The organism is Aequorivita iocasae, assembly GCF_016757735.1.
GTDB lineage: Bacteria > Bacteroidota > Bacteroidia > Flavobacteriales > Flavobacteriaceae > Aequorivita > Aequorivita iocasae.
Genome location: NZ_CP068439.1, coordinates 634,091 through 691,761 on the forward strand (window position 1 = coordinate 634,091; position 57,671 = coordinate 691,761).

Below are 57,671 nucleotides of genomic sequence, written 5' to 3' on the forward strand. Positions count from 1 at the left end.
TTCTGAAATCACTATAGAATTACAATCCCTCTTCGGAAACAATGCAGCAGTAACCTACCATAGCTCTTACAGTGAAGCCATTTCACAAACCAATACGTTACCCAATCCCTTCACCAATACCCAAGCAAATTCCCAAACAGTCTATGCTCGAATCAGTGGTGCCCGTGGTTGCCTAGGCACTGCCAGAATCCAACTGAGGGTAGTCAACACCCCAGAGTTTGATGGAGATGAAACTTACATCTATTGTCTAAATACCTACCCCAGTACCATAACAATAGACCCAGGTTTCATAGGAACAATTTCAGATGCAACCTTTAATTGGTCAAACGGTGAAACCACCCCCTCCATTGAAGTTAATGAACCGGGCACCTATACGCTAACTGTCATCCGTAGCAAAACCATCAACAACGAGGAGTATTCTTGCAGCAATACCCGCACATTTACTGTGCTTCCTTCCGAAACTGCTCAGCTTACTTATGAACTTACGGGCAATATTGGCAACCCCATCCTCACAGTAATTGCAGAAGGCACGGGCAGTTATAGCTACTCGCTGGATAATGGCCCTTATCAGCAAAGTCCCGTCTTTGAAAACCTGAGCCCTGGTGAGCATCTTCTTACGGTTAAGGATATAAATGGTTGCGGCTCCACAACCATCACGGTATATGTACTTGGTTTCCCCAATTTTTTCACTCCAAATAATGATGGTTACCACGATACTTGGCAAATAGCGGGTCAAAACCCCGACAGCCCCCAATTACAAAGAATAGAAATATACGACCGTTTCAGCAAGCTACTCTATGTACTCAATAAAAACAGCAACGGTTGGAACGGAACCTACAATGGTACCCCAATGCCCTCGTCAGACTATTGGTTTAAGGCTATTTTCAAAAATGGAAGAACCTATCGCGGCCATTTCACCTTAAAACGGTAGCACATTTTCACAATTTCTTAGGTCAGCCTGTAACAAACTGATTCAAATTGCGTTATATAAACTCATCAATCTAAAAAACCTATGTTACAACGCTTTTTCATCTTCTGCTCCGGCGCAGATACCGCCATCCTTGACGAATGTTCGCCAGGGGAACGCACAAAATACGCCGGCATTGGCGCCACCGTTTTTTTTACAGCCGTTATGGCCACCATCGCCGCCGCTTATGCCCTCTACACCGTCTTTGACAATTACTACTCCGCCATTTTCTTCGGAACCATTTGGGGGTTGCTCATCTTCAACCTCGATAGATTCATCGTTTCAACCATCAAAAAAAGAAACAGTTTCTTTGATGAATTGATTCAAGCCTCCCCAAGGATCGCGTTGGCAATAATCATCGCCATAGTTATATCAAAACCTTTGGAAATGAAGATTTTCGAAAAGGAAATCAATCAGGTTTTGCTCACAGAGAAAAATGAAATGACCCTCGCCAACAAAGACCAATTGGCATTGCAATACACACCTTCCGTAAAAGCCCTAGAAACTGAAATTGAAGGACTAAAAAGCGAAATAACTACCAAAGAAGCCGAAGTAAATGCCCTTTATGATACCTACATTTCAGAAGCTGAAGGCACTGCCGGCACACAAAAATTGGGCAAAGGCCCAGTTTACAAAGAAAAACGCGAAAAACACGACGCCGAACTCGCCGCATTGGCTGAACTAAAGAAAACCAACGCAGAAAAGATAACCGCAGCTGAAGCAAAGATAGCAAACCTCGCTACCGAATACCAAACCAAGGTCGCCAACACACAACCAATCATCGATGGCTTTGATGGATTGATGGCGCGTATAAATGCGTTAAACAAACTGCCGTGGTTGCCTTCCCTATTTATCTTTTTACTCTTTCTTGCTATAGAAACATCGCCTATTTTAGCCAAACTCCTTTCCCCAAAAGGCGCTTATGACTTAAAGTTGGAAGAACAGGAAAGCGCATTAAAGTCTTGGGTTGTCCAACAGAAAACACAACGCGATGTGCTCGTAACCACAGACCGCGACATAAACAACAAAGTGTACGCAGACATAGCCGAAGAAAAAGAACTTTACGATTACAAGCGAAAAAAGGCCCGAGAGCTTATGCAAATGCAGGCAGATGCCTTTTATAAAAAACAGAAAAGCGTTCTATAACTTCAAATATATATCAAAGTCCAAAAAACTCCTCCCCTGTTAGTGGGAAGAGATTTTTTAAATTGAGAATGCAGTTGAAAAAGACGGAGAGGGAAATGGTTCAAATGCTGAATTTTCAGTAATATTGTTATAGAATTACCCTCACAACACTATGCATAAAACCACCCCCGACCAAGCATCACAAATAGCTCAAAACCATTATAACATTTCAGCCAAGGCTTCAAAACTTGACGGCTATGTTGATGAAAATTTTCTACTGAAAACTGCTTCTGGTGAAAAATTTCTTCTGAAGATTGCCTCCGAAGAAAATAGCGGACAACTGGATTTTCAAGTTCAAATCCTAAAACACCTTTCAGAAAAAAAACTTGATGTTTCCCTTTCCGAAGTTGTTCCAAGTAAGGAAGGAAATTCGCTTACTTCCCATCAAAAAAATAAAACCGCAAGAGTATTGACCTGGCTTCCAGGCCGGCTTTGGGCAACGATAAACCCAAAAACCGAAAATTTAAGAAATAATTTGGGCGAAGCCGCCGGAAGTTTGACAATGGCGCTTCAAGATTTTGAACATCCCGCCGCGCACCGAAATTTGGATTGGGATTTGGCAAATTCAGCGTGGACTTTAAAATATATAAATCGGTTTTCTGGGAAAGAAGAAGAGATTATAAAATACTTTCACAACCGTTTTGAAGAAATTAAAACCAATTATAAAACACTTCCAAAAAGCATTGTACACAGCGATGTGAATGATTATAATGTTTTGGTTTCAGATGATCTCCTTGATCCAAAAGTTACGGGATTGATTGACTTTGGCGATGCAGTTTTCACACAAACCGTCAACGACCTCGCCATTGTTTTGGCTTATGCCGTCATGGATCTCCCCGATCCGCTCCCTGCAGCGTTGGAAGTTATAAAGGTCTACAACAAACACTACAAATTTTCAGAAAACGAACTGTATTGTCTGTACACTTTGGTTGGAATGCGCCTCGTTACGACCGTTACGAACGCTTTGCTTAAAAAGGAGGAATTTCCCAACGAAAATTATTATGTAATCAGCGAAAAACCTGCGTGGGATTTGCTGAAGAAATGGTTTAATGTGAATGAGGATTTCGCCACTTATGCTTTCCGAAATGCCTGCGGAATGGAAACTCATCCACAAGCAAAAAAATTTGAAACTTGGGCCTCCAAAAATACCTTTCAGCTTTCAGAATTGTTCCCAACAATTGCCAAAAACGAAATTCATTTGCTAGATTTAAGCCCTGCAAGTACTTGGATTGGCAACAAAAATGATTTCAACAATCTCGATTTGTTCCAGTTTAAAATTGAACAACTTCAAAAGGAGAATCCATCACAAATAATTGCTGGCGGCTATTGCGAACCACGCCCACTTTACACGGCTTCCTCCTATGACAAAGAAGGAAATAACGGCCCCGAAAGCAGAACGATCCATTTGGGAATTGATTTTTGGCTGCCAGCAGAAACGCCCGTCCACGCATTGTTTGACGGAACAGTAGTAACCGCCGTAAACGATGAAGGCTACAAAGAATACGGCGGATTGATCATTTTAAAACACACTTTTGGTGCTTTGGAATTTTTCACGCTTTATGGACATCTTTCCCTAAAGAGTATCTCAACTATTTCCGAAGGAACTCATTTAAAAAAAGGAGATTGTATTGGCTATTTGGGAGATGAAAACGAAAACGGTGTTTGGGCGCCACATCTTCATTTTCAAATTATGCTCTCAATGCTCGATTATAAAATTGATTTTCCGGGCGTAACCTATTTTAACCAATTGTCCGTTTGGAGCGGCATTTGTCCAGACCCGAATCAGCTTTTCAAAATAGATAACCTTAAAACAAAATACGTTCAATCTTCTGAAAAAATGATCAATTTCAGAAAAGAACACCTTGGGAAAGGGTTGAGCCTTTCCTATGAAAAACCGCTGCACATAGTCCGCGGCGAAGGCCTTTATTTGATTGACGCTAACGGTAAAAAATATTTGGATACCGTAAACAACGTAAACCATGTGGGCCATCAACACCCAAAAGTTGTTGCCGCTGGACAGAAACAAATGGCGGTTTTAAATACTAACACACGCTATTTACACGAAGAAATAATTAGATATGCAGAAGATTTATTGAAAAAATTACCGCCTCATTTATTAGTAATCCACTTTGTGAATTCTGGCAGCGAGGCCAACGAGCTTGCGTTGCGAATGGCAAAAACCGTTACAGGAAATAAAGATATTTTGGCTATAGAAGTTGGCTACCATGGCAATACAAACGCGGTGATGGATGTAAGTTCCTATAAATTTGAAGGCAAAGGCGGTTTCCCAAAGCCTGAAACAACACACATTCTTCCGCTTCCGGATTCCTTCCGAGGAAAATATACTTCTGAAAATTGCGGAATTGATTATGCAAATCACGCAAAGGAAATCATTCAAAATTTAAAAGCTGTAGGAAAAGAAATTGCAGGTTTTATTGGGGAAAGTATGGTGAGTTGTGGCGGACAGATTGTTCCCCCGAAAAACTATTTCAAAGAAGTTTATAAACACGTTCACGAAGCTGGCGGAATCTGCATTGCCGATGAAGTGCAAACAGGTTTCGGACGCATGGGCAAAACTTTTTGGGCATTTGAACTTTATGATGTTCAGCCAGATATTGTAACAATGGGCAAGCCAGCCGGCAACGGGCATCCACTTGCCATTGTTGCATGCACAAAAGAAGTGGCGGAAAAATTCAACACGGGAATGGAATACTTCAACACCTTTGGCGGCAATCCTGTTTCCTGCGCCATTGGCCGAACTGTTTTGGAGGTTGTTGAAGAAGAAGGTTTGCAAGAGAATGCGCTAAGAGTTGGAGGTTTTTTAATGGTTGAATTAAAAGCTCTTCAAAAACAATTTCCAATCATCGGCGACGTGCGCGGCGAAGGTTTGTTTTTGGGTTTTGAATTAAATGATTCAGAAAAAAATCCGTTGCCCGAACACGCTTCCTATTTGGCAAACAGAATGAAACAGCTCGGTATTTTGATGAGCATTGACGGTCCGGACCACAACGTTTTAAAAATAAAACCACCTATGGTTTTCAGCCAAGAAAATGCAGAAGAACTTATCTACAGATTAAATACTGTTTTTGGAGAAGATTTTATGAAGAGTTTTTAGAAGACAACTATCTGCATACTTCTACAACAATCATTCGTTTTTTTTAATCAAATACGCATAGGGTTCCATGCCTTTGGTATGTTCAAATATAACTTTCAGAACCCCAATAATTGGCAGAGCAATAATGGCGCCCACCATACCCCAAAGCATTGAGAAAAGAATTATTCCGAACACGGTAATAAAGGGATTCAAATTGGTTTCATCCCCAATAATCCAGGGGGTCAACACGTAATTTTCAAGAAGTTGTGCCGCCGAAATCACACCAATCACAATCAAAGCCGGTGTAGTACCTGCATAAAGATATGAGAGAATCACCGCAATGCCCCCACCAATTATATTACCAACATAAGGAATAATTGAAAAAAGAGCGGCAAACAGTGCCAAAAACAATGCATACGGAACTGAACCGAGACTAAAGCCCAAGTAATATATTACGAAGAGAAAAATCATAATTTTACTTTTTCCCAAGAGATATTTACTTATTATTCTTGATGATTCAGTTAAAATTGAAGTCATGCCAGACGTGTTTGAAGCCAGTTTTTTGAAAAAATTCATAAACATCTTTTTCTGCATCAATAGCAGCACCACATAAACGAAAATGATAAGTGATTGAGATAGTAAATTCATAACGCTCGATAAAAAAGTAGTAGCAAAGCTTTCCGCTTTTTGCACCAAGCGTTTATTATTTTCTATATAGTTTTGATAATCCCAGTTCAGCCGTTGATTTGCCCATTCTGAAAGACTGTTAAGCTTTTCACTTGCCTTTTCTTTAATGGTGGGCCAATCGTTGCCAATATTGCTTATTTGTGAACCAATAAGCCACGAAAGCAGAAAAAATACAATAATCATAAGTACTAACGATAAGGTTATAGCCAACCAATTGGGAAGCCCCCACTTTTTGAATGTTGTTGTGGGTTTGTCAAGCAATACAGCTATAATAGCAGCAACCAATAGTGGCAATATTAGGCTCGTCCCTACATAGCAGAGCGTTAAAATTCCCCCTACAATTAGTAGAGTTTTTATTAAATAACTTCCCGAAATGTCAATTTTGGAATTTGTCAAAAGTGATTTTTTAAATTAGTTGTTTACTGTCTTACATTGTAATGTAAGAAAATTTAAAGGATTTTTTTATACCCGTGAGAAAGAAATGATGAGTTGAAATCTTTATTTGTAAATTTAAACGGACTTTTAAATGAACCTCAAATAACCATTATGAGAAAACTATTTACTTTTATCTGCTTAATTGCAACCCTTAACGCTATTTCCCAAACCGAAGCTGAAGACAAGAAAGCAATTCTAACAGTTTTGAAAATGCAGGAAGACGCATGGAACCAAAATAATCTTGAGGATTTTATGCAAGGGTACTGGAAAAGCGATTCCTTGAAGTTCTATGGCAGCAATGGACTTACACAGGGCTGGCAAAAAACCTTGGACAATTATAAAAAAGGATATCCATCAAAAGAGTACACCGGAAATCTTTCTTTTACAATTGACGCCATTACCAAAATTGAGAAAGATTCTTATTACCTAATGGGCCAGTTCCATTTGGTTCGTGATGCGGGAAATGCAAATGGAGTCTTCCTTATCATATTCAGAAAAATTGAAGGTGAATGGAAAATTATTGCAGATTTGAGCTGTTAATTTCCCTTTATCCGTTTCCAAAGATCGGAAAGTAATTTTCCTGCATCACGGGTGTTTTTTGCTTCTTCCGTGACAGTTACTTCATTGCCTTCCTTTTCAATGAGAAAGCTAAAGGCAAATTTTTCGGATTGGGGATCAACGCTCATCATTCCAAAACGCAGATCGTTCAAATAGAGTCCATCCGGCCTTTCAGTAATGGTGTACCAACCTTTTGTGATTTTTATAAGCCGTTGTACTTTTTCTTCTTCAGCTAATTTTTCAAGCGCCCCATGATTTTTTGGATGAGTAAAAAACTGAATCGGTTTTGTGTCAAAAAAAGAATAATCACCTATTAAAAAAGCATCTTCGGTTTCCACATTTGCAGTCCATAAAATAGTGTTCATTGGGCTAGGCTTGGTTTCCAAAGCGGTGTAGGCTATGTTTTGATTCTTGAGCGCAGCTTCAAATTTAGTATATGTTATTCCCTTCAATAGTAAGGTAAGCAACATATACCCACTGCTCACAATCAACCCCAGATTATTGAATCTTCGCCTTTTGATGCTTCCTCTTTTTTGAAGCATGGCCATAATCAAAAACACCAAAAACGGTAACGTATAGAGTGGATCAATCACGAAAATATTCTTATACGCCAACCGAAGATCGAAGGGCCAAAAAAGTTGCGTGCCCCAAGTTGTGTGCGCGTCTAACAATGGATGTGTTACAAAGCACAGAAACCAAAACCAAAACCATTGCTTGAGAGTGGCGCGTTTGTCCCAAAGCGAAAGCAGCCAGCCAAAAAGCAATCCGAAAACAACCGCAAAAACAATGGAGTGCGTAAACCCGCGATGGATTTCCAAAGCAGAAACGGTATCGGTAAAATAGTTTGCAATAACATCCAAATCTGGAATAGTTCCAGCGATTGCCCCCAAAACCATTGCTTTGTTCCCAATCTTTTTACCTAAAACCGCTTCGCCCACGGCAGCACCCAAAACAATCTGTGTTACTGAATCCATTAAAAGCTAATTTACAACAGCTAGGCAGCGAAAATACATTCTTATTGGGTATAAAAAAAGGATGCTTTTTTAAAACATCCTTTTCTAAATATTTTAATTCTGAATTTTCTATTTCGAAAGTTCAGCCACTAAAGTATAGGCAGAATCTCCATGGACGCCTGTAAAATATTTGTTCCATTTCTTACCTCTTTGCTTTCCTGTATCCCCAGGCCACGCTTGAGAAATAAGAGCCCCGTTTTTGTCAAACATCTTTTCCAAATCGCACATAGAATCTACAAAAAATGCTTCCACAAATTCAGTTTTGTCACTTCCCCACGCGTGTACATTAGGGTAATAGCCTTTTATGTATTCGTTTTTAGAAATAACCTTCGCCATATTTTCGGCGCGCATTTCATTAAACTCATTTTGGGAACCATCATCTGGAAAAGTAAAGTAGGTGCGGCGAATGTACAGCACCAAGTCTTTATCATTGTCCTGCGGAATTAATTTGGCGCCGTCCAAAGGAGCATATATTTCATCAGAATGTTTTGCTGAAAAATAATCATCACGATTTTTGAAAAACTTTTCTCTGGCTTTTTCATCAGGCCAAGCCTGTTTTGCGAGCTCTTCATTTCGCTTTGCTGCTTTTTCCATTGCTTCCCAGGATGGATAAGTCTGTACATACAGTACTTCTGAATTGTCTGGCGAAAAAAGATGCGTATAATATGATGCTGAAGAAATATACTCATTCTTGGCAACAACTTTCTGTAAATACTCTTTTTCAACTGCTTTCCAAGCATCCATGCTAAAATCTTCTTTATCCATATTCCAGTGCATGGTGGTAGCGGAAAGATACTTTGGCCGGTTCGTCTCATTTTGCGCGAAAATGCTAAAATTCAAAAGCAGCATAATTGATGCTATTGCAATAAACTTAAGGTTGGTGGTTGTTTTCATAATCCCATAAAATTAAAATTAGTATAAATATTAAAATTGATTACTATTTAATATTTGGGGCAATCTGAGGAGTATAAAAAGCTGAAATAAGAGGTTTATAAGGGAATAAACTGTACTAAAAGTACTAAAAAAATAATTACAAACAATTGTTTTTCTGGTAATTATAGAAATCAATCCACAATTTGCATTTTCTTCAGCAGAAAGGAGGCGTTCATATTTTCACAGATTCCGGGCTTAAAAGTGTAATCGAAAAGGAGTTCGTCGTTTTCAATTCGGGCATCGAAGAAATAATTTTTTACTTCGGGCAGTTCTTCCGCAGCTACACAAAGACTCAAATCGTGTGTGGCGATGATTCCAGTGGAATTGCTGGCCACAAGCTTTTCAACAAATTTTCGGGAACCAATAGCTTTATCGGTACTGTTCGTTCCTTTCAAAATTTCGTCAAGAATAATAAAATAGCGGTCTGTTTTTATTTCGTCCACAATAAATTTTAAACGTTTCAATTCACTGAAAAAGTAAGATTCATCATCCGTCAAACTATCTGTAGTACGCATACTGGTAATGAGCTTTATGGGATTATATTCCGTCTTTTCGGCACAGACCGGCAGGCCCATATTTCCCATTACAATTTGAAGTGAAACGGTTCTTAGAAATGTACTTTTTCCTGCCATATTCGCTCCAGTAACAATGAAAAATTCTTCCGAATTGATCTGAAAGTCGTTGCGTACCATTGTCGCTTCCCTTAATAAGGGGTGCCCGGCACCTTTCACTTTTAAAACGGGAACATCTTTACTGATCTTGGGAAAAACATAACTCGGATGGTTAAAACCAAAATTGCCAAAACTGTTATAGGCATCAAAAAAAGTAATCACATCAAACCACACGGGAACACTCTGTTTATGAGCCTCCACCCATTGCTCTATGTTGTAGCTTTGTCGTAAATCGCGCAACATAAAACCATTTGCAATGATGCCGATGAGCATATTGCTGCGTTGGTCCAGCGCATCCAAATGTTTGGCAAATTTCTTTAAAACCGAAGAAGCTTTTGAAGTAGTATCTACAATTAAATTTCTCTTTTCGGAAAGCAATGCTGAAGAAAATTCTTGGGTTTCAATTTCTAAAATGAGCTTGTGAAACTGCTCAAAAGTGCTTTGAATTTTTGAAGTATGCGATGAAAGATCGTTAACCTTTTTTAAATACCTGCCAGAAATGGCCAAGCCCAAAAAGAACCAGCCCGCCAAAGCGTAGCCGGATATCACATCAAGATAGTTCAGAACAATCAATATTACGGAAATGAGCGAAAAAACAAGTGACACAGGTTTTACCCACTTCGGGACAAAAGCTTTGTAGTTTTTAAGCCAATCGGTTACTTCGGTCGCGGAAACTTCGGTTTTTACCAAAGATGCAATTCCTGAAAAATGCTGTCGCCATTTTGGCATTTCAGACAACTCGTTTATTGCTTGTTGCTTTTTGGGGATAGCATCAATTTCGTTTTCCGTAAAAAGTTTTGCCAAAAAATCTGACCCGCTTTCCAAGGCAGTTCTATTCAAATATTGAAAAAAGGAGCCTCTTCCAAAAAGATCTATATCCTGGCTGTAAAAATGAAGAGGATCTTTGTATTTTTCGCCAGAAGGCAAATGATGGAAGACTCGATTCATTACTTCAAGCTCGGTCTCATTTTGGGCAATCAAAGCTTTTATTAGTTCACGCTCGTACTGTAGATTGCTGTGCTTTGAAACCAAATAAACAAATGCTATAACCGCTGAGACAATAATGGCTATAACTACTTTTACATTTCCGAAGAAAAAATAAACTCCTGCACAAGCAAGCAAAAAAGCCACAAGCCTGATCGTGCTGGAAAGTGCCAATTTACGCTTTACTTTTTGTAGATCCCCTGCGTGGATATCAATCTGTAATTTGTAAAAATCGGAAGAATTCTTCATTTAGTTATTGCGTTGTTTTAAAGCGACAGAAGTTCGGCCTGAAGTTTTTTGGTCAGACTATTTACCACCAAATGATAGGAGTGATCAATTAATTCTAAAATCAATCCATTAGGAATATTTCTTTCCAGTTCCACGGTGTTCCAATGAACCTTGCTCATATGCCAGCCTGGGCGAATGAGCCCGTCATACTCCTCCCGTAGTTCGATAGCGCGCTTGGGGTCGCACTTTAGATTCACGGTTGCAGGGTGATTTTCAAGTCCCGCGAGTGCGAACATCTTGCCCATTACCTTAAAAACGAGCACATCCTCACCAAAGGGAAATGATTCAGTAACTCCTTTTTTGGCAATGCAATATTCACGAAACTGTTCTATATTCATTGCTTTAATTTGGGTTTTTCCGCAGCGGCATAAAGCGCAGCATAGTCTAGTTTCCAATTGATTGTTTCTACTAATTTTTCCATTAACTGGATAGTTTCCAAAGCTTGTTTTGAGGCTTCGTTGAAAAGTCCACTTTCGGGAATTTTATCTATTATGTGTTTTTTAGCTTCTTGGTTAATTTCGGTCAAATCTGTTGCGGTAAAAGGATTTGCCCAACCTTCACGCTTGTCGTAATATTTGAAATCTGTTTCAATAGTTAGCAGTTCGGGCTGGGGAAAATTGGTTAAAATAATAGTTCGGTTTTTTGTATCGGCGTGCATCTTCACTTTTGTGAGATCAAACCCAATGTGTGCCTTTGCTTCAATCAAAACCAAGGCTTTCTTTTTTCCCAATAGTAAATTCAGCCATTTATCTTTCACATTTTCGTAATGGAAAATTTCAGAAAAATCACCTTCTACGGTAATAAACTTACACACACTGCGGACTTTTTCCATCAAAATTACCGACTGTGTGTTTACCCGCTCACGCTTTCGGCCACTGCTGAAACGTGCAAAAAGAAAGTAAGCTAAAATGGCTCCAACGGCCAAGCCAATAAAAAGATATTCCATGGTATTATTTTCCAATGCTTCCCAAATGTGTATTTTTAAAACTGTCGGGGTATTTTAAACCGTAACCAAAAATTCTGTCAAAAGATGCGTGTGAGAACAAAATTACACCTATTAAAATTAACAATGAATTGTTCAGATAAAATCCTGATAAACCAATGGCAATGCCAATCGCTTTATGGTGAAAAAGGTTATAAGTAAAAGCGCCAACTTTAGTATTTATCAAATATCCCAACATTCCAATATCTGGTGTAAGCAGCAATGCCGGAAACCACCACCACGCATAATCCAATTGTGAAAAGAGAAAAATCCCGAAGAGAAATTGCGTCAATTCCTCAATTTTTAAAATCGTTTTCATACTAGAAAATTTTATATAAAACTGGCTTACTGGGCGAAGCGTCGTTATGGAACGAGGCTATCTGCAAATTCAACAAGTAGCTGCCATCTTCAATTGAAGAAGGTACATAAATTAGTTCCGTAATTGTACAATCCTCCCGTGGGGCATCTGGAAAATTCCAAAACGCCTTGTGCGCCAAAAGTTTGCCTTCGTCCTTTTCCTTATCTACCGAAGGTAAATCAATCAACAAATGCTTTACACCTATTTTTCGCAAAAAGAGAGCAGCCTTTTCGTGAAGAAATGGCCAATTGGTATCGGACCAATGTTTTGATTTTTTATCTGAAGTATTCGGAAGCGTTCTGATTACAATGGCTTCGGGCGTTATTCCGTCTAAGGCTTTTGCAATGCTTTCTTCAGAAATGGTTTCGTCTTCCCCAACTTTTTCGGGTTGTACCGAAATCACTTCGGCTAAAAAAAAGAAGGTTTTTAATGAATCATTTATGGAATGAAATTCTTTTGAAATATGACCGAAACACTCGGTATGTGTGCCGTGAGCATGAGGGTTGAAAAACACATTATTGAAATTCACCGAAGCACCTTTAGAAACCTTTCCTGTCCAATCACCCATTTTTACAGGCTCAATAGTAGGTTCGTTTTGATACCACGCCAATGGGTTTTTTTCGGAAGCCTGTAAGGGTATTGAAATATCCAAAGGCTTGGAAAGATCAACGAGTATTGTTTTATGTTTAATTTCAAGTGTTGCTTTCATCAATCTAAATTTACTAAGAATAAGTCTGCCGCAATGCCATCACTCAAAAACTTTCCTTTTTTTGAAATTTTTAAAGTATTGCCTTCAAGGATTAAAAGCTCATTTTTTAAAGCGGTTTCGGCTTGTTTTGAAAGATAAGCTGAGTATTCCTTTCCAAATTCATTTTCAATTCTTTCAAGGGAAACTCCCTTTTTGGTGCGCAAACCTGTCATAATATACTCGTTATATTTATCTTCTTTTGAAAGTAATTCCTGTTCAGACGGAAGTTCGCCAGCCTCAATACTTTTTATGTATTTCGTGTTGTTAGCTACATTCCAACTGCGAAATTTTCCATTGTAACTGTGCGCCGAAGGGCCAATGCCCAAATAAGGTTTGCCTTCCCAATAGGCAGTGTTGTTTCGGGAATGGAAACCGGGCTTTCCAAAATTTGAAAATTCATAGTTCTCTAATCCAGCTTTTTCGGTTTCCGAAAGTAAAATTTCGTAATGCTCTTTTGCCGCTTCTTCATCCACCGGCGGTACGATGCCCTTTTCAATGAACATCTTTAAGGCGGTTTTTGGCTCAACGGTCAAAGCATAACACGAAAGATGGGGAACATCGAGGTTTAAGGCAATTTCAAGATTTTTTTTCCAGCGCTCATTGGTCAATCCGGGGATGCCATAAATTAAATCGATGGTGATGTTTTCAAAATGTTGTCTCGCCTCTTTTAAACCTTGCAATGCTTCGGAAGCATTATGGGCGCGGTTCATTAGTTTTAAATCTTCCTCAAAAAAAGATTGGATGCCTATTGAGAGTCTATTTATCCCAATGGCTTTATAGTCGCTAAAAATAGTTCTCGCCTGCGCTCGAACTGACACAATATCATCTGGGTTTGCTTCCAGGGTTATTTCAGGTTTTTCCGAAACTTTATAATTTCTGTAAACTTCATCAATCAACACTCTTAAATCCTCAATCGTTAATAATGAAGGCGTGCCGCCGCCAAAATAAATCGTTTCTACTTTGCCACTCAACTCATTTTTTCGAAGCATCAGTTCTTTACACAATGCATTTACCAATTCACTTTTTTTCTTTAAGGAAATGGAAAAGTGAAAGTCGCAATAATGACACGCCTGTTTGCAAAAAGGAATGTGAATGTATATGCCAGCCATATTATTTATCTATTCGCCCTTCGTTCTGTTTGACAAAAGCGGCCCAGCCTGTATAGCTTTTCCCAACTTCAACTTTCCCCGAGTTGTAAAAGTGGCAAACAGCAGCAGCCAACCCATCGGTACTATCTAAATTCTTCGGTAATTCTTTTAAGCTCAAAAGACTTTGGAGCATTTTTGCAACCTGTTCCTTACTCGCGTTTCCGTTGCCGGTAATGGCCATTTTTATCTTTTTAGGTGAATATTCGGTAATGGGAATTTGTCGCGAAAGTCCCGCCGCCATTGCCACACCCTGTGCCCTTCCAAGTTTGAGCATGGATTGTACGTTTTTTCCAAAGAAGGGTGCTTCAATGGCAATCTCGTCTGGATTATGTGTGTCTATAAGTTCAACAGTGCGTTCAAATATCAATTTCAGTTTAAGGTAATGATCGTCATACTTTTTTAATTGCAGCTCGTTCAGTTGTATAAACTGCATCTGCTTTCCCACTACTTTTATGAGTCCGAAACCCATAATTGTGGTTCCGGGGTCGATTCCTAAAATTATCTTTTCAAATTTATCTTTCATGGACAGAAGATTCCCGCTTTCGTGTGGAAATTAGTATTTTAGCATAATGATTGCCGTACCCCACAAAGCTAAACAATATCTGCTTGCCGCCGCCAAAGTTTTGGCGATTGCTATAACGTTTGGGTATATTTTTTTCAAATTGGAAAGCAATACAACATTAAGTTTTAAGGAGTTTACGGCGACTATTTTTTCCAAAGGGAATATTGCAATATATTCATTATTATTTTTTGGTTTTTTGGCAACCGCCAATTGGTTTTTTGAAATCTTAAAATGGCAAACTTTGGTTTCAACCTTTGAAAAAATAAATTTCAAAACAGCGCTTAAACAAAGTCTTGCATCGCTTACGATTTCTTTGGCAACACCCAACCGCATTGGCGAATATGGTGCAAAAGCACTTTTTTTTGAAAGTAAGAATCGAAAAAAAATACTTTTGCTCCATTTCTTCTCAAGTGCGGCACAAATGCTTGTTACAAGCTTTTTTGGACTTTTTGGGCTCCTATATTTGTTGCGAAATTTTAATATAGACTTTTCGGTGTCCACACTTTGTTACTTTGGAATTGGCGTTATCTTACTTTTTGCAATCGCCTATTATTTTAAGGAAAAAGAACTTTTGCTAAAAGGTTTTTCAATAGCCAAAGTGATTCAGTTTTTCAAAAAAATTCCTTTTCAGATAAAGTTTAAAACTGTACTATTTTCAGTATTTCGATATATTATTTTCAGCAGTATGTTCTACGGTTTGCTGCTCTTTTTTAGTGCAAATATTACATTTTCAGAAGCTATCCCGCTCATTTTTGCAATGTACTTTTTAGTTTCCATCCTGCCCACCCTTTTCATTTTTGATGTAGTAATCCGCGGTGGTGTGGCGGTGTGGCTGTTTTCATTTGCCGGAGTGGCAGAGTTGGTTGTGCTGTCAACCGTGCTCGCAATGTGGTTATTAAATTTTGTGCTGCCATCGCTTTTGGGAAGTTTTTTCGTACTTACCTATCAACCCATCACACGATGATTTGGGCAATTCTGATACTTTTTGCAGCCTATTTGATTGCTATGGCGATTGTTGTTTACGGCTTCAAAAAAGTTAGTTTATTTAAAGCCGAAGAAATTGCTGCAAAGAGCCATTTCAGTATTGTAATTCCTTTTAGAAATGAAGCAGAAAACCTGCCAGTGCTTTTAAAAACTGTTGAAAATCTGAATTATCCAAGCAAAATGTTTGAGGTCATTTTTGTGAATGACGCTTCCGAAGATAATTCCGAAGCAATTATTTCTGAAGCTATAGAAAAAAGCAAGTTTTCAACAAAAATTCTTCAAAACAAACGCTTTTCAAATTCACCCAAAAAAGATGCTATTTCTGAAGCGATAAAAAACTCAAACTTTGAATGGATTGTAACAACCGATGCAGATTGCGAGCTTCCAAAAAACTGGCTAAAAACCCTTGACGCGTTTATTCAAAAAAACAATCCTATGATGGTTTGCGGCCCGGTAATCTACAAATCAAACGGAAATTTTATTGAAAGCTTTCAACAACGCGACGGTTTTAGTTTGCAGGCTGTAACTATTGGTAGCTTTGGAATGAGGCGCCCTTTGCTATGTAATGGTGCAAACTTAGCTTACAAAAAAGATGTCTTTTTTGAGATAAACGGTTTTTCGGGAAACGACCACATTGCTAGCGGTGATGATATTTTTCTGTTGGAAAAGATGAAAAAACGCTTTCCAAGGCAAGTTCAGTTTTTAAAATCAAAAGAAGTCATCGTTTCCACAAAACCACAACAAACCTGGAAAAATGTTTTAAATCAACGGATTCGTTGGGCTTCAAAAACTTCAAAACAGAAAAGTACAACATCCTTACTTTTGGGAGGGTTGGTATTTTTGGTAAACATTTCAGTTTTGGCAATTCCACTTTTAATGGTCTTTCATTCTGAAAATGCGCTGCTTTATGCCTCTTTGCTTTTTATCAAAATAATTACGGATTATATAATTGTGAGGCAAGCTGCAATCTTTTTTGGCAGAAAAATTATGTTTTGGAAATTTCTGTGGCTACCTTTTGTGTATGCCTCGATTGTTGTGTATGTAGTTTTCGGAAGCTTTGGCGGAAACTATTCCTGGAAGGGGCGAACCTTTGAAAAACAATGATAAATTGATTTAATTTTTTACCTTAGCCATACTTTAAAATCCGCCCTTATGAAATCGCTTTTCCCCATTTTAGCTTTGTTTCTCATTCTTTCGGTAGGAACGCTACAAGCGCAGCAGCAATATACCGTGGATGGCCAGACTTATACTTTGAATACCGAAGTTGAGGGTACACTCACTTTGCTTTGGAATACAATAGATGGTGAATATCGCTATTTTTCAAAAAAGGGCAGCGATATTGTGGAGCTTAAAAACACCAAACAAAACGGTGACTATCAAGAAGAGTACAAAAAAACGTTGGAGCAACAAACTGCCGATGCAGTGGTTTCTACTGAGAAAGTAAACCTCACACTACCCAGTCTTCGCTCCTTTTTTGTGGAATATAACAAAAAGAAAGACCCAAATTTTAGCAATGTGGAAGAATCCATTGATTTGCAGTTTCGGCTTGGGGCTTTTGTAGGGATAACAAATAGTGTTTATACCTTAAACCCAACAAACGAATTGCAGCCTATTGCTGGTGTAGATTTAGAATTGATTGATAATGTTAAGTTGCGAAGACATTCTATTGTCTTCCGGTTTAAACAAATATTTGAAAGCAGCGAATACAAATATTCTGCTTCGCAGCTGTCATTAAATTATCGTTTTAAATTTGTAAAAACACCAAAGTTTGATGCCTTTATAAATACAAAATTTGCATCATTGACTTTTTCAAGCCGAGAATATACAGTCATCCCCTTGGGAGGATCGGCTATTGTGAATAAAGAATCCGGCAGTGATTTTAACGCTCCAGTAACCTTCGGTCTCGGCGCCGATTATAAGGTTGGCAATGGTTATATCACCTTTAATTATAACGATATCGTGGGTTTAAACGTTGAGAGCAACGATGAATTTCCAGTAGATTTTACGCTTGGTTATAAATTCAACCTCTAATCAATTTGTTTGAATGACGACTGGTAAGGTGAATTGGGTTTTCACAGGAATTCCTCGTTTATAGGCGGGAGCTACAGGCTTTAGCGAATCGATACTTTGTAAAATCCACATTTCCATATCGGGAAATTCCTTTTGAAGTAAGGTGTCCATTTTTATATTGAGGATGGAAAGCTGGCCGGTGCTACTCACTTCAAAATTCACTTTTATCGTATCGTAAACTTCCCGCACGGCAACCATTTCATCATGGCTTATGGATTGGTACAAATGTGTATTGATTGTGTTTATAAAACAATCTTTCTGTTGGGGTTTTTCTAAAATGTTTTCGCAGTTGGAAAAAGAAGGATATCTGTCCACGTCTTTCCAATCAATGGTTTTTATTTCTTCTTTGTAAATTTCTTCGGAAGAAACTTTTTCGGTCTCAAAAAACTGGCAGGAAGTTACCAGCAGTAGTATAAAAACCAAATGGAAGTGCTTTATCATTTCAGAAATAAATTCTACTTTGAAAAGTACAAATTTATTGAAACTTACGGGGTTGAAGCTTACTGTTATTTAAAAAATAAAAAAGCCGAAGAAAAACTTCGGCTTTAAAATTATGTAGTTAAAATTTTATTGAACTTCAAAAACAATGGGTAAAGAATAGAGCACGCCCACTTTTTCACCTTTCTGCTCGCCGGGCTGCATTTGTGGGAGCTTTTCAATGATTCGAAGGGCCTCTGCCTCAAGTTCTGGTTTTGGAGCTTTTGCTTTTACGTCCACAATATTTCCCGATTTATCAATTTTAAATTGAACAACTATGCGTTGTCTGCCCGGGAGGCCCAAATCCTTCCCGAGTTTGGTGTTAAAATTTTCGCCAACAAAGGCACTGATACGTTCCGTGAAACATTTCTTCAAGGTTTCATTATCGCCCGAACAACCAGGGTAGGTTGGTACTCTCTCTATTTCGGAAAAAGCCACGGACATATCTCCCTCTCCTTCGGTTTCATTCAAATATTCCTGGACAGAAGTATAAACTTTGTCTCCGGGCTGTGCTTCTGTAGTAAGCAATTTTAGCGCTTTTTCTTCCTCAGGTGTCATCTCGCCTTTTTTCATAATGGCTTCGGCCAGCTCGTTTATTTTATTCATTACTTCAGAGTCCGACTGTTGTACTGTTTGGGTTGCCTCTGTTTTGGGTTCATTGCTGCACGCAGTGTAAATTAACATGGCGCAAATTGCTGGTAAAAGCAGTAAATACTTTAATTGCGCTGCTTTTCTTGATTTTGATTTTTGTAACATACTGATTCGTTTTTTGATTAATGATTGATTGAAAAATGTATTGATGAATGAAATTTTTTCGGTTTGGAATACTTCAGAAAGTAGGTTTTGATAGTATTGTTTTTTATCATTTTCGGCAGTAAGCTTTTCATCGGCAATAAACTCGTGCAGGGTAGCCATTCGGTTTTGAAATACATAGATGAGTGGGTTGAACCAAAAAATGATGCGGAGGATTTCAAAAAAAAGTAAGTCCAACGTATGTTTTTGCTGAATATGTATTTTTTCGTGGGCAACAATACTGCTTCTCTTTTCTTCGGAAATGTTTTCTCCTAAATATATAGTGTTGAAAAAGGAGAAAGCCGTATCTGTCTTCGGCAGTATCTTCAGTTTTAAACCATCAAAATAAGCTGTATTTCCAGACAGGTATATTTTTGTGATTCTAAAAATTTTCCAAAAGAAAATTACCGCACTTAGTGCAATTCCCAAAAGCCATAAATCCAACAAGCTTGGAAGCCAAAACGAAGTTGCATTTGGAATTGCTTCTGAAATAGTATCTCCAACAACAACCGCAGGTAACTGAACCATATATTCCTTCGGAATGCTTTTCTGAATGAAGTCAACACTTATAAAGGGCAACGCCGTGCCCAAAATTGGCGTAAGCAATAAATAGATCCTGTTTAAATTGAAAAATGTTTCTTTTTTTAAAAAGAACTCGTATACCGCTAAAAACAATACTTGAAAAACGAGTATCTGTATGAGTGAATGTATCATTTTTCGGTCTTTTCAGAATTAATTTCATTCATGATGGCTTCCATTTCCTGAATGCTGATATCATTTTTTTTCATAAAAAAAGAAACCATACTTTTAAAGGAACCTTGAAAGTAGCCGTCCATCAATTTATTAAGGGATTGGTTGCTATATTCCGTTTTCTTCACCTTTGGAAAATAAATATGGCCCCGCCCTTCTTTTCTATAATCCACAAAATCCTTGCTTTCAAGAATTCGGACAATGGTGGAGACCGTATTATAGGCAGGCTTTGGCTCGGGCAATTGTTCTATAATTGAGGCAACATTGGCTTCTTCCAAATCCCAAAGGATTTGCATAATATCTTCTTCTGCTTTTGTTAATTGTTTCATTGCTTGGGTAATTTTATTTTCCAAATATAACTAAAAAAATAGTTTAAACTAAATATTTAGTTTAAACTAGTATAAAAAAACCTCCCAGTTTATATTTACTATGAGGCTTTCTTTTTTTTAGAAGTGGCTTTTACACCCAAACAGTTTTTTCTTCAATACTGCTATTGCGTACGCCTTCGGGTAAATCTCCATCATATTTTCCCAAGTAGAAAAAACCGAGGCATTGCTCTCCTTCTTCCAATTGAATGAATTTGTCCATATACTTTAAAATGCCAGGAGAAGCCCAATAAGCGCCAATATGCATGTCGTGTGCCGTAAGCCACATGTTCTGCACCGCCATTGCTGTTGCGGCAATTTCTTCCCATTCTGGAATGCTTTCCTTTGGGTCGCGCTGCATACAGATAGCTATTACACAACCTGCCTTAACCGGATTGTCCATAAATTTATTGTATGTGAATTCTGAAAAATTCTCGGTAGTTTGTTTGTAGGTTTCGGCAAGGAATTTTCCCAAAGCAACTTGAGATACCCCATGAAAAATTTTGAAGCGCCAAGGTTCCGTACGTTTATGTGTAGGCGCCCAATTTGCACTTTCAAGTATGCTTAAAATTTCTTCTTTGGTAATGGGCTGATTGTTGTATTGTGCAGGAAAAACCGCTCGGCGGTTCTTTATAAGGTCTAAAATCATTTGTTATAATTTGGGACGTGAAGATAATAAAAGCCCTCCTGAAAAAAAACAATTTTAATTGAATGTGGGAACTTTAAAAATAATTTTTTGCTGTAGTAAAACATCTGCCACCAACTTAAGATCTCCGCTCAATGGCATTTCCGAAATCTTATTGGTAAGCAACTTTTCTACCTCCGTTTTCATTTCTGAACTATGGTACTCCAATAACAATTCGTTTTCTCCCAATTTAATAAGGCAGTCCTTTTTTCCAAACTCCATTGAAGCTTGGGGGTTTGGGATAAGCCTAGCTTCATAATTGGGGTACGCTTCCTGCAGGACGTTATAAAGTGCTTCTAGCACCCTATTTTCGGTCACAGAGGTTAAACAGATCCTGTGGCCACAATTTAAAATAACATCATAATTGCATTTTAGGTTGCACACGCCCTTTTTACCCCATATAAGTTGGTTGTGTTGTGCAAAACTCCCCCAACTTCCGGGACCGGTGGGGCCATAGATTCCCACAGAAGGCACATTAAAAGCTCCTGCCACGTGTGTTATGCCTGCATCGTTGCCAATATGGAACAGTGCACCAGCCATAGTTTCGCCAACCTCAACCATCCCTCCAGTGATAAGTTCCACATGAGGCAATGGTTTGCTAAAATGTTTTTCAATATCAGGATCATCGGGGCCCATAATAACTTTGCAATCCAAATGTGGAAAGATTTCCGCCAACATTTCAATCAACACGGCATACTTTTCAGTGGGCCATATCTTTAACAAAAACCCAGCGCCGTGGTGTATGACAAAATACGGTTTATCCAAATCTTTATTATTTTCAAAATAGGGATAGCTTTCCAAATGATTGTCTATATCAATATGAAGTTTTGAAACTGTATCTATATAATGCTGAATGGCGTGCTGCTTTACTTTTTTATGGGTTGGATATTTTAGTGCGTGCGGCAAATCGTACCCTCGGAAAGCTGGATAATTGCCCAGTTCATAAATATTATCATAATTGGATTCACCATCACGCGCGTCGGTTTCACTCAACACTTTAACACCCTTTAAATGTTTGCCGAAAAAATCTACCAGCCTTGGCGCTACCGCAAAATGAAGCTCTTCAGAAACCTTGGCGAGTTTGTATATTGCCGGGATGGCAAAGAAAATATCGCCTAAACCCCCGTAACTTTTATAGACCAAAACTTTCTTGAGTTTCGGAGCTTGGATGTTTTCTGAATTGTTCAGTATTTCAGCAACTGCAGCCCAAAAATTTTCGGGTGCCTGCTGCATTTCGGCTTTAGCCTTTTCAAAATTATCAGGATAAAAATCAAAAGAAAAAGTTCCTATTCTATCGTTTGAAAGAATTTCACAACCTGAAAGAAATGCTTCTGCAGCAAGTCTTCCCGAAGGTTCGGGCCATACGGGCTTGCAAATAAACTGTTTTGTCTTTCCAAGAATCTCAAGCACTTCGGTATTTGAAATGGGGTCATGGAAAGTCATGTTGTTTGGCATTTCACGACGCAAACGGTTTTTTCCGAATACTTTAAAATTTATATGAGGATGGTCTTCGGCATAGGTAACATACTCGTGGCCACCTTTTAAAAAGTTGAGATCGCCAAAAAACGGAATGGTTTCTTCGTTTTTTTCTTCGGAAGGTTTTAGCTGGGAAACATCTACGGTGGGTGGCATGATTAAATGATTTGCGACTGCTTCGCCATAAAAGTCGAAATGTGACTGATAATGTTTTGGGGATTGAAAAATATTTAAAGCGGCGCCGGAAAACAGCTTTCTGAAAAGGTGAAATTTATCTGGGTTGCAACAGTTTCGGATGTTGTAATCTACGGTACACAAAATATTTCGGCGTACACAGAAATTATAATCGTATTCCACTTTGATGTACGGAACTTGCTGAGAAAGAAGATGTTTCGCTAAGTCTAGCTCAAAATGACAGCGGGAGGTACTGTTTAAAACTACTAAATCTGTTTTTGAAATTTTGGATTTAGTTTCTTCAAAATTTTTAAGAAAATCCACTGCAACGTAATATTCTTTTCTTTCCCCCAATGCCATCAATTCCTTAATGGTAAGTTCTGCACCGCGGGGTGTTTCCAAAAATGTGTCGTGAAGAAAGAATATTTTTTTCAAAATGAAAGAAGGGGTTAAATAAAATTGGACATTTCCATAAAAGATTTAGAGAAATGTCCAATCAAACATATAAAACAACAAACAGACTATATTTTCTCGAAAATTAAAATATCGGTTCCACTGCCTCCTCCGCTTATATCGCGAAGTTCTATTCTGTTAGGGGTTATACTTATAATGTCCCAATCATCGTTAAACTCATCAAAAGGAATTCCATTGAAGTTTAAGGTCAATTCATATCCAGAACTGTTAACGGACCAACTTCCATTATTGGTATTGCTTCCATTGGTTGCGGTGACTTGGTCGTTAATTTTAAAGTCAACCGTATAGCCATTATAATCTGAAGTTTCATCGTCACCACTATCAATATAACTGGCAACTTTCCAGTTGGAACCAATTAGGATATCGCGTATTATTTGAGCTTCTCCATAATAGCCATCGTCATAATAACCGTCATCGTAATAACCATCGTCATAATAGCCGTCGTCATAATAGCCGTCGTCATAATAGCCATCATCGTAATAGCCATCATCGTAATAGCCATCATCGTAGTAGCCATCATCGTAGTAGCCATCATCATAATAACCATTATCATAATAGCCATCATCAAAAAAGTCATCTGAATCGTCGGAGGAGCAAGAAGAGATTATAGCACCCGTTATGGAGATAGTGGATACTGCAAGTAGCGCCTGTCCCGATTTTTTTATAAAGTTCCTTCGTCTCATATTATATAATTTTCCTGATTTCTATAAATATAACGAAATATTTATAAGCAGTATATGATTAAAACAATTCTATAAGAAAATACCCTACCCTTTATTTCAAAACAAATAATCGGGTTTTTTTATCGATTTGGAATCCACACTGGACATAGCACATCTTAAGTCACTATTTTAAAAATAGCAGCAAAATACTATAAGTAAAAATGAATAGACACGAACCGGAGAATTAGTTTGAAAGATTTTCGAAATGTCAGGAGTTGATTAAAATAAAAATTCTTGAGCCTTTCGCTATTTTACACTTCTAAAATATTTCTTAATCAGTAGTAAAATAAGTCCCATTTTATTGTTACAATAACTTCAACTGATTTACAATATCTTGAAGCGTTGTTTTTGCATCTCCAAACAATATACTGCAATTATCCATCCCAAATAATTCGTTCTGGACTCCTGCATAGCCTTTATTCATACTTCTTTTTACCACAATTACTTGTTTCGCTTTATGGGTACGAATAATCGGCATGCCATAAATGGGGCTATTGGGATTGCTTTCGGCGGCGGGGTTTACCACGTCGTTGGCGCCCAGTACCAACACCGCATCGTATTGTTTCATGTTTTCATTGCTCTCCTCCATTTCCTTTAAACAGGCATAATCCACATTGGCTTCTGCCAACAATACGTTCATATGGCCTGGCATTCTTCCTGCAACGGGGTGAATAATGTAATCAATACTAACATTTCTTTTTTCCAATAATTGCTGAAGTTGTGCGCAAATATGTTGGGCCTGTGCGACAGCTAGGCCATAACCGGGGACGATGGCCACTTTTTGGACAAAGGATAGTGTTAAGGCTGCTTCCGGTATACTTATTTCCTTTATTTGCTGATCTTCCTCGATTTGGCCTGTTTTGTTATTTTTAAAAGTTCCGGCCAATACCTTTAAAAGCGAACGGTTCATCGCCCTGCACATCAATAGCGTAAGAAGAATTCCTGCCGCACCCACAAAAATACCACCCGCAATCATTGCCTTATTTCCATATACAAAACCGGCAAAAGCAGTGGCAATACCTGTAATACTATTCAATAAAGAAATAACCACGGGCATATCGGCGCCCCCAATAGGCAGTACGAAAAGCACCCCATACACCATGGCGATGATAGCCAAAATATACATAAACGCCATAAAGTCCAAAGGGATAAATCCAAGGAAATATAACGTTGGCAACAGTAAAAGCAACGCCAAAAGTATCCGCGCCGAAAAGATTACGGCCCTACCGCGTTTATCCTTCACTGTTCCTGCCAATTTCCGCTCGGCAATAATACTACCGGTTAGGGCAATAGCGCCTGTTGTCAATCCGGCGATCAGTAATACCTGATTTCCAAAATGTGTAATTTCAGTTTTTATCTGGTTGGCTTCCATCAGTCCTAACAGCATGGCACAACCACCTCCCGTAGCGTTGAAGAGGGAAACCAATTGGGGCATTCCAGTCATTTGTACCTTATCGGAAAGTCGCTTCCCCAACAATGTTCCCACCGTAATTGCCAATACCATTATAATCAAATTTGTATAAGGAACTGTTTCAGTAGTGCCGGCAAAAAAAGTGAGTATCACGGCCAAAACCATACCCAAAGCGGCTATAAGGTTTCCCGTCTTTGCTCGTTTTGGGGAACTCATAAATTTTAACCCCCCCAAAAAGGAGAGCGTGGCAATTAAATACCCTATTTCAATAATTGCATGCATTTTCTACAAAATTTATTTTGAAGTAATATTTTTAAAAAAATAATAATAAAAAGGAAATTAAGACCTACGACCTTTTTTATAGAGCTTTTTCAAAGGCTTGAAACCCTTTGGTCGCAAACCTATTTTTTCGGCTTAAACATTTTTAGCATCCGTCCGGTAACAAAGAAGCCTCCCGAAATATTAAGGGTACCGAGAAAAACCGCAATACCCCCTAACGTAAGGTTGAGGTAATCATCCTGTGGCACCCGGAGCATTAAGAGAATTGCTCCAACCAAAATAACGCCGCTAATGGCGTTTGCACCACTCATAAGCGGAGTATGGAGAATGGCCGGCACATTCGCAATTACTTCAATACCGATAAATACACAAAATAAAACAAAGTAAATTTCCTGAAGATGATGGGTTATAAAATCCATGTTTAGGCAGTTTGTAAGTTTTTGATAAAATGAGGATGCGTCCAGTTGCCCCTTTGCATTAACTTGCAGGCCGAAAGCAATGGATCTTTTGTAGGGTCTTCTGAATTCGCCATATACTTTAAAAACGCATAGTAATTATTGGAAAGCAGTAGTGAGGCTGCTGTTGGAATTTCTGAAGAAAGATTTGAATGCCCCAGAATGGCAACTCCATTATGGTGCACCAATTCCTTATTTTTTGAAAGTTCGCAATTGCCTCCTTGCTCGGCTGCCATATCTATTATAATACTGCCGGGGCGCATGGCTTCCACAGAACGGGTTTCTATTAATAAGGGAGCCTTTTTACCAGGAATATTTGCAGTGCTGATTACAATATTTGAGGAAAGAATGTGGGTGTGGATCAATTCTTTTTGTTGGTGTTGATATTCCTCACTTTGTTCCACGGCATATCCTCCTGCGGTAGCAGATTCGGTGTATCCATCCACTTCAATAAAGGTTGCGCCAAGACTCCGCACTTCTTCCCCAGCGGACTTCCGCACATCAAAAGCTTCCACTACGGCCCCCAACCTTCGGGCGGTAGCTATGGCCTGTAATCCGGCAACTCCCGCACCCAGAACCAAGATTTTTACGGGGGTCAAAGTGCCTGCCGCTGTGGTGAACATTGGGAAAACACCCTTAAACATTTCGGCAGCCTTTAATACGGCTTTATAGCCCGCGAGGGAAGCCATAGATGAAAGCACATCCATAGACTGCGCCAAAGAGGTTCTTGGCAAGAGGTCGAGACTGTAAACGGTAGCTGCCCGGGCTTGGTAAAGAGCAAGTGCCGATTTATGAAAGAGGGGGTTAAAAATACCAATGAAACAAACCCCCTCTCTGCTATCCACTTCGCTAAAAGTATGGTTAATGGATATAATAATATCCGCATTTTTTAAAATAGTTTCCCGGCACTGGCAAATGGCCCCTGCCAGCACATATTCGGCATCCTCAATTTGAAGGGAACTGCCCAGCCCTTGCTCAATAAGAATATCGAGTTTTAACTCAGAGGTAAGCCGCATTATTTCCTTGGGCAACAAACAAACCCGTGGATCGTCTGGCGTTTTAATGACACCTAATGTTTTGGGCTGGAGCCGTTCTATCATATCGTTTTCCTTGATCACTTCTATCTTCTTAAAAGATTGAAATATTCTTCCTTGATCTTGCGGTATTTTTCTACATGCGCCATATAGATTTTTCTGAATTTTTCATGTTCATTTACATAAAACATATCACAATCCATATCATCGCACTCCATTGCCTTGGGAAGACCGTCTTTGTATTTCCTGAAATTCTTTAGGATAATATTGTTTTCTTCCCGCTTAATAGAAAGCTTGGCCACTACCGGTTGTTGCTCCAATTTATTAGAAAGCTCGACTTGTCTTAGATTCAGCAGGTTGTCTATTTCGCTAAAAATATAGCCAAGATGAGTGATCCAGTTGTTCAGTTCAATAAGGTTGTTTTTCAAAACTATTGATTCCTGACTGTCATGATTGTAAATTTGCATATCTATTTAATTTCTCTATTCTCTATCCTCCCTTCTTCTATAGCACCACATCAATATCTATGAGTCTTTCCGTTTGTGTCACTTTCACAATGATAAGTTCCTTTTTGCCATTTGGAAAATTCCAGATTACTGAATCTCCTTCGGCATAGCCCATAACAGCGGAGCCCATAGGAGCCAAAATGGATATTTTATTTGCAGAAATATCTCGGGCCGTAGGAACAACCAATTGGAATTTTGACTGCCATGTTCCCGATGTAACCGAAACCATACTGTTAAATCGAATTACATCAGCAGGCATTTGTTCATTATCGTATATAATTGCGCTAGTTAGCTCACCGCTTAATTTTTTTAAGGATGTTTTTGTATTTTCATCTTTGTAATAGCCGCTTACGTTTAACAGCCGCTTTAAGAAAACATATTCCTTTTTTTCCAATATCAAATTTCCGTATTTCATGATTGTAAATTTTTAAGATAAAGGAACATCCGGGTTAGCGCATAACAGTGATACCAAACATTCGGATGCTCCATTTATCAAAATGTTTATGGGAAAATTCCCCTTAAAATATATGCTTTCTCTATACGTTCAATAGCGATACAGTATGCCGCCGTACGCATATCCATTTCATTCTCTTCAGAATAAGCAATTACCTTCTTGAAAGTGTTTCGAAGTTTTTTCTCAAGTTTTTCCAGTATCTCGTCCATTTGCCACAACTCCCCGTTACGGTTTTGAAGCCACTCAAAATAACTGCCAATCACCCCGCCGGAATTGCACATTATATCTGGAATAATAGTGATGCCGCGCTGTAGCAATATTTTTTCGCCTTCCACATCAGTGGGGCCATTGGCTCCTTCGGCTATTAACTTTGCTTTTATTGATTTTGCATTGTGAAGGGTAATCTGGTTACCCAATGCTGCGGGAATACAGATGTCGCAGTCCAGTGCAAAGAAGTCTTTTCCTTCTAAAGCAAAAGCCTCGGGGAAACCTACAATGCTGCCATTGTTTGCTTTTCCATAGTTGAAAAGATCCTCCACCTTTATCCCCTCTTTGTTTTGAAGACTTCCAAAGGCATCCTGTACGCCTACCAATATAGCTCCTTCTTGCTCAAGAAAATGGGCAGTCCAGTACCCCACGTTTCCAAAGCCTTGCACAATATATTTTTTTCCTTCTAGACTTTCGTTGTTTTTCTCGGCCCAAAATTTAATGGTCAAAAACACCCCATATCCTGTAGCGCGGTCGCGACCTTCCAGTCCACCACTGCCAACGGGTTTGCCCGTAACAACATGTTGATTCTTACTACGCTCACTGGTGTTTTTCGTACTCATATACGTATCTGCAATCCACGCCATGGTCTGGTCGTTCGTATTTACATCCGGTGCTGGAATATCGTGCTCCGGCCCAATATTCTCACCTAATGCATACGTGAACCGTCGGGTAATACGTTCCAATTCGTTTTTGGAATATTTGGAGGGATCTATCTGGATTCCACCTTTTGCACCCCCATAAGGCAAGCCTGCCAATGAGGTTTTCCAAGTCATCCACATGGCCAAGGCGCGTGCGGCGTCTATATCAACCGTAGGGTGGTAACGAAGTCCGCCTTTATAAGGCCCGAGTGCATTGTTATGCTGTACTCTATAGCCCGTAAATACTTCCACCTCGCCATTATCCATGCGTACGGGAAAATTGATTATAATTTCAGTATTGGTAATGCCGAGGATTTTGCGAACGTTGGGGTTCAATTGAATCTGGTCGGCGGCAGTATTGAATTGTTCCAACACATTGTCCAACATTCCTTTTTTTACAGTTTTGGGTTTTTCCACTGTTTGACCGTTTATCATTTTATTTTCTTTTAAATTGTTTCGAGCGTTAGCGCTCTTTCCGTGTTAATGTCTATTGGTTTTGGCTCCTGAAGCGCCATCTCATCAAATTCGCTACAGGAAAACACACTGTTGTGATGATGCGTCAAAATACATGTGGGCAAGTGCACACAATTTTGGCAGAGGTTTAAGGGATTTGCATTCATTGATACTTTTTTATTTCCTATTGCAAAAGGCAAGCTGTGTGCCAATAGCATAAAAATATCAATAACCACAACTCAAATCTTTGATTTATAGTGTTTTAAAAAATGTAAATGAAAAATTTTATTAGAAATCGGTTGGGGAATATTTCCCCCATGGGGAGTAATTACCCTAAATAAAATCGAAATTGAAAGCAAAAACGATGTTCGAGTTTTGAAATACTATTTCCTAATCCCCATCTATTCTTTAATCTTTCCCCGAAGCGTTTTGCGGTCTATCTGAAGAATTTCCGCAGCTTTTGTTTGGTTATTATTGGTGGCGGCAAGTACTTTTTGGATGTATTTTTTTTCCATTTCCTTCAAGGAAAGAAGCCCTTCCTCCGGAAAATTGATTTGATATTTTAATACTTCGGGCAAGTCGTTTACCCCAATGGACCGGTCGCACATAATTACCGCCCGCTGGATCACGTTTTCAAGTTCCCGAATATTTCCAGGCCATTCGTACCGCAATAATAACGTTTTGGCCTCGGTATCTATCGTGATATATCGGTCTTTATATTCATTACCATATTTCAACAGAAATTTATCCGCCAAAAGTGGAATGTCCTCTTTTCGTTCCCGCAGTGGCGGCACGTTTATTTCTACCACCGTCAATCGGTAATAGAGATCTTCCCTAAAAGTTTCCTTGGCAATCATTTCGCGGAGATTGCCATTAGTTGCTGCAATGATGCGAACATCTATTTTTTCACCCTTCCGGGCGCCTACCTTTACCACCTCTTTTTCCTGCAATACGCGCAAAAGCCGAGCCTGTACCGCCAAGGAGGCATTGCCAATTTCATCGAGAAAAACAGTGCCGCCATTTGCCGCCTGAAAAAATCCCTCCCTGGTGTCATTGGCCCCAGTAAATGCTCCTTTTACATAGCCAAAAAGTTCCGATTCCAAAAGGTTTTCGGGTATACCTCCGCAGTTTACCGCGATAAAAGGCGCGCTGGAAAACTTACCATTGTAATGGATGGAGCGAGCCACCAGTTCCTTTCCCGTTCCGCTTTCACCACTTATAAAGATTGTAGCTTTATTGTCCTTTACCCGTTCAATTATTTGGGTCACATTTTTAATGGCTTCGCTGTCACCAATTATTTCGTTGTATTTGCCTTGATGCGATTTTTCGGGGATAGATTTCCGTTTCCTTTTTGTGGAAAGTGATTTTATAACGGCATTTTTTAATTCATCTTTTGTAAAGGGTTTTACCAAATAATCTACTGCTCCCGACTTGATTGCCGATAGGGCGTCCTGCACCGATGGATAACCTGTAACCACAAGTTTGGGTATATTTGGATAATGCTCGGAAACAAACTTGATGAGCTGGAAACCATCAACTTCAGGCATTTTAAGATCGGTTATCAATAAATCTATATCGGTATCGCGAAGGATAGCCACTGCCTCCTTGACCGAAACGGCCTTATAGGTATGGTAATCGAGCGCCTGAAGATGCCGCTGGATAAGCTCAAGGATATTAATATCGTCATCAACTATCAGAATGTTTTCCTTTTGCAGCATGGTTTAGTGTTTTTTTAGGAAAAGTAATAATAAAAACAGCCCCTGTAGGTTGGTTGGCCTTATAATCTATAGTGCCGCCATGGCCTTTTATGATGCCATGGACCACGCTGAGCCCAAGTCCAGAACCATCCCCTACCGGTTTTGTTGTGAAAAATGGTTGGAATATTTTATTCAAATTTTCAGGGGAGATACCGGGACCCTCGTCTGCTATTTTTAAAACAATTTCTTGTCGGTTTTCTTTTAAACTTATGCCAATGGTACCTTCGGCAGGAGAAAAGTATATTGCATTCAACACCAAATTGAATATTACCTGCGTAAGCTGAATGGTATCTGCCCGCAGCAGCACCTCGTTTTGGGGAAGGCTGATTTTGTAATGAATATTGTTCTTTTTGAAAGTGGGATCCAATAAGTTTATGGCATCCCGAATTATAGGCACTATGTTTGCTTCGCTCATATTCTGTGGCATTTCACAAGCAAAAAACATTAGCTTTTTAACCACTTCCCGAGAGAAGATGGCACTGTTGATAATCTTATCCAGATCCTGAGTGATTTGGGAATTTTCTGGCTGTTTGCTCTTTACCAGTTCGGCAAAACCCAGAATATTGGCAAGGGGGGTATTGAGCTCGTGGGCAATTCCCGCAGTTATTTCTCCCAATATTCCCAAACGGTCCGCACGTTCCATTTTTCGCTTCATAAAGGCCTCCTTTTCACGGATTGCCACCCGTTCCAAAAGATCGCCCACATTGATCGCCACGTTCTTTAACAATTTTTTTTCTTCCTGCAGGAAATCCTGTTTTGTGTATTTATTGGCCGGGTAATGTATTTTTATAATTCCCTTGGGTTCGTTAAAGATATGAATGTCACTTTTAATGAAAACAGATTTTATGGGTAGCGGGGAAGAAATTAAATGAAACGGGGACGCACTGATTTCTACACTGGCATATTTGCTAAACTGCAAAGATTTGCGGATGCTCAGGGCAATGGAGAACAGCGTCTTGTCCAGTTCCTTATAATCGTTGTTGACGATTATAGACGACACTTCGTAAAGGCAGGTAAGTTCCTTTATGCGTTCCTTAAGATTTTTTTCCAAGGTCATAACCGCACAAAGGTATTGATTAAAAGAAGAATTATAGATGCGGAAAATATAAATTGATGAGCCCCCAAAACTTGCCAAGTTTTCAAAATAGCTCCCTAAAGCAAAAATGAAGCCTGTACTAAAATAAGCATACAGTTAAAAGAATAAATTCTGATTTTTGACATCCAAAATTGGATTGCAAATTTAAATGCAGCCTAAAAATTAGAAAAGCAGAAACACTCCAAAACAAAAAAAGCCTCTCCACTTCGGCCTAGTTTATCTTGAGTCTATCGAAGGACTCAGGCAGGCTTCAGGAAAAGCTTCTCATTGGTAATCCCAATTTGGAATTTAACCACATCCCGAAAATAAATCCGGGACAACACAACGGGGCAAATTTAGATAAATAATTTAACACTACAATACCCGATGGGAATTTTGATATTATTTTAAAAAACGTAAATGTAATTACTAAAACTACTAATTGCGAGGACCTGCTAAAAAAAACCGTTAGGATATGGGATTCCTAACGATTTTGACTTGTAAAATGGTGCAATTAAGTGAGACTTATGCTTTTCGGTTTTTACATAGTATTTCTTACATTAAAAAATCGATAAGTATTCAAAATTATTATATTTGCTACCGCCCTAACTATTACCCACTATAATGTCTACTCTTTATGATAATACTAAGGAAAACGAATTTTCCGATGTTGTCTTTGATCTAGCTCCTTTCCCTATGTGGATATATGATTTGGATTCCTTGAAGTTTCTTGCGGTAAATAAAGAAGCAATAAAACACTATGGATATTCAAGGAAGGAATTCTTGGCAATGACTATAAAAGACATCCGTCCGGCAGCCGATATTCCAAAATTATTAAAATCGATAGCCGAAGCAAAGAGCAGGACCGAACTGTATAAGGAAAGTCTCTTTAAGCATCGGTTAAAAGATGGAAATATAATCCGGGTTCAGATAAAAAGCAACCTAATAACGTACCGAGGGAGAAAGGCAGAAATAGTAACGGCAGTAGACTTAACCGCCAGTTATCTCAAAAAAAAACAGAGGGAAGAGCAAGGCGAATATTTAGCTACCCTTAGCCAATTAAATGAAATTCTTTTAAAATCTGAAAATTGGAAGGAAGGACTACAGCAATGTCTTCCCATTTTGGGATCCTTCTTGGGTGCAGATCGTATCTCTTTCTTCCAACCCAGATGCCCCAGTTCCTTTATCGAGCCAGAATTAAGCTGGTACAAACGGAATGCTGAAATCAAAAAACAGATAATACCTCTGCAACCCACCGCAGGTGAAATTGACACTTTTATACACCTCTTATCTAAAAAAAAGGTAATCCACGCCAAGGTAAGTGAAATGGACGAGGGCATCTTAAAAAAAACACTATCAAAGGAGAAGGTATACTCTTTGCTTTCAATAGCAGTTAAGGCAAACAAGCGCGTATTGGGCTATATTCGGGTTGACACCTGCAATAAAAATAGGTCGTGGCATAAAAATGATGTTCACTTATTAAAAAATTTGGTTCATAATTTGGAACCTGTAATCAATGAGTCATTTGCCCACCAACAGCTAGTGGATAGCGAAGCAAAGTTTAGATCACTTGTTCAAAATGGAAAAGATTTAATTGCCATAATAGATGCAGAGGGCAATTATAAATACGTTGCGCCTACTTCTTTAAATGTATTAGGAATACCCCCTGAAAAATTTTTGGGAAGAAATGCATTTGAATTTATAAATGGTGAAGATTTGCAACGCTTACAAGCCTCTCTGAAAGATCTGGCTCAAAACCAACACATCTCCATTGAACCCTATCGTTTTTTGGATAACAGTAATACGTGGCGATGGATACAAACTGATTTATTCAATCATTTAGAGGACCCTACCATTGAAGGAATTATAGCAAATAGTCGTGACGTTACTAGTGAAATGGAAAAACGTCTAGGTGATCAATTGTTGGTACGGATGACCAAGATGATCTGTCAACCTGGATCACTTTCCGATTGCTTTGAACAAGCCTTGCAACAATTGATTGGGCCTACAAAAATAAATATAGGTGAGGCCTGGATGTTATCTACAGATAAATCACAACTCTTCCTCCTTGCCAAAAGTTGTCAAAACAGCATATATAAACAATTTTATGAAAAAAAAGACCAGGTTGATACCTTATCGTTAGGGCAAGGCCTTGCTGGCCAAGTATGGAAAGAACAAAAATTTATAATATGGGAGGATATACATCAGTGTTCCATGTTCTCGCATACAAGGCAGGCGAAAAACACAGGGCTGCAATCAGCATTAGGAGTACCTATTATTTACAACGAGGAGTTTTTGGGATGTATAATATGTTTTACCAAATATGAAAAACGTGCATTTTCCGATCAGGAAAAATTTATTTCAAATATTGGTGGCCAGATTGGATCGGTGGTAAAGCAGAAAATGGTAGAGGAAGAATATAGAAATTTTTTCAACATCGCGCCTGACCCACTTTGTATCTTAGGAACTGATCTATCGCTACAAAAATACAACCAAGCTTTTTACAAATTATTGGGATACGAGGAACAAGAATTGCTGAATCAATCCATGGAAAATTTTATTGCTGCCGATGATAAAAAGAAGTTTGATAAAATATTAGAGCTAAAGACTGCCCAAGCCCAAACGGTAACATTTGAAGGGAGACTATTAACCAAGCAAGGAGATTTAAAATGGCTCATATGGAAAGGATCCCATCTGCCTGCAGAAAAAAGTTTTATTCTAGCCGCCAAAGATATTACTGAACAAAAACATGCAGAACAGAAATTAACAAAAGCATATGACCGATTAAAAAATGCGCAAAAGATTGCAAAATTGGGGTATTGGTTCCGAAATTTAGATTCAAACCTGAGCCATTGGAGCGAAGAGGTATATGCCATATATGGAGTTAAGCCCACAAGTTTTGTGCCCACCCTTGAAAATATTGCACAAACCTTTCATCCAGAAGATCGCTATTTACTTATTCAAGACCCGAGGGAATTTTTAGTCCCTGAAAAAATAACTCGTTTCGAAAACCGTATTGTAACTTCTTCCAAAAAAGAAAAATGGGTACATCAAGAACTTAGACTCTTGATGAATGAAAAACAGCAACCTTATAGAATAGAAGGTATTATTCAAGACATCACCGAAAAAAAGGAATACGAATTACAGTTAACCCAAAGCAATGAAAGATTTCGACTTGCAATGAAAGCAAGTAATGAAATGATTTATGAAATTGACCTAATCAAGAATAGAGTTACCCGTAGTAAGGGATATTCAGAAACCTTTTGCTATGAAACAGACGAGACATTTACCAAACATAATTCCTGGTTTTCAAGTATCCACCCAGAAGACACGGCTGGCGTATGGCAATCCCTGTGCGACTCCTTGGAAAATCAAGATACTACCTTCTGGAAAAGAGATTACCGAGTCATCAATGAGGATGGCAAAACAAACTATTTAATTGACCGATGTTTTATTGTACGAAATGCACAAGGTAACCCCATACGCTGTGTGGGATCGGCACTCGATATAACCGCTTCAAAGCAACAGCTTGAAAGAATAAAGAAACAAAATAAAAAATTACGGGATATTGCCTGGGCGCAATCTCATGTAATTCGAGCTCCATTAAGTAGAATCATGGGGTTGATATATTTAACCAAGGAACACGAAGCAGGAGGAAAGACACTACAAGAAATTTTTGAATTGATTTCAGATTCCGCAGAAGAACTTGATAGTGAAATTAAAAAAATTATTACTAAAACGGAAACACTCAAAGAAGATGACCATTCAAATCCTACTTATTGATGATGACCCGGTAGTGAATTTTATACACTCTCGAATCATTCAGGACAAATTTCCAGACCACCCCATATTTACATTTCAGAATGGGCTGACCGCCATAGAATATATTAAACAAAACTCCCATTATTCCTACTTGATTTTTCTCGACATCAATATGCCCATTATGGACGGATGGGAATTTCTAGAAACAATTGCGGAAGACGAAACCAATTATGACCTACAAATACACGTGCTTACCTCATCCCTAGACCAAGAAGATAAATCTAGAGCCTCAAACAATAAGCAAATACTTTCCTATATAAATAAACCTTTAAAATCGAATAATTTAAAAGATTTATTAAAGTACAAATAGCTGGGGAGCTTCAACACATCCCAAAATAAGCTTGAAGCATTCCCATTATTGCACTGCACTCCGTCCCGCTTTTAGTTACCGTATAGAATTTTTATATTCAATACTTTCTTATTTCTAATAATAAAAAAAATCGCCCGAGGAATGTTCCCGGGCGACTTACATTTAAACAACTAACACATATAAAAACTATTCTTTTAAAAGACGTTTTGTTATCTCTCCATTTGCTCCCAGGAGCTTCACATAATATGATGCTGCAGCAAGTAAATGCACATTTATGGGCTTGTTGCTGCCCATTCCACGAAGGTCTGCGGTCTGAACCAATCTGCCCCTTAGATCGTAGATCTCCAATCTTTCCAGATCTAGGCCTTGAGGATTGCTGATGTTTAGGATACCCTTAGCAGGATTTGGATATATCACAACACTTTCAAGGTTTTGATTGTCGCCTCCAGTTCCAAGTACGGTATCTACCGTCAATTCAAAATCACAGGTACCAATATTTCCATACTCGTCCGTTGCCGTTAGCGTAATGGTATAAGTACCATCAGGAAGTGGAGTTCCCGCCACGGGATCTTGGCTAGTAAGAACAACAGGATCGGTACAGTTGTCTGCAACTGTAGCTTCTCCAGTGGCAAAATAGTCTGGCAATATATAGAACAGGTTACCTGCCCCCGGATCTACAGTCTGGTCCATGGGACAGCTTATAACAGGAGCAAGATTATCCACCACAGTTACTACGGCCGTGCAGGTTGCGAGATTACCATTATTGTCTTGACTGAATACCTGAACGGTCACGGGAGTTCCTATATCTGCACAGCTGAACTCGGTTATGTCTACTGCTGTGGTTAAAATACCACATGCATCTTCGTTAGACGCTATCACATCAGTGGGCAAAAGTGTTGCGGCACCATCAATACCCAGTTCTATGGTAAAGTCTTGGCAAACAAGCGCTGGGGCGGTAATATCCTCAACGGTTACCGTGGCGGCACAGCTCTCACTGTTGCCGTTCACATCGGCCACTGTCAGTATTACCAAATTGTCGCCTATGTTTGAGCAGTCAAAGGTGTCAATGTCCAGTTCATAATTTGCGATACCACAGGCATCAGTACTTCCATTATCAATATCACTTCCATTTATGGTTATCGTACCTGTTACGGGATCAAGTTGCACGGTTATGTTCTGGCAGGCAACCACGGGAGCGATCACGTCCTCCACCGTTACGATGGCTGTACAGCTACTACTATTGCCATTTACATCGGTAACGGTAAGTATTACAACGTTATCTCCTACGTTGCTACAGTCAAAGGTATCCACATCAATGCTGGTTGAAGCCAGGCCACAGTTATCAGAACTACCGCCATCAACATCGGCAGGTGTGATAGTTGCGTTGCCGTTGGCATCGAGCTGAATGGTTATATTTTGACAAACCGCCATAGGCGATTCGTTATCAGTAACCGTTATCGCAAAGCTACAAGTACTTACATTTCCGTTCACATCCGTAGCCGTGAATTCTATGGTACTAATTCCAACTGGGAATTGACTCCCACTTGGTAATCCCGCAGTTTGTACAACCGTATCAATTCCGCAATTGTCTAGGGTCAAGGGTTGTGGAAAATAAACTACCGCAAAACAATCACCCAAATGCGTTTCCGAATAAAGGTCAGCTGGACAAACTATAATTGGAGCCACAGTGTCCTCAACGGTCACAACCGCTGTACAGGTGGAAACATTGCCGTTGTTATCAGTAACTGTCAATATCACATTGTTGGCTCCAACATTCGAGCAATCAAAAGTAGAAACATCAATGGTAGTAGAAGCGATCCCGCAGGCATCCGTTGAACCACCGTCCACATCTGCAGGGGTGATGGTCGCGTTGCCGTTGGCGTCAAGTTGAACCGTGATGTTTTGGCAAACCGCCGTTGGGGCTACGTTGTCCTCAACGGTCACAACCGCTGTACAGGTGGAAACATTGCCGTTGTTGTCGGTCACTGTCAATATTAAATTGTTGGCTCCAACATTCGAGCAATCAAAAGTAGAAACATCAATATTAGTGGAAGCAATTCCACAGGCATCCGCTGAACCTCCGTCCACATCTGCAGGGGTGATGCTCGCATTGCCGTTGGCATCAAGTTGAATTGTTATATTCTGGCAAACTGCTGTTGGGGCTACGTTGTCCTCAACCGTCACCACAGCGGTACAGGTGGAAACATTGCCGTTGTTATCAGTCACTGTCAATATCACATTGTTGGCTCCAACATTCGAGCAATCAAAAGTAGAAACATCAATAGTAGTGGAAGCAATTCCGCAGGCATCCGAAGAACCTCCATCAACATCTGCCGGGGTGATGGTCGCGTTGCCGTTGGCATCAAGCTGAACAGTAATGTTCTGGCAAACCGCTGTTGGGGCTACGTTGTCCTCAACGGTCACAACCGCTGTACAGGTGGAAACATTGCCGTTGTTGTCAGTCACTGTCAACATTACATTGTTGACACCCACATTTGAACAATCAAAAGAAGTAACATCAATAGTAGTGGAAGCAATTCCACAGGCATCCGTTGAACCTCCATCAACATCTGCTGGAGTGATGGTTGCATTCCCGTTGGCATCAAGTTGAATTGTTATATTCTGGCAAACTGCTGTTGGGACTACATTGTCCTCAACCGTTACCACTGCGGTACAGGTGGAAACATTGCCGTTGTTATCAGTCACTGTCAATATCACATTGTTGGCTCCAACATTCGAGCAATCAAAAGTAGAAACATCAATGGTAGTGGAAGCGATCCCGCAGACATCCGATGAGCCACCATCCACATCTGCCGGGGTGATGGTCGCATTGCCGTTGGCATCAAGCTGAACAGTAATATTCTGGCAAACCGCCGTCGGGGCCACAGTGTCCTCAATCATAATAGTAGAGATACAGCTCGCGCTATTGCCATTTACATCTGTTACGGTAAGGGTTACTGTATTTGGTCCTATGTTTGCACAAGTGAAATTCTCTGGGCTAACCGAAATATTGGCGATTCCGCAATTATCGGTACTTCCACCATCCACATCGGCAGCATTTAAGATAGCCTGTCCGTTAGCATCCAGTTGCAATATCAATGGAGTGGCTGAAGTCCATACATAATTGATTTTTGTATTATCTACGTGATCCTGTACATAGGCAGAAATGGCAGAGCCAAATCCTCCTGGATCATTATAGCCTGGAGCGCCGGCATCATAGCTATAATCTTCGGCATAAATTGCAAAACTATCGCCCCAACTATCTGTCCACGCTGTATGGGTAATGGTATTAGGATCTGTGGTATTGGAATTAGTAGAGATTGAATAATCTGCTGCATTACCACCGAAAATTAGGGCAGCTGCTTCTTGGGCATTATATACTGGCGGATTAGAGCCCCAGTTTGGACCATCGCTTACTAGGTAGGACCCTATGTACACTGGCATTCCTCCTTGGCAAACTACAATAGGAGCCTCGTTGTCTTGCGCAGTGAAGGTAAAATCTGCAGAAGTGGAAAGTCCACCCGTATCAGTAGCTGTTACGGTAATGACGGTGCTTCCTTGTACACCCATTTCTGGCGTCCCTGATACTACAAAGTTGGTGCCATTATAGCTCACAGACAGATTTGCATTTTGCACTACGGCCTGGTTAGCGGAAGTGGCAGTTACAGTAAGATCTGTAGCAGCATCTTCCACATCAGAAATAAGTACATTCTGGTTGAAAGGACTTCCGGGGCAAGCTACTTGGTTTGAAATAGGATCTATTACTGGAGCTTGATTCAACAGTATTATTTTATCATTGGAAAATGAGAAACATGTTTGGTCTCCTGCAAGGCCACCATATTCTACAATATAACCCATACTTTGAGCATTCCCCAAATCGTTCCAGCGACCATTATTGGCAAAATATACCTGTAGGTAATCTTCAGACCCGCCTGAATTATTGGGCTCAGAAGCATTCCAATTGGCATATTGACCCGGCGAAGGAGTGCTGCCTACAGAAAACTGGGTGCCTGCCTCGGGACCCGTAATCCAGTACCAATTGCCTTCGGCAGCGGACTGGTTAGCGAATACTGTTGTTCCCGCAGCCAGATTTATTTGGGCAAAGTTATCAGAACCCCCTAACCAACCGTCATCGGTAAGTTTGTTTTTAATAAAGTTGTTTTCTTCCACAGAAGTAGAAGTTGCCAAATACCCCTGAAGGCCATATAGCGTTCTGGTGGCTGCAGCAGCCTTAGCCTGTACCCAAGTCAGACTTTGGTTCACATATTCGTAATAGTGGCTGTTGTCTGGATTGGAAACACTGCTACCTATAATAAAGGTGATAGTGCGCTGGGCAGTATTACTACTGGTGGTACGGAACTGAACATTTTGGAAAAGGGTTTCCAGATCACTATCGGTAAGGGTGCCGCTAACGGTAAGCACACCCGTGGATCCGTTGTAGCTGGAAGCAACACCCCCGGGAAGTGTATATCCGGCATCTAATGCTAATTCATCGCCGGCAACAAAATTGTTAGAGATAGAAACCAAAGCTCCATTAGCATTGCCGCTATAGGTAAGAGCGATGGAGGCATCTACGGTAGTAAAGGTACTAATATTGACCATTTGAGTATCACCGGGGGAGGTAACAACATAAGGCTCGGGCGCCAGTATGGTAATATCAGCATTTGCATTGCTTATATTGCCACTGCTGTCGGTAACTGTAAGCACTACGGACTGTGTACCAATATCACTACAGTCAAAAGCGGTTTTGCTCAAAGAAAGCGTAAAGGTACAGTTGTCCCTAGATCCATTATCCACCATGGCCGGGGTAATGGTAATACCTGTAGGGTCAGTTAATTGAAGGCTAAGGTTCTGTGTTAGTACCGTGGGGTTGATTACATCCAACACATTTACATTTATGGGGGTGACAGTAGTATTACCACTAGTGTCGGTAACTGTAAAGTTGATTGTGTTATTGCCAATCTGTGAGCAATCAAAAGTAGACTGGCTCAAGGTCTTGGATGCAATTCCACAGTTATCGGAACTGCTTATTTCCACATCTGAAATTGAAATACCGCCGGTTCCGCCAGAATCAAGGTTAACCGTAAGGTTCGTATTGGCACTTACAGTTGGGCTTTCCGTATCAGGAGTGGTTTCAATGGTAACATTTTGGTTTGCTACGCAACCTTCTTGTGACGTAACGGTAACAGTATAGGAACCGGGAGCCAGATTGGTAATGGTTTCTGTGGTAGCTCCGGTACTCCAAAGATAATCGTATGGTGGTGTAGCAAAGTCAGAAACTACGGCAGTAGCGGTGCCATCATTTGCTCCAGTACAACTTACATCAGTTTTGTTGATTACTGCGGAAAAAGGAAGCGAAAAATTTTGGTATAGTACCGCTTCTTGCGAATAATTGTAAAAACCAAAACGACCCGAAGGATAAGTACCGTCCACATCAAATATTTGGGTACCATTTACCCAAACACTGATGTTACTGGCGCCATATTGCACCTGAAAGGTATAAAGCGTATTATCTGCCCATCCCCCCATACTGGCATTAGTAGCCAACACTTGATTAATAGGGCTGTTTTGGCACCAAAAGGCAGCTGCAAAGTCAGAGGATGATCCTTGAAAACGCGTAAGACGCATTGCAGCGGGAGCAGTACATCCGCCAGATGCCTGAGGTGCCTGCTTCCAATCAAACATGATAAAATTATAGTTATTGTTTGGAGTAGTGGAATTTGGGGATTGATATCCAATCACAAATCCGATAAAATCGTCATCACTAGTGGTTTCTACCCGAAACTCCCCTTGGATAGTAGTATTAAAATACTCAGCATTGCTTACATAAAAAGAAGGATTGCTATTTATGGTTTGGCGCACACTGTTGCCGTCAACAGCAGGTATCCAATTACCATTCGCAGGATCGCCCTCCACGCTCCAGGAGTTTAATCCCAAATTGATAAAACACTGGGCAGTTACGTTTTGGGAGAAAAACATCATAACCAGCAAAATACTGGCTATCAAGAAATTTCCCCGAGATACAACACTACGGTAATTTTTTTGTTTGTAATAGTTCTTCATAAAGGGTATTCATTTGAGTTAATAATTGAATGTATTGTCCATTTCGGAGGTAAGAAACAATATTAATTTAGGGATCAAAAAATCATTTATTTTAGTCATTTATAAGGTCCTAACAGCAGCGTTCGTATTCCATAAAAATTGCGATAGGATGCCTCGCATATTTACAGATAAACTCCATTGCCAACAATTATGATATTTAACTAAAAGGGAAAACTTCCTGGCGTATGAAGAAAAAATAGGTAATAGCACGGCACAAATTCTATGTTAAGATTTGGTTACGACAATTGTTAAAAAGTTTAACATTTGCCGGCGCAAATAACATTTATTCCGTCGAGAAAAACATATTAAACATATCGATAAAACATAGACGATGAGATAGACAAAATATAGATATGTTTTTCGATAAAAACGTAAACATTTAATAATAAGACACTTGGATTTTGATCCAGATGATGGATTACTATTTTGAAGTGATACTTTAAAAAATAGGCTGAGATTAGCAGTAATATGGATTATAATTCACGCATCAATTGGTCAAAGCTCTCGTCATTGTCCTGCAATTGCATTTTTTTCTTTACCCTATACTTTTTGGAAATAACGCTTTGGTGGCTAATGCCTAGTAGGGAGGCAATTTCCTTATTGGTAAGTTGTAATTTTAAAAGGGAGCAAAAAGCGATGTCGTTATCGGTAAGTTCAGGGAACATCTCTCCAAGGTTATAACTGAATTTTGGATGCACCTCTACAAATTTTGTTTTAAAGTGATTCCAGTAATTGCGTTGGCCAATAATATTCTCAATAAGACTACATATTTCGGATGTGCTTTCATCTCTTTTAGCTTCGAGCACGTCGCGTATTTGATTTTGAGTATCTGCGGCTTCCAACGATATGGCCACCAACTCCCGTTCCTTATCTCCTAAACGTTTTTCTTTTTCTGCTAGAAGTTCATTTTCCAACTCTTGTTTTTCCTTTAGAACGATATTTGCTTTTTCTAATTGCCACACGGCTTCCTTTTGTAGTCGCAACTTTTTACGGTGGTTTTGGTAAAAAGCGATACTCAGCCCAAATATTAGCACGGTAAGTATACAGCTCAGTATGGTTATATTTAGCTGCTTTCTGGCAGATTCCTTCAACAAATTATTGGTGCGTGCTAATGTTCTATTTTTTTCCCCCTGTATCTCATTTTGGTACGATTCCTCTAACTCTGCAATTTTTATTCTATCTTCAGCACTGCGAATGGAGTCTTTTAAAAAATCAATTCTGTCATAAACTTTTAGGGATAATTCAAACTGTTTACGTTTTCTATAAGTGTTTTCTGCGGCGATTAAAAAACGTAATTCGTCCTGCCCATTCATCTTAAAACTGTAATCGTTCGTAACCTCCTCCACTTCTTCTACTATACGATAGGCGGCATCAAATTGCCCCTGATCATTGAGGAATTCCAAATAATCGGCGGCAATCTGCAAAAAGCGCGTTGAATGGTGGTCGCGTAAATACTCATAGGAATCTTCAAATGCCTTTGCCGCAAGAGCTGATCTATTGGTATGGAAGTATAGTTTTGCAAGTTTGGCTTGGGCCACGTGCATATATTCTAGGTTATTTACCTCTCTTAACCCATTCTTTGCTTCAATTAAACGGGCCTCCCCCGCTGCTTCCTTTCCTATTTCAATCAAACTTTCAGCGTATGCCAACAGGGTAAGATAATAGGGAGCTCCTTTTTGCTTTTGAAATTCTGGCAATACCTGTTCAAATATTTCTACCGCAAATTCATAATTGCCATTGTTGTAATAAGCATTGGCCAATTTTTGCTGCAATATATACAGTCGTGGGTCCTCCGTCTCACGAAATATGGAAATGGCCTTTTTTAGATAAGAAATGGCCTTTTCTTTTTGGGACATATAATTATAGTTAGATGCCATTTCGCCATACACCAAACCCTTCCCGTTAAGATCATCCAAAGTTTTATAAATCGATAGCGCAGTTTGCAAGGTTTTCATTGATTTTGAATACGCTGCATTCGTTCTATAATTTATTGCGAGGTTGCATAGCAGTTGGGCCTTAATAAGTGGATGATCTTTAACTAAGTCAATACCTTTCTTAAAAAAGTATGTTGCAGAATCATAAATAGCCAATTGATTATAAGTAATCCCCAGGTTGCTATAGGTTTTGGCTACGGCGGTATCGGGACGTAAGCTGGAGTACTTTAAAAGCTTAAATAAATAGGCTTTGGCCGAATCGGGCTTCTTGAATAAATTGGTTTTTATCTCATCTTGCAGCTCCTCAATTTCTATATTCTGGGAGTTTAGGGTTATACAACATAGGAAAAGTACGAGGAGAAGATTTAGTTTCATAATTTAAATTGGCAACCAAATTTAAAAAATTATATTTTTTTTAAGGTGCTTATAACTGGGGTAATTTGACACTTTTAAATTAAAAAAACCCTCCATAATTGGAGGGTGGGGAGTAATTAACCAAATAATCATCAGTAGATAAGGTAATTATGCATTTTCTTCAAATTAACAATTAATTCATCTTAAAGCCAATTAATTGCTATAGATAAAGTATAGATATGAGAGCCTTTAGAAACCAGAAGCATCAATTTAAGCTTTCAGATGGCCCTTCCGTCAATTACGCAGATTGATGACCTCCTCCTCTTTAATGCAACAAAAGCTCCAGTGAATAAGGACAAGACCGAACCGAACAATACATTTTCACTAGAACAGGTGTTGATAGGATGTATAGACCCCAATGATATACCGAGGTACTGTAAGGCGAAAGTATTTCGCTCGATGAGGTGGATGATTATCTACATTACATCATTCGTTTTCAAAACACCGGAACTGCTTCTGCAATGAATGTGAGCGTAAGCAATAAACTGGATTCAAATCTGGACTGGAATACCTTGCAGATTGAAAATATACGCCATACTAACAGAGTCGAAATTACCGAGGCAATCAAGTGGAATTTATCTTCAACGACATCAACCTGCCTGATTCCACAAGTAATGAAGCTGGATCCCACGGCTATATCCAATATAAAATTAAACCCAAAAGCAATATAGAAGTAGGAGATTTTATTCGAAACAATGCCGCTATTTATTTCGACTTTAATCCTCCCGTAATTACCAATATTGTTATTAATACGGTAATTGACCATCTGGAGGTAGAGGAAACCACTGTAAATTCCATTGCGCTTTATCCCGTTCCATCGCGTGATATTTTAAATATAAAGAGCACCACTACCATTGTTAACACAAAAGTGTTTAATAATTTGAGGCAACTGCTTTTTGGGAATGTATTTTTTGAAGGTCACAGATATGGAACAGAAAAATTGCATTTTGAAATTTATCAAAGAGTAATTTTTTTGAATACTTCAATTTACCATAAAAGATATTTAAAAAGGCTGAGAATAAACATCTCACTCGTCAAAAAAAAGTCTCACTTTCGTGAGACTTTTCTTGCGGTCTGGACGAGACTCGAACTCGCGACCCCCTGCGTGACAGGCAGGTATTCTAACCAACTGAACTACCAGACCAAATTTTCAATCCAGATAAATCGGGACCCCAACAACAGTTGGGCAAAGTGAAAAATTGTAACCATACTTTTGGGGAATACTCCCTTGCTGTATTAAGCGGTGGCAAATATACCACTCCATTTCATTTTCGCAAACTATTTTTTTAAAAAATAATGATTTTTATCCAAACTTCTGACGCTCTACTAGATAGGTTGTCAAAATTTTGTTGAAACTTTCGTTTATATCGGTCAGAACATACTTTATTCTGTACTGGGCACAGCGCAATTGCAGTTCGGTAAAGTAATTTTGAACTGCTTCTTCGTATTGTTCCTTAATATTATCTGCATAAAGATTTATATGTTCTCCGGTTTCAACATCTACAAAACGCTTTGGACGGTTGCTAAAATCAAAGTTTACCTCACGCTTTTTATCAAAGGTGTGAAATAAAATCACTTCGTGCTTATTGTATTTTAAATGTTGAAGGGCTTCAAAAAGCTTTTCCGCTTCGGCATCACTTTGAAACATATCTGTAAAGAGAAAAACCAACGAACGCCGTTTCAGTTTTTCAGCAATTAAATGAAGATATTCGTACGTTTTGGTTTGTGATTTTTCTTTTGGAGAAAGTAAGGCCTCGTTCAACTTTTGAAGCAGCATCTGGTGGTGTCGCTCACTTCCCTTTTCGGAAGCATAAAATTCATAATCGTCACTGTATATACTCAACCCCACGGCATCGCGCTGCCGTTTCATCAAGTTCATAATGGCTGCGGAAGCCAGTACTGAAAACCCAATTTTGTTCAAGGAATTTATGTTGAATTGCTTCAGCTTTGGGTAGTGCATAGAGCTGCTATTGTCCACAATTAAATGGCAACGCAAGTTGGTTTCTTCCTCGTAACGCTTGGTGTAAAGCTTATCGGTTTTGGCAAAAAGCTTCCAGTCTATATGCTTGGTGCTTTCACCGTTGTTGTAAATTTTATGCTCGGCAAATTCTGCGGAAAATCCATGGAACGGACTCTTATGAAGCCCAGAAATAAAACCCTCTACTACTTGTTTTGCAAGTAGCTCGAGGTTTTTGAAACCTATAATTTCATTTATTTCATTTTCTATATTCATATATCCTCACCTCCTGCCCCTTTCCTTCAATGGTGAGGGGAGAAAGCTTAATATTATTTTAAAATATCATCAACAATTCCGTAATCTACAGATTCTTCGGCATTCATCCAGTGGTCACGGTTAAAGTCTTTCATAACCTTTTCAAACGTTTGCCCACAGTTTTCAGCTAAAATACGTGCACTTATCTCCTTTGTTTTTAAAATTTCCTGGGCAGTAATTTCAATATCGCTGGCAACGCCCCTTGCACCGCCACTTGGCTGATGGATCATTACACGGGCGTGCGGCTGTATAAAACGTTTTCCCTTTTCTCCTGCTGAAAGCAAAATACTGCCCATAGATGCCGCCAAACCGGTACAAATTGTAGAGACCGGGCTTTTTAACTCCTTAATAGTATCATATATTGAAAATCCCGAAGTAACATAACCGCCGGGGCTGTTTATGTAGAATTTAATTTCATCATGGTTCAGCGCGTCCAGATACATCAGCCTGTCCACAACGTGGCGGGCACTCTTATCATCTACCATTCCCCAGAGAAACACTTTGCGTTCCTCCAGTAACTTGCCGTCTATTTTATCTTGTACTTTATTTGTTTTTTCCATTTACAAATGTTCTTTTTAGTTAAAATAAATTCCCCCATTAAAGGGGGGCTGGGGGATGTTCCCATTTATAAAAGCATACCCCTAATTTACCCGTAAGGGACAAATATAAAAATAACAAAAGGCCCAGCAATAAGCCAAGCCTTTTAGGGTTTAATTTTTCTTTTCTAGATATTTTACAAAAGCGAATCAATCGCTTCAGCATATACGTTTTTAGGAGCAACGCCTACTTGACGGCCCACTACTTCGCCATTTTGGAATACCAAAACAGTTGGAATATTTCTCACTCCATATTTAGCTGCAAACTCTTGGTTTGCATCCACATCTACTTTTCCTACCACGGCTTTACCGTCGTATTCCTTACTTATCTCTTCTATTATAGGTCCTACCATTCGGCAAGGCCCGCACCAGGCTGCCCAAAAGTCAACCAATACCGGCTTGTCACTTTTTAATACGGTTTCTTCAAATGTTGCGTCTGTTATTTCTAATGCCATAATCTTTGTTTTTAATGAATTTCAAAAATAGTTAATTTTTATGCTAAATCCCGTTGCGTTAATATATGTTTAGGAAATGATTGTATTGTTTATTTTTATTGTTGGCTGTGCGCTTTTGGCTATTAGCTCTTCGTTTTGACTCTAGTTACTAGCTTTCAATTTAATTTATAGTGAAACTGTTCTCTTTCCAATTCATCCAGCAACTCCTTTGAAATATTGATCTTATGCTTTCTGCTGGGCATAGTTAAGTGAATCTTTTCATCATTTTCATAAACCACAAAATACAATTGCTTTTCGCCTTTATGGGTTTTTACCAAATCCTTAAGCGAATCTATTTTTCCTTCCTTTAAATCTTGTAAAGGCATGGTAATGGTCAATTTTTTTCCGTGGGTTTCCATGACATCGTGAAGCAATTGGATGCTGTTATATTGAAGTCGCGGTTCACCTTTTTTTCCTGTTTCGCGGTTGGTCCATCCTTCCTTCACAAAAACACGCCCGTAAATGAAGCTATTCGGAACCAGGAAATGGCGCCATTTTAAATATTCTTCCCCAAATATTTTGAAGTCATAACTATCGTCATAATCCTCAACCGTAAAAATAGCCCACCCTTTGCCGGCCTTCGATTCCCGGTGCTGCACATCGCTCACAACCCCTCCGAAACACATTTCCTTGTTCAGAAAATCTTCCAAATGGTTAAAATTCGAAACTTTGCAGTTGGTAAAGGTTTCCATTTCAATTTTGAAATCGTCCAGCGGATGGCCCGATATATAAACCCCAACAACTTCCTTTTCCTGTTTCAGTTTTTTCATGGTGCCCCATTCCTCACAAGGCGGAACTTCGGGTTCGGGGATTTGTACTTCACTGGCATCGCCAAAAAGACTTACCTGTGAAGAATTCTGCGTTTCCTGATATTTTGCCGCATAACGAAGCACTTTTTCAAGAAACATCACCCCGTCACCATCGTCGTGCAGATATTGCGCGCGGTGAGTGTCAAAACTGTCAAAACCGCCCGCCAATGCTAAGTTCTCAAAGGCTTTTTTATTTGCCGAGCGCAAATCTATTCGCTTGGCCAAATCAAAAACCGATTTGTATTTTCCATCTTTTCTGTGCTCAACAATCGTTGCTACGGCACTGCTGCCCACGCCTTTAACGGCCCCCATTCCAAAACGGATGGCGCCTTGGTCATTAACGGTAAATTTGTGAAAGGATTCGTTTACGTCGGGTCCCAAAACGGTCAAGCCCATCCGTTTGCATTCGTCCATAAAAAAGGTAACCTGCTTTATGTCGCTCATATTATTGCTGAGGACTGCCGCCATATATTCCGCGGGATAGTGCGCTTTTAGATAAGCCGTTTGGTAAGCGATCCAAGCATAGCAAGTAGAGTGCGATTTGTTGAAGGCATAACTCGCAAAGGCTTCCCAATCTTTCCAGATTTTTTCAAGCTTTTCGGGGTCGTGTCCTTTTTCGGCAGCTTGGGCAACAAATTGCGGCTTCATTTTATCAAGTACCGCTTTCTGCTTTTTCCCCATCGCCTTTCTTAGAACATCGGCTTCCCCTTTCGTAAAACCAGCCAATTTTTGCGACAAAAGCATCACCTGCTCCTGATAGACCGTAATTCCGTAGGTTTCTTTTAAATATTCCTCCATCGCGGGAAGATCGTATTCAATCTCTTCCTCGCCGTGTTTTCTTCTTACGAAACTTGGAATGTATTCCATCGGCCCCGGACGATAAAGCGCGTTCATAGCAATAAGATCTGCAAATACCGTTGGCTTCAATTCCTTCATATATTTCTGCATTCCGGCAGATTCATACTGAAAAATACCAACCGTATCCCCTCTTTGGAAAAGCTCGTAGGTTTTTTCATCATCGAGCGGAAAGTTATCCGGATCGAGGTCAATGTTATGTTTGTGCTTTACGAGTTTTACCGTGTCCTTTATTAACGTTAGGGTTTTCAACCCCAAGAAGTCCATCTTTAGCAAACCTGCACTTTCCACAACCGAGTTGTCGAACTGGGTGACATACAGATCGGAATCTTTTGCCGTAGCGACAGGAACAAAATCGGTAATATCGCTGGGCGTAATAATTACCCCACAGGCGTGGATTCCTGTATTTCGAACAGACCCTTCCAGAATTTTTGCTTGATTTATGGTTTGCGCTTCAAGGTCACTTCCTTCGGAAAGATTTAAAAGCTCGTTTACTTTTGGAAGCTCATCACTTCGGAAACGGCTTCGCAATTCCGCCTCGCTCAAACCGAAGATTTTGTTCAGCTTGGTCATATTCGGAATCAATTTCGAAATCCGATCGGCTTCATTCAAAGGTAAATCCAAAACCCGCGCCGTATCTCGAATGGAAGATTTGGCGGCCATCGTTCCGTAAGTGATAATCTGTGCCACTTGGTTGCTGCCGTATTTGTTGATTACGTAATCCATTACCTTGCTTCGGCCTTCATCATCAAAATCGATGTCGATATCGGGCATACTCACACGGTCTGGATTCAAAAAACGCTCAAAAAGCAGATCGTACTTAATAGGGCAAATATTTGTGATTCCCAAGCAATACGCCACGGCACTTCCGGCCGCCGAACCACGACCCGGCCCAACGGAAACACCCATTTGTCGGGCTTCGGCAATAAAATCCTGTACAATCAAAAAGTAACCCGGATAGCCCGTATTGGCGATTACTTCCAGCTCAAAATCGAGACGCTGTTTTATTTCCTTTACGCGTTGCGAGGCTTCCTCGGGAATTTCAAAATCGGTCAAGGCTTCATAGGAAACTTCCAATAATTCGGGATAGCGTTTTTTGGCTCCTTCATACGTTAAGTGGCGCAGATAGGCATTTTCACCCCGCTTGCCCCCATCGATGTCTTCAGCATTCAAAAATTCTTGCGGAATACCAAAATTGGGCAGCAACACATCACGGTGCAAAGAGAAAGGCTGGATTTTTGAAACAACCTCTTCAATATTTAATATCGCTTCTGGAAGGTCTTTGAACAAAGCCTTCATTTCATCCTGCGATTTGAAATAATATTCCTGGTTTGGCAGACCGTAGCGATAACCTCGGCCCCGACCAATGGGTGTTGCCTGTTTTTCACCGTCCTTTACGCACAGCAAAATATCGTGCGCATTGGCGTCTTCCTTTTTAATATAATAGGTATTGTTGCAGGCTACGAGTTTTATGTTATTGCGCTTGGCCATCTCTATGAGCACAGGGTTTACGCGCTTTTCGTCCTCTTGTTCGTGGCGCATAATTTCCACATACAGATCTTCACCAAACATTTCCTTCCACCAAAGCAAAGCCTCTTCAGCTTGGTTCTCGCCTATGTTCAAAATCTTTCCGGGCACTTCGCCGTAAAGACTCCCTGTTAAAACAATGATGTCTTCCTTATATTTTTCGACTATATTTTTATCAATTCGCGGGACGTAATAAAACCCTTCAGTATAAGCGATGGAAGCCATTTTTGCCAAATTGTGGTAGCCGTTTTTGTTTTTGGCAAGCATCACAATTTGGTAGCCGTTGTCTTTATGGTTTTTGTTTAAATGGTCTTCGCACACAAAAAACTCGCAACCAACAATTGCTTTTATTGGCTGTGCTGAAATTTCTTCATCATCATTTTTTGGCAAATCTGCTAGCGATTTATTATAATTGGCAACAGCTTGCACAAAGTGAAATGCGCCCATCATATTCCCCGAATCGGTGATGGAGACCGCCGTCATATTGTTTTCCACGGCTGCGTTTACCAAATCCTGTGTGCTAGAAGTAGATTGTAAAATTGAAAACTGCGAATGGTTGTGAAGATGAACAAATGGCGCATCCTCCAATGTAGCTACGTTTTCCTTTATTTCTTCGGAAGAAATTCTGTCGCTATCGGAAGCGGCCTGCAGCTGCCTTCGGATATTTTCCGAGGCCTTTTTAAGGTTTATATGCTCAAGCCCAATTAATTCAATGGTTTTCGGATTCGCTTCGGAAAAATTTTCGAAGTAATCCGGCTGTACGTCCAGTTCCTCAATCGTAAAAATCTGCCGACGAATCAATTCCAAAAAGCAGCGCGTAGTCGCTTCCACATCTGCAGTTGCGTTGTGGGCTTCGGCAAAAGGTTCACTGAAAAGAAATTCGTGAAGTTCGGTCAGGGTCGGCAGTTTAAACTTTCCGCCGCGACCGCCCGGAATTTGGCAAAGTTGAGCGGTAATTTCTGTACAGGTGTCCAAAACCCGAAGTTTCGTGAGTGGGTTTTCTATCCCCAAGCGGAAGAATTCCGCGCCCATTATATTTACGTCGAAGTCTACATTTTGACCGACGATGAATTTCGTTTTTGAAAGCGCTTCTTGAAATTTTTCAGCAACTTCTTCCAACGAAATCCCTTCAGCAGTGGCAAGTTCAGTTGAAATACCATGAATTTTTTCGGCATCAAAAGGAATATTGAACCCTTCGGGCTTTACCAAATAATCTTGGTGCTCCAAGAGTTTTCCGTTTGCATCGTGCAACTGCCATGCAATCTGGATACAGCGCGGCCAGTTGTCGCTATCGCTCACGGGAGCGTTGAAGCGTTTGGGAAGACCTGTTGTTTCTGTATCGAAGATTAAATACATTGGGATTAGTGATTTTTGATTTAAGATTGCTGATTTAAGATTTCCGTTCGACTGCGCACAGGGAACATTTTTGGAAAAAGTAAAAATAGAAAAACCTCCCGCTTTTGGGAAGTTAAATTGTTAGGAGTTGTTCACAAAAAAAACCGTTTCCGGTATTTCCGAAAACGGTTTTCTTTCTTCTTTTTCAAGATTATTTATTAGGATACTACAGCTTCAAAGTTTTTGGCACTTTGGCATGCATTCTGGATGGCGTCGCGCTGGTTGGTTAGAATTTTCTGTGTTGTAGGAGGCAATGTTGTATCTTGAATTACTTCATTGTACTCTTCAATAGCAGCTTTTTCACCTTTTTGGACTTCCTCTAAAATTGTTTCTTCATTATTGGAAGAAAAAGCGGTTTCAATATCCATCCAAGTTCTGTGCATTGCTCCCGTAGCGCTTCCACCTTTTTCAGGAGTTTCGCCATAGTTTTTGATTTCGTTCTTTATTTCGTGACCAAAATCGTATCTTTTTGGAGCTTGTTCGTTAAAGAATTGTTTCAGCTTAGTGTTTTCTACATTTTCAGCTGCTTTTTTATAACCCTTTTCGGCGTCATAATTTTTCTCTAACAGTTCATTTAATTTGTTCGACATTTTTTCAGTAAACTTCATATTCTTTCGTTTTAAATTTTACAGTTGTTTTCTTCATCATCATTCCGCTAAAGACAACTGTTCAACTTCATTCGGATATATCCTAATATACCATGAATAAAGGCTTTCAACGAATTATTAACCTAAGTTTAGTGTAATTTAACAAGCTTTAACCTTTTGTGGGAAAATTGAAGGCTGGAGGTTAACTAATATGTAACATCAAACTCCCCTTCGGTAATTTCTGTCCTATTTGTTATAAAGGAAAAGCTTCCTTTTATAGTTTGTTCAGAAACATTGTGCTCAAGTACGGTTATCAATCCCTCAACCGTATCTTCAGGCCCCGACACCCCTTGGTATTTTGCTGAAAATCCTCCTCTTGGCAAAATATACTCACCCGGCTCTACCCCTGCGGTAACTGATATTACCATGGTGGCATTGGCCGTGCTTCCAGAAATTATAATGGTATTTCCCGTATTACGTGAAGATACGATAACTGGAATATAAGGATTGCCATCCACTTTAGCGCTAAACAAGCCAGCATTTGTGGGATCCACGATATCTCCACCAGTATATGACACATTATAAAGGATGCCCTTAGAAACATAGATAGTGTCAATTCCCGGTAAAAAGGCATTAAAATTAAATGTTCCCGAAAGTGTTTTATTGGTTTCGTTAAGTTCTGAAATAGTCACAACACCTTCTCCATTTGGATTAGTGGTATATATATTTCCGCCCATATCTTCATAAACAGCATAATTAGCGCTGCCCTGCCCAATGCTAAAGTTGCCTTCGCCTAAACGTGAGAGTTGAATAGTCATAGACTCTTCGTCATTGAACCCCTGGATGGTAAGTGATCCATCCTCATTTAATGCCGCGCGCGCATCGGCAGATGCATATAGTCTATCATCCACCTTGGCCTGTAGGGCAAGCTCATTGGTTTGTGTATCTTCGCACGAAATAAGCGAGAGGGTAGCTAAAAGAACAAATAGAAACTTTTTCATAGGTTAAGGAGTATTTAGGGATTTTGACAAATGTAAAATAAAAACTTTAATTGGTTGAATTTCAAAAAGAAAATATACTATCTTTGCCGTCCTTAATTATAACCGGGGTCGGGAACCCCAAAAATTAATTTTTAAATATGCCTGTAAAAATCAGACTACAAAGACACGGAAAGAAAGGTAAACCTTATTTCTGGATCATCGCGGCAGACAGCCGTTCAAAAAGAGATGGTAAATTCCTTGAAAAATTAGGATTTTACAATCCAACTACCAACCCTGCACAGATTGACCTAGACGTTGACAGCGCTGTAAAATGGCTTCAAAACGGGGCTCAACCTACAGACACTGCCCGTGCTATTCTTTCTTACAAGGGAGCTTTAATGAAAAATCACCTAGCTGGTGGGGTACGTAAAGGTGCTTTGACAGAAGAACAAGCTGAAGCAAAATTCAACGAGTGGCTGGAAAGCAAAAAAGGTGCAATCGATCACAAAAAAGCAAGTCTTTCTGAAGCAAAGGAAAAAGAAAAAGCTGAAAAACTTGCTGCCGAAAAAGCCGTAAGCGAAAAACGTGCTGCTGAAGCCGCTGCCGCTGCCGCCCCTGCCGAAGAGAAAGCTACCGAGGAAAATTATGAAGGCGCTGCCGTAACTGAAGAAGGCGAACCAGAAGCTAACGTAACGAAAGAAGTAGAAGCGGAAACTGCCGAAGAGGCAAAAGCAGAGGAAAAGAAAGATTCAGAAGCGTAAACATTCAGCGATGCAAAAGGAGAATTGCTTCTACTTGGGCAAAATCGTTAAAAAATACAGCTTTAAGGGGGAACTGCTCATTAAACTAGATACAGATGAACCCGAACTTTTTACCGAAATGGAATCGGTTTTTGTGGAACAACGCAAAAACCTGATTCCATTTTTTATTGAGGAAAGCTCATTGCACAAAAGTGAACTACTCCGTGTACGCTTTGAAGATGTAAAAACAGAAGAGGAAGCAAATGCGTTGATTGGCGCACACCTATACCTCCCTTTGGAATTTCTGCCAAAGCTTACGGGCAATAAATTTTACTATCATGAAATCATCGGTTTTACCGCCGAAGACGAATCTTTCGGAGAAATCGGTACAATTACCGGTGTAAACGACACTACATCACAAGCTTTGTTTGAAATAGACCGTAACGGAAAACAAATCTTGATCCCCATGATCGACCATTTCATCAAAAAAGTGAATCGGGAAAACAAAACCATTCTTTTGAAGGTCCCTGAAGGTTTGATAGAAATGTACCTTTAATAGAAATTCCAAATTACAAGCACCAAATTCCAAATAAATCCTAAAAAATAAATCCCAAAATCTTCAATCCTTTGAAGCCTTTTAAATTCAAGCAATTTACAATAGAACAAGACCGCTGTGCTATGAAAATTGGCACAGATGGCGTTTTGCTTGGCGCTTGGGCTTCTATTAAAAACAGCCCCTTTTCAATTTTGGATATCGGTGCTGGCACTGGAATTATCGCTTTGCAATTGGCACAACGTTCCCACGCCGAAATGGTTGACGCAATTGAAATTGACGCAAATGCCTACGAACAATGCGTTGACAACTTTGAAAATTCCGCTTGGGGCGATCGATTATTTTGCTATCACGCATCCTTGGAAGAGTTTGTTGCCGAAATTGAAGATACATACGACCTCATAGTTTCCAACCCGCCATTTTATTCAGAAGATTATAAAACTACCGCTGCACCTAGAGACATTGCGCGTTTTAACGACGCGCTTCCTTTTGAGGAACTAATTGAAAGTGCTTCGATTCTACTCTCAGACGAAGGGATATTTTCGGTAATCATTCCGCGAAAAGAAGAAGAAAATTTTATTAAAATTGCTTCGGAAGTAAATCTATTTCCCAACAGAATATGTCGAGTTCGCGGCAATGAATCCTCCGAAGAGAAAAGGAGCATGCTGGAGTTCTCCTTTCAAAATACTCCCGCAAAAATAGAAAACCTAACTATTGAAACTTCACGCCACAATTATACCGAGGAATATAAAAAATTAGTCAAGCAGTTTTATTTAAAATTGTAATCTCCTATTCAATTTATCTTCAGCGCGCTCCACATAAAGATACCACCCCTCAATTCCAAATAAATTTATAGTTAACGCTTTTAAATTTTCAAATTTTCTTAATTAATGGCGGGACAGTTGCAATCGTATGGCTCGGGCCTTCCCCCCAGGAAGTCGTACCCCAGGGTGATCTGGTGGAAGCCGCCGCTCTCGAACCTTACGTTTCCAGCCTGGTACGAATAGGTATAGGCGAACATAAAGTTCTTGTAGTTCACCCCCAGGATGGGCGTGAACCACTGCAGCTTCTGCGCCTTTACCTCTTCGCCGTTTAGGTACTCGGCGCCATCCAAGCTTCTTCTGTACGATAAGCCCCCCCACAGCTGGCCGAAGTCCATCGCCCTATAGGCCTTGAAGTTCACGTCCACGGCCTGCTCGCCGGTACGCTCCGCCCACTGGAAGAGGAACGAGGGCTCGTAGCTCCAGTCCGCGCCGTATCCGCCGATTGCGTATGCAGCGGAAACCAAGTATTTGCGCTGGTTGTTTGGCTCATATTTTTCAGTATAGATCGACCTATTCTGGAATATGATGTTCTTCACCGTAAAATGCCCCGAAAAATCCAGGAAGTTGTACGAAAGGCCCGCGTCCACATTAAAATAGGAGGTGCTCTGTATGATGCCGCCGATCACCGGGTCGAAATCCGAAAGGTCAAAATTGGTCTCGTCCAAGCGCGATTGGGTGAGCCCGGCGCTCAGGCCGAACGACAATTGGTTAAGGTCCGCCTCGCTTCTTGAAAACATAATATGGTGGGCATACGTTAGGTAACCCCCAGTCTGTGAATGATAACCGTTTTGGTCATTATAGAATATAGCCCCTACGCCCGACCGTTGCCCAAGCCTTGCGTTAAAGCTCACCGTCTGCAGGTTTGGGGCTTCATCTTGATCGAACCACTGCTGCCTAGCCGTTAAGCGCAACTGATTGTGCGTTGCGGCACCAGCCATTGACGGATGCAGCAGATACAAATTATCCGAAAGATAGTCGGAATATACCGGAATGCCATCCTGGGAAAATCCATAAAGCGAGGTTAACAAAAGTAGGATAAGGGGGATTCGTTTTATGCTCATAATTACTGTTATCGTTTTAGGGTAAAGTGTCCTTTGAATTCCTTGGCGGCGCCATCCTCGGTGTATTCCACACGGAACCAGTAATCGCTCGAGGGCATCAAGCTGCCGCCATAGGTGCCGTCCCATCCCGGGCCCAGCGGGCTCAGCTGTTTCAGCAGTTTCCCGAAACGGTCAAAGATATAGATCCTGGCGGCGGGATCGCCCGTGGCGATGCCGATTATGTTCCAGGTGTCGTGATAGCCGTCCGCGTTCGGGGTAAAATAGGGCGGGTAATCTATCACGCCGACCTCCAGGGTAACGCTGCCGCAGCCATAGATGTCCTTGATCGTTATGGTGTGCGCCCCGGGGTCCACGTTCTCAAAGATGTTGCTGTCCTGGAAGGGCCCGTCGTCCAGTTGGTACACATAGGTGCCGTCGCCCGTGGCCGTGGCCTCAATGATATGGTTCCCCGCAAAGGCGCCGTTCAACAGGCTCGCCCCGTA

General features: G+C 40.0%; 47 protein-coding genes, 1 tRNA gene and 2 pseudogenes (2 of these 50 running past the window's edge). 14 read left to right on the forward strand and 36 right to left on the reverse strand.

All coding sequences use genetic code 11. From position 1 onward, the window contains the following. The 3 genes from JK629_RS03070 to JK629_RS03080 form a co-directional block, all read left to right on the forward strand. On the forward strand, window positions 1-931 hold the 3' portion of the coding sequence (locus tag JK629_RS03070) for a T9SS type B sorting domain-containing protein (RefSeq protein WP_202337167.1). Its footprint begins 1,400 nt before the window's first position; only the last 931 of its 2,331 coding nucleotides appear in the window; its start codon lies off the left edge, out of view; the stop codon is at window positions 929-931. 81 nt (window positions 932-1,012) lie between these two features. After that, window positions 1,013-2,113 (forward strand): DUF4407 domain-containing protein, encoded by a 1,101-nt coding sequence (locus JK629_RS03075; protein WP_202337168.1) that lies wholly within the window; start codon window positions 1,013-1,015, stop codon window positions 2,111-2,113. Between the two features lie 151 nt (window positions 2,114-2,264). After that, window positions 2,265-5,267, forward strand: coding sequence for an aminotransferase class III-fold pyridoxal phosphate-dependent enzyme (locus tag JK629_RS03080; RefSeq protein ID WP_202337169.1), 3,003 nt, complete (start codon window positions 2,265-2,267; stop codon window positions 5,265-5,267). A gap of 30 nt (window positions 5,268-5,297) precedes the next feature. On the opposite strand, the gene JK629_RS03085 is transcribed toward JK629_RS03080, so the two are convergent. Continuing rightward, window positions 5,298-6,329 carry an AI-2E family transporter gene (locus tag JK629_RS03085; protein ID WP_202337170.1) on the reverse strand — a complete coding sequence of 344 codons (1,032 nt, stop codon included), beginning with the start codon at window positions 6,327-6,329 and terminating at the stop codon, window positions 5,298-5,300. Between the two features lie 150 nt (window positions 6,330-6,479). Here JK629_RS03085 and JK629_RS03090 point away from each other — a divergent pair, with 150 nt between their 5' ends. Next, entirely contained in the window at window positions 6,480-6,908 is a 429-nt protein-coding gene (locus JK629_RS03090) for a YybH family protein (protein ID WP_202337171.1), read from the forward strand. Here JK629_RS03090 and JK629_RS03095 read toward each other — a convergent pair. The 9 genes from JK629_RS03095 to ruvC all read right to left on the reverse strand — a co-directional run bounded on the left by JK629_RS03095 (window position 6,905) and on the right by ruvC (window position 14,574). Continuing rightward, window positions 6,905-7,900: a metal-dependent hydrolase gene (locus JK629_RS03095; protein WP_202337172.1), complete on the reverse strand. Its 996-nt coding sequence runs from the start codon at window positions 7,898-7,900 to the stop codon at window positions 6,905-6,907. The genes JK629_RS03090 and JK629_RS03095 overlap by 4 nt on opposite strands. Before the next feature lie 108 nt (window positions 7,901-8,008). After that, window positions 8,009-8,833 carry a hypothetical protein gene (locus JK629_RS03100; protein ID WP_202337173.1) on the reverse strand — a complete coding sequence of 275 codons (825 nt, stop codon included), beginning with the start codon at window positions 8,831-8,833 and terminating at the stop codon, window positions 8,009-8,011. Window positions 8,834-9,003: 170 nt separating this feature from the next. Further along, on the reverse strand, window positions 9,004-10,776 hold the full coding sequence (locus JK629_RS03105; RefSeq protein WP_202337174.1) for a MutS-related protein: 1,773 nt from the start codon (window positions 10,774-10,776) through the stop codon (window positions 9,004-9,006). Between the two features lie 17 nt (window positions 10,777-10,793). Further along, entirely contained in the window at window positions 10,794-11,153 is a 360-nt protein-coding gene (locus JK629_RS03110; RefSeq protein ID WP_202337175.1) for an MmcQ/YjbR family DNA-binding protein, read from the reverse strand. Continuing rightward, window positions 11,150-11,761, reverse strand: coding sequence for a DUF4230 domain-containing protein (locus tag JK629_RS03115; protein WP_202337176.1), 612 nt, complete (start codon window positions 11,759-11,761; stop codon window positions 11,150-11,152). Before JK629_RS03115 ends, JK629_RS03110 begins: the two co-directional genes overlap by 4 nt. A 4-nt stretch (window positions 11,762-11,765) precedes the next feature. After that, window positions 11,766-12,116, reverse strand: a complete 351-nt coding sequence (locus JK629_RS03120; protein WP_202337177.1) for a DUF4260 domain-containing protein — start codon at window positions 12,114-12,116, stop codon at window positions 11,766-11,768. Between the two features lies 1 nt (window position 12,117). After that, entirely contained in the window at window positions 12,118-12,864 is a 747-nt protein-coding gene (locus JK629_RS03125; protein WP_202337178.1) for a cyclase family protein, read from the reverse strand. Continuing rightward, window positions 12,864-14,012 (reverse strand): radical SAM family heme chaperone HemW, encoded by a 1,149-nt coding sequence (gene hemW / locus JK629_RS03130; protein ID WP_202337179.1) that lies wholly within the window; start codon window positions 14,010-14,012, stop codon window positions 12,864-12,866. Before hemW ends, JK629_RS03125 begins: the two co-directional genes overlap by 1 nt. 1 nt (window position 14,013) lies before the next feature. Next, window positions 14,014-14,574, reverse strand: a complete 561-nt coding sequence (gene ruvC, locus JK629_RS03135) for a crossover junction endodeoxyribonuclease RuvC (protein WP_202337180.1) — start codon at window positions 14,572-14,574, stop codon at window positions 14,014-14,016. A 46-nt stretch (window positions 14,575-14,620) separates the two neighbouring features. On the opposite strand from ruvC, the gene JK629_RS03140 reads away from it, so the two are divergent. From JK629_RS03140 to JK629_RS03150, 3 genes are read left to right on the forward strand one after another with little or no spacing between them, the layout of a single operon-like run. Next, window positions 14,621-15,577: a hypothetical protein gene (locus JK629_RS03140; protein WP_202337181.1), complete on the forward strand. Its 957-nt coding sequence runs from the start codon at window positions 14,621-14,623 to the stop codon at window positions 15,575-15,577. Continuing rightward, on the forward strand, window positions 15,574-16,701 hold the full coding sequence (locus JK629_RS03145; RefSeq protein WP_202337182.1) for a glycosyltransferase family 2 protein: 1,128 nt from the start codon (window positions 15,574-15,576) through the stop codon (window positions 16,699-16,701). The genes JK629_RS03140 and JK629_RS03145 overlap by 4 nt, the downstream gene beginning before the upstream one ends. A 48-nt stretch (window positions 16,702-16,749) precedes the next feature. Next, complete coding sequence (locus JK629_RS03150; RefSeq protein WP_202337183.1) at window positions 16,750-17,628, forward strand: hypothetical protein; 879 nt, start codon at window positions 16,750-16,752, stop codon at window positions 17,626-17,628. Here JK629_RS03150 and JK629_RS03155 read toward each other — a convergent pair whose 3' ends face one another. The 15 genes from JK629_RS03155 to JK629_RS03225 all read right to left on the reverse strand — a co-directional run bounded on the left by JK629_RS03155 (window position 17,629) and on the right by JK629_RS03225 (window position 31,896). Beyond that, window positions 17,629-18,108, reverse strand: a complete 480-nt coding sequence (locus JK629_RS03155; RefSeq protein ID WP_202337184.1) for a hypothetical protein — start codon at window positions 18,106-18,108, stop codon at window positions 17,629-17,631. It abuts the gene before it with no gap. 126 nt (window positions 18,109-18,234) lie between these two features. Next, complete coding sequence (locus JK629_RS03160) at window positions 18,235-19,650, reverse strand: M56 family metallopeptidase (RefSeq protein WP_202337185.1); 1,416 nt, start codon at window positions 19,648-19,650, stop codon at window positions 18,235-18,237. Next, window positions 19,647-20,015 (reverse strand): BlaI/MecI/CopY family transcriptional regulator, encoded by a 369-nt coding sequence (locus JK629_RS03165; RefSeq protein ID WP_202337186.1) that lies wholly within the window; start codon window positions 20,013-20,015, stop codon window positions 19,647-19,649. The genes JK629_RS03160 and JK629_RS03165 overlap by 4 nt, the downstream gene beginning before the upstream one ends. A gap of 130 nt (window positions 20,016-20,145) precedes the next feature. Next, on the reverse strand, window positions 20,146-20,700 hold the full coding sequence (locus JK629_RS03170) for a nitroreductase family protein (RefSeq protein WP_202337187.1): 555 nt from the start codon (window positions 20,698-20,700) through the stop codon (window positions 20,146-20,148). 54 nt (window positions 20,701-20,754) lie between these two features. Continuing rightward, a complete protein-coding gene (locus JK629_RS03175; RefSeq protein WP_202337188.1) occupies window positions 20,755-22,821 on the reverse strand; it encodes a glycosyltransferase family 9 protein in 2,067 nt (688 codons plus the stop codon). 86 nt (window positions 22,822-22,907) lie between these two features. Next, on the reverse strand, window positions 22,908-23,543 hold the full coding sequence (locus tag JK629_RS03180; protein ID WP_202337189.1) for a hypothetical protein: 636 nt from the start codon (window positions 23,541-23,543) through the stop codon (window positions 22,908-22,910). A gap of 343 nt (window positions 23,544-23,886) precedes the next feature. Next, complete coding sequence (locus JK629_RS03185; protein WP_202337190.1) at window positions 23,887-25,275, reverse strand: NAD(P)(+) transhydrogenase (Re/Si-specific) subunit beta; 1,389 nt, start codon at window positions 25,273-25,275, stop codon at window positions 23,887-23,889. A gap of 119 nt (window positions 25,276-25,394) precedes the next feature. After that, window positions 25,395-25,691: an NAD(P) transhydrogenase subunit alpha gene (locus tag JK629_RS03190; protein WP_202337191.1), complete on the reverse strand. Its 297-nt coding sequence runs from the start codon at window positions 25,689-25,691 to the stop codon at window positions 25,395-25,397. A gap of 2 nt (window positions 25,692-25,693) precedes the next feature. Then, on the reverse strand, window positions 25,694-26,827 hold the full coding sequence (locus JK629_RS03195; RefSeq protein WP_202337192.1) for an NAD(P) transhydrogenase subunit alpha: 1,134 nt from the start codon (window positions 26,825-26,827) through the stop codon (window positions 25,694-25,696). 20 nt (window positions 26,828-26,847) lie between these two features. Further along, window positions 26,848-27,228: a hypothetical protein gene (locus JK629_RS03200; protein WP_202337193.1), complete on the reverse strand. Its 381-nt coding sequence runs from the start codon at window positions 27,226-27,228 to the stop codon at window positions 26,848-26,850. Window positions 27,229-27,265: 37 nt separating this feature from the next. After that, window positions 27,266-27,682 carry a GreA/GreB family elongation factor gene (locus tag JK629_RS03205; protein WP_202337194.1) on the reverse strand — a complete coding sequence of 139 codons (417 nt, stop codon included), beginning with the start codon at window positions 27,680-27,682 and terminating at the stop codon, window positions 27,266-27,268. Window positions 27,683-27,768: 86 nt separating this feature from the next. Then, window positions 27,769-29,064: a Glu/Leu/Phe/Val family dehydrogenase gene (locus JK629_RS03210; RefSeq protein ID WP_202337195.1), complete on the reverse strand. Its 1,296-nt coding sequence runs from the start codon at window positions 29,062-29,064 to the stop codon at window positions 27,769-27,771. Window positions 29,065-29,075: 11 nt separating this feature from the next. Then, the gene (locus tag JK629_RS03215) at window positions 29,076-29,249 is read right to left on the reverse strand and encodes a hypothetical protein (protein WP_202337196.1); all 174 of its coding nucleotides are present in this window, start codon (window positions 29,247-29,249) and stop codon (window positions 29,076-29,078) included. A 234-nt stretch (window positions 29,250-29,483) separates the two neighbouring features. After that, window positions 29,484-30,800: a sigma-54-dependent transcriptional regulator gene (locus JK629_RS03220; protein WP_202337197.1), complete on the reverse strand. Its 1,317-nt coding sequence runs from the start codon at window positions 30,798-30,800 to the stop codon at window positions 29,484-29,486. Beyond that, entirely contained in the window at window positions 30,769-31,896 is a 1,128-nt protein-coding gene (locus tag JK629_RS03225) for a sensor histidine kinase (RefSeq protein ID WP_202337198.1), read from the reverse strand. Before JK629_RS03225 ends, JK629_RS03220 begins: the two co-directional genes overlap by 32 nt. A gap of 642 nt (window positions 31,897-32,538) precedes the next feature. On the opposite strand from JK629_RS03225, the gene JK629_RS03230 reads away from it, so the two are divergent. Further along, on the forward strand, window positions 32,539-35,697 hold the full coding sequence (locus JK629_RS03230; protein ID WP_202337199.1) for a PAS domain S-box protein: 3,159 nt from the start codon (window positions 32,539-32,541) through the stop codon (window positions 35,695-35,697). Further along, window positions 35,672-36,046 (forward strand): response regulator, encoded by a 375-nt coding sequence (locus tag JK629_RS03235; protein ID WP_202337200.1) that lies wholly within the window; start codon window positions 35,672-35,674, stop codon window positions 36,044-36,046. The genes JK629_RS03230 and JK629_RS03235 overlap by 26 nt, the downstream gene beginning before the upstream one ends. Window positions 36,047-36,232: 186 nt before the next feature. Here the strand turns inward: JK629_RS03235 and JK629_RS03240 are convergent, their stop codons facing one another. Both JK629_RS03240 and JK629_RS03245 read right to left on the reverse strand, forming a co-directional pair. Continuing rightward, on the reverse strand, window positions 36,233-42,109 hold the full coding sequence (locus tag JK629_RS03240; RefSeq protein WP_202337201.1) for an HYR domain-containing protein: 5,877 nt from the start codon (window positions 42,107-42,109) through the stop codon (window positions 36,233-36,235). A 512-nt stretch (window positions 42,110-42,621) separates the two neighbouring features. Next, entirely contained in the window at window positions 42,622-44,457 is a 1,836-nt protein-coding gene (locus tag JK629_RS03245; protein WP_202337202.1) for a tetratricopeptide repeat protein, read from the reverse strand. 428 nt (window positions 44,458-44,885) lie between these two features. Here JK629_RS03245 and JK629_RS15685 point away from each other — a divergent pair. Both JK629_RS15685 and JK629_RS15690 read left to right on the forward strand, forming a co-directional pair. Then, window positions 44,886-45,032, forward strand: a pseudogene (locus JK629_RS15685) (DUF7619 domain-containing protein); the annotation flags it as partial. 32 nt (window positions 45,033-45,064) lie between these two features. Next, window positions 45,065-45,190: pseudogene (locus tag JK629_RS15690) on the forward strand (DUF7619 domain-containing protein); the annotation flags it as partial. Between the two features lie 376 nt (window positions 45,191-45,566). Here the strand turns inward: JK629_RS15690 and JK629_RS03255 are convergent. From JK629_RS03255 to JK629_RS03285, 7 genes are all read right to left on the reverse strand, one after another. Then, window positions 45,567-45,640 (reverse strand) — tRNA-Asp (locus JK629_RS03255). Between the two features lie 159 nt (window positions 45,641-45,799). Further along, window positions 45,800-46,729 carry a DUF58 domain-containing protein gene (locus tag JK629_RS03260; protein ID WP_202337204.1) on the reverse strand — a complete coding sequence of 310 codons (930 nt, stop codon included), beginning with the start codon at window positions 46,727-46,729 and terminating at the stop codon, window positions 45,800-45,802. A 53-nt stretch (window positions 46,730-46,782) separates the two neighbouring features. Then, window positions 46,783-47,328 (reverse strand): ClpP family protease, encoded by a 546-nt coding sequence (locus JK629_RS03265; protein WP_202337205.1) that lies wholly within the window; start codon window positions 47,326-47,328, stop codon window positions 46,783-46,785. A gap of 173 nt (window positions 47,329-47,501) precedes the next feature. Beyond that, window positions 47,502-47,819: a thioredoxin gene (trxA, locus tag JK629_RS03270; protein ID WP_068761863.1), complete on the reverse strand. Its 318-nt coding sequence runs from the start codon at window positions 47,817-47,819 to the stop codon at window positions 47,502-47,504. 155 nt (window positions 47,820-47,974) lie between these two features. Then, window positions 47,975-52,405, reverse strand: a complete 4,431-nt coding sequence (dnaE, locus tag JK629_RS03275) for a DNA polymerase III subunit alpha (protein ID WP_202337206.1) — start codon at window positions 52,403-52,405, stop codon at window positions 47,975-47,977. A gap of 197 nt (window positions 52,406-52,602) precedes the next feature. Continuing rightward, window positions 52,603-53,052, reverse strand: a complete 450-nt coding sequence (locus tag JK629_RS03280; protein WP_202337207.1) for a ferritin-like domain-containing protein — start codon at window positions 53,050-53,052, stop codon at window positions 52,603-52,605. Window positions 53,053-53,237: 185 nt separating this feature from the next. Then, window positions 53,238-54,032, reverse strand: a complete 795-nt coding sequence (locus JK629_RS03285) for a DUF6252 family protein (RefSeq protein WP_202337208.1) — start codon at window positions 54,030-54,032, stop codon at window positions 53,238-53,240. 137 nt (window positions 54,033-54,169) lie between these two features. On the opposite strand from JK629_RS03285, the gene JK629_RS03290 reads away from it, so the two are divergent. From JK629_RS03290 to JK629_RS03300, 3 genes are all read left to right on the forward strand, one after another. Continuing rightward, entirely contained in the window at window positions 54,170-54,772 is a 603-nt protein-coding gene (locus JK629_RS03290) for a 30S ribosomal protein S16 (protein WP_202337209.1), read from the forward strand. Between the two features lie 10 nt (window positions 54,773-54,782). Further along, on the forward strand, window positions 54,783-55,307 hold the full coding sequence (rimM, locus tag JK629_RS03295) for a ribosome maturation factor RimM (protein ID WP_202337210.1): 525 nt from the start codon (window positions 54,783-54,785) through the stop codon (window positions 55,305-55,307). 122 nt (window positions 55,308-55,429) lie between these two features. Next, a complete protein-coding gene (locus JK629_RS03300) occupies window positions 55,430-56,089 on the forward strand; it encodes a tRNA1(Val) (adenine(37)-N6)-methyltransferase (protein ID WP_202337211.1) in 660 nt (219 codons plus the stop codon). 98 nt (window positions 56,090-56,187) lie between these two features. Here the strand turns inward: JK629_RS03300 and JK629_RS03305 are convergent, their stop codons facing one another. Next, entirely contained in the window at window positions 56,188-57,189 is a 1,002-nt protein-coding gene (locus JK629_RS03305; protein WP_202337212.1) for a PorP/SprF family type IX secretion system membrane protein, read from the reverse strand. An 8-nt stretch (window positions 57,190-57,197) separates the two neighbouring features. After that, window positions 57,198-57,671, reverse strand: partial view of a T9SS type B sorting domain-containing protein gene (locus tag JK629_RS03310; protein ID WP_202337213.1) — the end only. Its footprint extends 5,988 nt past the window's final position; 474 of the gene's 6,462 nt are visible here — the last part of the coding sequence; the start codon falls outside the window, past its right edge; the stop codon is at window positions 57,198-57,200.

Bases quoted from the DNA above. Each gene is read 5' to 3' on its own strand.
- JK629_RS03100 (WP_202337173.1), bottom strand. From the start codon at position 8,833: ATGAAAACAACCACCAACCTTAAGTTTATTGCAATAGCATCAATTATG.
- JK629_RS03300 (WP_202337211.1), top strand. From the start codon at position 55,430: ATGAAAATTGGCACAGATGGCGTTTTGCTTGGCGCTTGGGCTTCTATT.
- hemW (WP_202337179.1), bottom strand. From the start codon at position 14,012: ATGGCTGGCATATACATTCACATTCCTTTTTGCAAACAGGCGTGTCAT.
- JK629_RS03075 (WP_202337168.1), top strand. From the start codon at position 1,013: ATGTTACAACGCTTTTTCATCTTCTGCTCCGGCGCAGATACCGCCATC.
- JK629_RS03165 (WP_202337186.1), bottom strand. From the start codon at position 20,015: ATGAAACAATTAACAAAAGCAGAAGAAGATATTATGCAAATCCTTTGG.
- JK629_RS03230 (WP_202337199.1), top strand. From the start codon at position 32,539: ATGTCTACTCTTTATGATAATACTAAGGAAAACGAATTTTCCGATGTT.
- JK629_RS03190 (WP_202337191.1), bottom strand. From the start codon at position 25,691: ATGGATTTTATAACCCATCATCTTCAGGAAATTTACTTTGTTTTATTT.
- JK629_RS03155 (WP_202337184.1), bottom strand. From the start codon at position 18,108: ATGATAAAGCACTTCCATTTGGTTTTTATACTACTGCTGGTAACTTCC.
- JK629_RS03215 (WP_202337196.1), bottom strand. From the start codon at position 29,249: ATGAATGCAAATCCCTTAAACCTCTGCCAAAATTGTGTGCACTTGCCC.
- JK629_RS03170 (WP_202337187.1), bottom strand. From the start codon at position 20,700: ATGATTTTAGACCTTATAAAGAACCGCCGAGCGGTTTTTCCTGCACAA.
- JK629_RS03140 (WP_202337181.1), top strand. From the start codon at position 14,621: ATGATTGCCGTACCCCACAAAGCTAAACAATATCTGCTTGCCGCCGCC.
- JK629_RS03260 (WP_202337204.1), bottom strand. From the start codon at position 46,729: ATGAATATAGAAAATGAAATAAATGAAATTATAGGTTTCAAAAACCTC.
- JK629_RS03305 (WP_202337212.1), bottom strand. From the start codon at position 57,189: ATGAGCATAAAACGAATCCCCCTTATCCTACTTTTGTTAACCTCGCTT.
- JK629_RS03110 (WP_202337175.1), bottom strand. From the start codon at position 11,153: ATGAATATAGAACAGTTTCGTGAATATTGCATTGCCAAAAAAGGAGTT.
- JK629_RS03115 (WP_202337176.1), bottom strand. From the start codon at position 11,761: ATGGAATATCTTTTTATTGGCTTGGCCGTTGGAGCCATTTTAGCTTAC.
- JK629_RS03220 (WP_202337197.1), bottom strand. From the start codon at position 30,800: ATGCTGCAAAAGGAAAACATTCTGATAGTTGATGACGATATTAATATC.
- JK629_RS03080 (WP_202337169.1), top strand. From the start codon at position 2,265: ATGCATAAAACCACCCCCGACCAAGCATCACAAATAGCTCAAAACCAT.
- JK629_RS03185 (WP_202337190.1), bottom strand. From the start codon at position 25,275: ATGCATGCAATTATTGAAATAGGGTATTTAATTGCCACGCTCTCCTTT.
- trxA (WP_068761863.1), bottom strand. From the start codon at position 47,819: ATGGCATTAGAAATAACAGACGCAACATTTGAAGAAACCGTATTAAAA.
- JK629_RS03235 (WP_202337200.1), top strand. From the start codon at position 35,672: ATGACCATTCAAATCCTACTTATTGATGATGACCCGGTAGTGAATTTT.
- dnaE (WP_202337206.1), bottom strand. From the start codon at position 52,405: ATGTATTTAATCTTCGATACAGAAACAACAGGTCTTCCCAAACGCTTC.
- JK629_RS03290 (WP_202337209.1), top strand. From the start codon at position 54,170: ATGCCTGTAAAAATCAGACTACAAAGACACGGAAAGAAAGGTAAACCT.
- JK629_RS03285 (WP_202337208.1), bottom strand. From the start codon at position 54,032: ATGAAAAAGTTTCTATTTGTTCTTTTAGCTACCCTCTCGCTTATTTCG.
- JK629_RS03180 (WP_202337189.1), bottom strand. From the start codon at position 23,543: ATGAGACGAAGGAACTTTATAAAAAAATCGGGACAGGCGCTACTTGCA.
- JK629_RS03265 (WP_202337205.1), bottom strand. From the start codon at position 47,328: ATGGAAAAAACAAATAAAGTACAAGATAAAATAGACGGCAAGTTACTG.
- JK629_RS03095 (WP_202337172.1), bottom strand. From the start codon at position 7,900: ATGGATTCAGTAACACAGATTGTTTTGGGTGCTGCCGTGGGCGAAGCG.
- JK629_RS03195 (WP_202337192.1), bottom strand. From the start codon at position 26,827: ATGATAGAACGGCTCCAGCCCAAAACATTAGGTGTCATTAAAACGCCA.
- JK629_RS03125 (WP_202337178.1), bottom strand. From the start codon at position 12,864: ATGAAAGCAACACTTGAAATTAAACATAAAACAATACTCGTTGATCTT.
- JK629_RS03245 (WP_202337202.1), bottom strand. From the start codon at position 44,457: ATGAAACTAAATCTTCTCCTCGTACTTTTCCTATGTTGTATAACCCTA.
- JK629_RS03205 (WP_202337194.1), bottom strand. From the start codon at position 27,682: ATGAAATACGGAAATTTGATATTGGAAAAAAAGGAATATGTTTTCTTA.
- ruvC (WP_202337180.1), bottom strand. From the start codon at position 14,574: ATGAAAGATAAATTTGAAAAGATAATTTTAGGAATCGACCCCGGAACC.
- JK629_RS03090 (WP_202337171.1), top strand. From the start codon at position 6,480: ATGAGAAAACTATTTACTTTTATCTGCTTAATTGCAACCCTTAACGCT.
- JK629_RS03120 (WP_202337177.1), bottom strand. From the start codon at position 12,116: ATGAAAACGATTTTAAAAATTGAGGAATTGACGCAATTTCTCTTCGGG.
- JK629_RS03280 (WP_202337207.1), bottom strand. From the start codon at position 53,052: ATGAAGTTTACTGAAAAAATGTCGAACAAATTAAATGAACTGTTAGAG.
- rimM (WP_202337210.1), top strand. From the start codon at position 54,783: ATGCAAAAGGAGAATTGCTTCTACTTGGGCAAAATCGTTAAAAAATAC.
- JK629_RS03160 (WP_202337185.1), bottom strand. From the start codon at position 19,650: ATGATACATTCACTCATACAGATACTCGTTTTTCAAGTATTGTTTTTA.
- JK629_RS03200 (WP_202337193.1), bottom strand. From the start codon at position 27,228: ATGCAAATTTACAATCATGACAGTCAGGAATCAATAGTTTTGAAAAAC.
- JK629_RS03150 (WP_202337183.1), top strand. From the start codon at position 16,750: ATGAAATCGCTTTTCCCCATTTTAGCTTTGTTTCTCATTCTTTCGGTA.
- JK629_RS03225 (WP_202337198.1), bottom strand. From the start codon at position 31,896: ATGACCTTGGAAAAAAATCTTAAGGAACGCATAAAGGAACTTACCTGC.
- JK629_RS03240 (WP_202337201.1), bottom strand. From the start codon at position 42,109: ATGAAGAACTATTACAAACAAAAAAATTACCGTAGTGTTGTATCTCGG.
- JK629_RS03210 (WP_202337195.1), bottom strand. From the start codon at position 29,064: ATGATAAACGGTCAAACAGTGGAAAAACCCAAAACTGTAAAAAAAGGA.
- JK629_RS03105 (WP_202337174.1), bottom strand. From the start codon at position 10,776: ATGAAGAATTCTTCCGATTTTTACAAATTACAGATTGATATCCACGCA.
- JK629_RS03145 (WP_202337182.1), top strand. From the start codon at position 15,574: ATGATTTGGGCAATTCTGATACTTTTTGCAGCCTATTTGATTGCTATG.